Source organism: Bradyrhizobium sp. 2TAF36, from assembly GCF_052114925.1.
GTDB classification, from domain to species: domain Bacteria; phylum Pseudomonadota; class Alphaproteobacteria; order Rhizobiales; family Xanthobacteraceae; genus Bradyrhizobium; species Bradyrhizobium barranii.
This window is the reverse complement of the sequence record NZ_JBFRFR010000054.1, coordinates 1-56,415: the sequence shown is the minus strand read 5'-3', so window position 1 is coordinate 56,415 and position 56,415 is coordinate 1. Positions and strand designations below refer to the sequence as shown.

General features: G+C 65.1%; 53 protein-coding genes (1 of these 53 only partly in view). 28 read left to right on the top strand and 25 right to left on the bottom strand.

What is annotated here, in order from left to right:
• Positions 1-407 carry the end of a ComEC/Rec2 family competence protein gene (locus tag AB4Z51_RS28600; protein WP_441498449.1) on the top strand. The gene continues 1,900 nt to the left of window position 1, outside the view, so the window shows 407 of its 2,307 coding nt (coding positions 1,901-2,307); its start codon lies off the left edge, out of view; the stop codon is at positions 405-407.
• Between the two features lie 9 nt (positions 408-416).
• Here the strand turns inward: AB4Z51_RS28600 and AB4Z51_RS28595 are convergent, their stop codons facing one another.
• Together AB4Z51_RS28595 and AB4Z51_RS28590 are read right to left on the bottom strand one after the other, a co-directional pair.
• Entirely contained in the window at positions 417-1,358 is a 942-nt protein-coding gene (locus AB4Z51_RS28595) for a GAF domain-containing protein (protein WP_135213800.1), read from the bottom strand.
• A gap of 224 nt (positions 1,359-1,582) precedes the next feature.
• A complete protein-coding gene (locus AB4Z51_RS28590; RefSeq protein ID WP_247305127.1) occupies positions 1,583-2,017 on the bottom strand; it encodes a hypothetical protein in 435 nt (144 codons plus the stop codon).
• Between the two features lie 292 nt (positions 2,018-2,309).
• Here AB4Z51_RS28590 and AB4Z51_RS28585 point away from each other — a divergent pair, with 292 nt between their 5' ends.
• Positions 2,310-2,534, top strand: coding sequence for a Cys-every-fifth RiPP peptide CefA (locus AB4Z51_RS28585; protein ID WP_441498448.1), 225 nt, complete (start codon positions 2,310-2,312; stop codon positions 2,532-2,534).
• Between the two features lie 188 nt (positions 2,535-2,722).
• Here the strand turns inward: AB4Z51_RS28585 and lexA are convergent, their stop codons facing one another.
• From lexA to AB4Z51_RS28560, 5 genes are all read right to left on the bottom strand, one after another.
• Positions 2,723-3,424 carry a transcriptional repressor LexA gene (gene lexA / locus AB4Z51_RS28580; RefSeq protein ID WP_014494969.1) on the bottom strand — a complete coding sequence of 234 codons (702 nt, stop codon included), beginning with the start codon at positions 3,422-3,424 and terminating at the stop codon, positions 2,723-2,725.
• Positions 3,425-3,600: 176 nt separating this feature from the next.
• Complete coding sequence (locus AB4Z51_RS28575; protein WP_135213798.1) at positions 3,601-4,812, bottom strand: molybdopterin molybdotransferase MoeA; 1,212 nt, start codon at positions 4,810-4,812, stop codon at positions 3,601-3,603.
• Positions 4,813-5,043: 231 nt separating this feature from the next.
• Positions 5,044-5,196, bottom strand: a complete 153-nt coding sequence (locus tag AB4Z51_RS28570; RefSeq protein WP_244623050.1) for a hypothetical protein — start codon at positions 5,194-5,196, stop codon at positions 5,044-5,046.
• 197 nt (positions 5,197-5,393) lie between these two features.
• Positions 5,394-6,020, bottom strand: coding sequence for an HAD family hydrolase (locus tag AB4Z51_RS28565; RefSeq protein ID WP_135213796.1), 627 nt, complete (start codon positions 6,018-6,020; stop codon positions 5,394-5,396).
• A gap of 13 nt (positions 6,021-6,033) precedes the next feature.
• Positions 6,034-7,167: an alpha-hydroxy acid oxidase gene (locus tag AB4Z51_RS28560; RefSeq protein ID WP_135213795.1), complete on the bottom strand. Its 1,134-nt coding sequence runs from the start codon at positions 7,165-7,167 to the stop codon at positions 6,034-6,036.
• A 306-nt stretch (positions 7,168-7,473) separates the two neighbouring features.
• On the opposite strand from AB4Z51_RS28560, the gene AB4Z51_RS28555 reads away from it, so the two are divergent.
• Positions 7,474-8,811: a S41 family peptidase gene (locus AB4Z51_RS28555; RefSeq protein WP_028149630.1), complete on the top strand. Its 1,338-nt coding sequence runs from the start codon at positions 7,474-7,476 to the stop codon at positions 8,809-8,811.
• Between the two features lie 90 nt (positions 8,812-8,901).
• On the opposite strand, the gene AB4Z51_RS28550 is transcribed toward AB4Z51_RS28555, so the two are convergent.
• The gene (locus AB4Z51_RS28550) at positions 8,902-11,634 is read right to left on the bottom strand and encodes a bifunctional diguanylate cyclase/phosphodiesterase (protein ID WP_167767927.1); all 2,733 of its coding nucleotides are present in this window, start codon (positions 11,632-11,634) and stop codon (positions 8,902-8,904) included.
• 312 nt (positions 11,635-11,946) lie between these two features.
• On the opposite strand from AB4Z51_RS28550, the gene AB4Z51_RS28545 reads away from it, so the two are divergent.
• Entirely contained in the window at positions 11,947-12,111 is a 165-nt protein-coding gene (locus AB4Z51_RS28545) for a Flp family type IVb pilin (protein WP_028149628.1), read from the top strand.
• On the opposite strand, the gene AB4Z51_RS28540 is transcribed toward AB4Z51_RS28545, so the two are convergent.
• Together AB4Z51_RS28540 and AB4Z51_RS28535 are read right to left on the bottom strand one after the other, a co-directional pair.
• Positions 12,092-13,348, bottom strand: coding sequence for an MFS transporter (locus AB4Z51_RS28540; protein WP_135213793.1), 1,257 nt, complete (start codon positions 13,346-13,348; stop codon positions 12,092-12,094). The two genes, AB4Z51_RS28545 and AB4Z51_RS28540, sit on opposite strands and share 20 nt — an antisense overlap.
• Positions 13,345-14,760: an amidase gene (locus AB4Z51_RS28535; protein WP_441498447.1), complete on the bottom strand. Its 1,416-nt coding sequence runs from the start codon at positions 14,758-14,760 to the stop codon at positions 13,345-13,347. The genes AB4Z51_RS28540 and AB4Z51_RS28535 overlap by 4 nt, the downstream gene beginning before the upstream one ends.
• 139 nt (positions 14,761-14,899) lie before the next feature.
• Here AB4Z51_RS28535 and AB4Z51_RS28530 point away from each other — a divergent pair, with 139 nt between their 5' ends.
• A complete protein-coding gene (locus AB4Z51_RS28530; RefSeq protein ID WP_135213791.1) occupies positions 14,900-15,493 on the top strand; it encodes a CGNR zinc finger domain-containing protein in 594 nt (197 codons plus the stop codon).
• Positions 15,494-15,505: 12 nt separating this feature from the next.
• Here the strand turns inward: AB4Z51_RS28530 and moaC are convergent, their stop codons facing one another.
• Genes moaC through AB4Z51_RS28510 form a run of 4 tightly spaced genes read right to left on the bottom strand, consistent with a single transcriptional unit; the run spans position 15,506 to position 19,781 of the window.
• Positions 15,506-16,024 (bottom strand): cyclic pyranopterin monophosphate synthase MoaC, encoded by a 519-nt coding sequence (gene moaC / locus AB4Z51_RS28525; protein WP_135213790.1) that lies wholly within the window; start codon positions 16,022-16,024, stop codon positions 15,506-15,508.
• A 1-nt stretch (position 16,025) separates the two neighbouring features.
• Positions 16,026-16,847 carry an indole-3-glycerol phosphate synthase TrpC gene (gene trpC / locus AB4Z51_RS28520; protein ID WP_135213789.1) on the bottom strand — a complete coding sequence of 274 codons (822 nt, stop codon included), beginning with the start codon at positions 16,845-16,847 and terminating at the stop codon, positions 16,026-16,028.
• A 7-nt stretch (positions 16,848-16,854) separates the two neighbouring features.
• Positions 16,855-17,868 (bottom strand): anthranilate phosphoribosyltransferase, encoded by a 1,014-nt coding sequence (trpD, locus tag AB4Z51_RS28515; RefSeq protein ID WP_166341966.1) that lies wholly within the window; start codon positions 17,866-17,868, stop codon positions 16,855-16,857.
• 14 nt (positions 17,869-17,882) lie between these two features.
• Positions 17,883-19,781, bottom strand: coding sequence for a SurA N-terminal domain-containing protein (locus AB4Z51_RS28510; protein ID WP_135213787.1), 1,899 nt, complete (start codon positions 19,779-19,781; stop codon positions 17,883-17,885).
• A 222-nt stretch (positions 19,782-20,003) separates the two neighbouring features.
• On the opposite strand from AB4Z51_RS28510, the gene tpiA reads away from it, so the two are divergent.
• From tpiA to AB4Z51_RS28495, 3 genes are all read left to right on the top strand, one after another.
• A complete protein-coding gene (tpiA, locus tag AB4Z51_RS28505) occupies positions 20,004-20,759 on the top strand; it encodes a triose-phosphate isomerase (RefSeq protein WP_135213786.1) in 756 nt (251 codons plus the stop codon).
• Between the two features lie 140 nt (positions 20,760-20,899).
• Positions 20,900-21,286: a preprotein translocase subunit SecG gene (secG, locus tag AB4Z51_RS28500; RefSeq protein WP_063983061.1), complete on the top strand. Its 387-nt coding sequence runs from the start codon at positions 20,900-20,902 to the stop codon at positions 21,284-21,286.
• Between the two features lie 166 nt (positions 21,287-21,452).
• Complete coding sequence (locus AB4Z51_RS28495) at positions 21,453-23,084, top strand: CTP synthase (RefSeq protein ID WP_014494987.1); 1,632 nt, start codon at positions 21,453-21,455, stop codon at positions 23,082-23,084.
• Positions 23,085-23,088: 4 nt separating this feature from the next.
• Here the strand turns inward: AB4Z51_RS28495 and AB4Z51_RS28490 are convergent, their stop codons facing one another.
• The 3 genes from AB4Z51_RS28490 to AB4Z51_RS28480 form a co-directional block, all read right to left on the bottom strand.
• Positions 23,089-23,751 carry a class I SAM-dependent methyltransferase gene (locus AB4Z51_RS28490; protein WP_167767912.1) on the bottom strand — a complete coding sequence of 221 codons (663 nt, stop codon included), beginning with the start codon at positions 23,749-23,751 and terminating at the stop codon, positions 23,089-23,091.
• Positions 23,752-23,860: 109 nt separating this feature from the next.
• Positions 23,861-25,237 (bottom strand): sensor histidine kinase, encoded by a 1,377-nt coding sequence (locus tag AB4Z51_RS28485; protein ID WP_135213784.1) that lies wholly within the window; start codon positions 25,235-25,237, stop codon positions 23,861-23,863.
• Positions 25,234-25,908 carry a response regulator transcription factor gene (locus AB4Z51_RS28480; RefSeq protein ID WP_135213871.1) on the bottom strand — a complete coding sequence of 225 codons (675 nt, stop codon included), beginning with the start codon at positions 25,906-25,908 and terminating at the stop codon, positions 25,234-25,236. Before AB4Z51_RS28480 ends, AB4Z51_RS28485 begins: the two co-directional genes overlap by 4 nt.
• A 184-nt stretch (positions 25,909-26,092) precedes the next feature.
• On the opposite strand from AB4Z51_RS28480, the gene AB4Z51_RS28475 reads away from it, so the two are divergent.
• From AB4Z51_RS28475 to AB4Z51_RS28460, 4 genes are all read left to right on the top strand, one after another.
• Complete coding sequence (locus AB4Z51_RS28475) at positions 26,093-26,419, top strand: NIPSNAP family protein (protein ID WP_063983065.1); 327 nt, start codon at positions 26,093-26,095, stop codon at positions 26,417-26,419.
• Positions 26,420-26,547: 128 nt separating this feature from the next.
• Positions 26,548-27,399: a 3-deoxy-8-phosphooctulonate synthase gene (gene kdsA / locus AB4Z51_RS28470; RefSeq protein WP_135213783.1), complete on the top strand. Its 852-nt coding sequence runs from the start codon at positions 26,548-26,550 to the stop codon at positions 27,397-27,399.
• Positions 27,399-28,610, top strand: coding sequence for an MFS transporter (locus AB4Z51_RS28465; protein ID WP_441498446.1), 1,212 nt, complete (start codon positions 27,399-27,401; stop codon positions 28,608-28,610). The genes kdsA and AB4Z51_RS28465 overlap by 1 nt, the downstream gene beginning before the upstream one ends.
• Positions 28,611-28,748: 138 nt before the next feature.
• Entirely contained in the window at positions 28,749-30,842 is a 2,094-nt protein-coding gene (locus AB4Z51_RS28460; RefSeq protein ID WP_135213781.1) for a methyl-accepting chemotaxis protein, read from the top strand.
• A 73-nt stretch (positions 30,843-30,915) separates the two neighbouring features.
• Here the strand turns inward: AB4Z51_RS28460 and AB4Z51_RS28455 are convergent, their stop codons facing one another.
• The 5 genes from AB4Z51_RS28455 to AB4Z51_RS28435 are packed head-to-tail and all read right to left on the bottom strand — an operon-like array spanning position 30,916 to position 37,007.
• Positions 30,916-31,821, bottom strand: coding sequence for an HpcH/HpaI aldolase/citrate lyase family protein (locus AB4Z51_RS28455; protein ID WP_135213780.1), 906 nt, complete (start codon positions 31,819-31,821; stop codon positions 30,916-30,918).
• Positions 31,818-33,080: a CaiB/BaiF CoA transferase family protein gene (locus AB4Z51_RS28450; RefSeq protein ID WP_441498445.1), complete on the bottom strand. Its 1,263-nt coding sequence runs from the start codon at positions 33,078-33,080 to the stop codon at positions 31,818-31,820. Before AB4Z51_RS28450 ends, AB4Z51_RS28455 begins: the two co-directional genes overlap by 4 nt.
• A complete protein-coding gene (locus AB4Z51_RS28445; RefSeq protein ID WP_441498444.1) occupies positions 33,064-34,167 on the bottom strand; it encodes an ABC transporter ATP-binding protein in 1,104 nt (367 codons plus the stop codon). Before AB4Z51_RS28445 ends, AB4Z51_RS28450 begins: the two co-directional genes overlap by 17 nt.
• The gene (locus AB4Z51_RS28440; protein WP_135213778.1) at positions 34,160-35,899 is read right to left on the bottom strand and encodes an ABC transporter permease; all 1,740 of its coding nucleotides are present in this window, start codon (positions 35,897-35,899) and stop codon (positions 34,160-34,162) included. Before AB4Z51_RS28440 ends, AB4Z51_RS28445 begins: the two co-directional genes overlap by 8 nt.
• Positions 35,889-37,007, bottom strand: a complete 1,119-nt coding sequence (locus tag AB4Z51_RS28435) for an ABC transporter substrate-binding protein (protein ID WP_245344247.1) — start codon at positions 37,005-37,007, stop codon at positions 35,889-35,891. The genes AB4Z51_RS28440 and AB4Z51_RS28435 overlap by 11 nt, the downstream gene beginning before the upstream one ends.
• 102 nt (positions 37,008-37,109) lie before the next feature.
• Between AB4Z51_RS28435 and AB4Z51_RS28430 the strand changes: the two genes are divergently transcribed.
• On the top strand, positions 37,110-37,784 hold the full coding sequence (locus AB4Z51_RS28430; protein ID WP_167767911.1) for a GntR family transcriptional regulator: 675 nt from the start codon (positions 37,110-37,112) through the stop codon (positions 37,782-37,784).
• A gap of 63 nt (positions 37,785-37,847) precedes the next feature.
• Here the strand turns inward: AB4Z51_RS28430 and AB4Z51_RS28425 are convergent, their stop codons facing one another.
• The 3 genes from AB4Z51_RS28425 to AB4Z51_RS28415 all read right to left on the bottom strand — a co-directional run bounded on the left by AB4Z51_RS28425 (position 37,848) and on the right by AB4Z51_RS28415 (position 40,227).
• On the bottom strand, positions 37,848-38,645 hold the full coding sequence (locus AB4Z51_RS28425) for a substrate-binding domain-containing protein (protein ID WP_167767910.1): 798 nt from the start codon (positions 38,643-38,645) through the stop codon (positions 37,848-37,850).
• Positions 38,646-38,660: 15 nt separating this feature from the next.
• Positions 38,661-39,137 (bottom strand): preQ(1) synthase, encoded by a 477-nt coding sequence (gene queF, locus AB4Z51_RS28420; RefSeq protein WP_041960296.1) that lies wholly within the window; start codon positions 39,135-39,137, stop codon positions 38,661-38,663.
• Between the two features lie 112 nt (positions 39,138-39,249).
• Complete coding sequence (locus tag AB4Z51_RS28415; protein ID WP_135213775.1) at positions 39,250-40,227, bottom strand: Vgb family protein; 978 nt, start codon at positions 40,225-40,227, stop codon at positions 39,250-39,252.
• A gap of 174 nt (positions 40,228-40,401) precedes the next feature.
• On the opposite strand from AB4Z51_RS28415, the gene eno reads away from it, so the two are divergent.
• From eno to lpdA, 15 genes are all read left to right on the top strand, one after another.
• Positions 40,402-41,685 (top strand): phosphopyruvate hydratase, encoded by a 1,284-nt coding sequence (eno, locus tag AB4Z51_RS28410; RefSeq protein WP_085404746.1) that lies wholly within the window; start codon positions 40,402-40,404, stop codon positions 41,683-41,685.
• 34 nt (positions 41,686-41,719) lie between these two features.
• On the top strand, positions 41,720-42,859 hold the full coding sequence (locus AB4Z51_RS28405; RefSeq protein ID WP_085404612.1) for a zinc-binding dehydrogenase: 1,140 nt from the start codon (positions 41,720-41,722) through the stop codon (positions 42,857-42,859).
• 110 nt (positions 42,860-42,969) lie between these two features.
• Positions 42,970-43,965 carry an MBL fold metallo-hydrolase gene (locus tag AB4Z51_RS28400; RefSeq protein ID WP_135213773.1) on the top strand — a complete coding sequence of 332 codons (996 nt, stop codon included), beginning with the start codon at positions 42,970-42,972 and terminating at the stop codon, positions 43,963-43,965.
• A gap of 190 nt (positions 43,966-44,155) precedes the next feature.
• Complete coding sequence (locus AB4Z51_RS28395) at positions 44,156-44,707, top strand: NADPH-dependent FMN reductase (protein WP_135213772.1); 552 nt, start codon at positions 44,156-44,158, stop codon at positions 44,705-44,707.
• 172 nt (positions 44,708-44,879) lie between these two features.
• Positions 44,880-45,197, top strand: coding sequence for an FtsB family cell division protein (locus AB4Z51_RS28390; RefSeq protein ID WP_028149600.1), 318 nt, complete (start codon positions 44,880-44,882; stop codon positions 45,195-45,197).
• Between the two features lie 216 nt (positions 45,198-45,413).
• A complete protein-coding gene (locus tag AB4Z51_RS28385) occupies positions 45,414-46,373 on the top strand; it encodes a GAF domain-containing protein (RefSeq protein WP_441498443.1) in 960 nt (319 codons plus the stop codon).
• A 156-nt stretch (positions 46,374-46,529) separates the two neighbouring features.
• Positions 46,530-48,047 (top strand): aldehyde dehydrogenase, encoded by a 1,518-nt coding sequence (adh, locus tag AB4Z51_RS28380; protein WP_441498442.1) that lies wholly within the window; start codon positions 46,530-46,532, stop codon positions 48,045-48,047.
• Positions 48,048-48,268: 221 nt separating this feature from the next.
• Positions 48,269-49,621, top strand: a complete 1,353-nt coding sequence (locus AB4Z51_RS28375) for a glycerophosphodiester phosphodiesterase family protein (RefSeq protein WP_135213769.1) — start codon at positions 48,269-48,271, stop codon at positions 49,619-49,621.
• Between the two features lie 254 nt (positions 49,622-49,875).
• Positions 49,876-50,898, top strand: coding sequence for a pyruvate dehydrogenase (acetyl-transferring) E1 component subunit alpha (pdhA, locus tag AB4Z51_RS28370; RefSeq protein WP_063983080.1), 1,023 nt, complete (start codon positions 49,876-49,878; stop codon positions 50,896-50,898).
• 29 nt (positions 50,899-50,927) lie between these two features.
• Positions 50,928-52,328 (top strand): pyruvate dehydrogenase complex E1 component subunit beta, encoded by a 1,401-nt coding sequence (locus AB4Z51_RS28365; protein ID WP_135213768.1) that lies wholly within the window; start codon positions 50,928-50,930, stop codon positions 52,326-52,328.
• Positions 52,329-52,331: 3 nt separating this feature from the next.
• Entirely contained in the window at positions 52,332-52,634 is a 303-nt protein-coding gene (locus AB4Z51_RS28360; protein WP_028149595.1) for a DUF5076 domain-containing protein, read from the top strand.
• 2 nt (positions 52,635-52,636) lie between these two features.
• Positions 52,637-53,089, top strand: coding sequence for a nucleoside deaminase (locus tag AB4Z51_RS28355; protein ID WP_014495015.1), 453 nt, complete (start codon positions 52,637-52,639; stop codon positions 53,087-53,089).
• 57 nt (positions 53,090-53,146) lie between these two features.
• The gene (locus AB4Z51_RS28350) at positions 53,147-54,490 is read left to right on the top strand and encodes a pyruvate dehydrogenase complex dihydrolipoamide acetyltransferase (protein ID WP_441498441.1); all 1,344 of its coding nucleotides are present in this window, start codon (positions 53,147-53,149) and stop codon (positions 54,488-54,490) included.
• An 8-nt stretch (positions 54,491-54,498) separates the two neighbouring features.
• Positions 54,499-54,732 (top strand): hypothetical protein, encoded by a 234-nt coding sequence (locus tag AB4Z51_RS28345; protein ID WP_014495017.1) that lies wholly within the window; start codon positions 54,499-54,501, stop codon positions 54,730-54,732.
• Between the two features lie 17 nt (positions 54,733-54,749).
• A complete protein-coding gene (gene lpdA / locus AB4Z51_RS28340; protein WP_354077762.1) occupies positions 54,750-56,171 on the top strand; it encodes a dihydrolipoyl dehydrogenase in 1,422 nt (473 codons plus the stop codon).
• The last annotated feature ends 244 nt before the right edge of the window (positions 56,172-56,415 follow it).

The window sequence follows — 56,415 nt, the reverse complement described above, 5'->3', positions numbered from 1 at the left end:
ATGCCGGCAGTGCCTCACTGGCCGCCGGCGTGTCGTGCGACGAAGCCGCCTGCGTGACGCCGCTCGCCGACGGGCGCCTGGTCGCGCTGGCCTTGCGCATCGATTCACTGGCTGACGATTGCAGCCGTGCCGCGCTGGTGGTGACGGCGCGGCCGGCGCCGCCGGATTGCGCGGCGATGGTTGTCGACCGTCAGCGTCTCGCAAGGCAGGGCGCGCTGGCGCTGGCGCTGACGCGAAGCGGCGACGGTTTTGCGGTTCAGGCGGCGAAGACGAGGGGGACAGACCGTCCGTGGTCGCCGGCGGCGGCCGGCGAGGCGGATTTCAGCGCGAGCCTTGCGCCGCAGGCGGCGGCTCCCCGCAACCGCGACGCGACGCCATCGGAAGCCGACCTGCAGGCCGAGGATTGAGCGGACGGGTTACAGATACCAGGCCAGCACGGCGTCGAGCCTGGCGTTGCCGATCACCGGCAGGACGACCATCTGGCTCAGTCCAGAGGCGCAGGCCTGCGAGGCCGCGACCGAGACGTCACGCGCGAGATCGTCGTTGAGTGCGGGCATGCCGGTGGCCCAGGCCCCGCCGATACTGCCTTCGCCTTTGGCGATGGATTTCGTCGCATAGAGCGCGGCGAGGTCGGTCTGCGCGCTGCAATCGCCGGCGCGGAAGACCAGCGCCGAACGGGCCTCGTCTGGGACCCAGATCTCGAAGCGTCGCGCAATCGGGGTCGCCTGCGCGGAGAGGAATGTCAGCACCCAGGTCTGATCGGTGCCGGTCCGGTAGGGAACGCCGACGCCGAGATTGATTCCGACCTTGGCGGCGTCCTCCCAGCGCAGAAAACTCCTGGCATCGTGCAGGTCCTTGATGATCAGCGGCAGGCTGGCTTTCCAGATGCGGCCTGGAAGGCCGAAGCCGCGCGGAAATCTGGTGTGGCGGGAGTTGAATTCGAACATGTCGGCGGTGCCGTAATAGCCGTCGACGAGCCCCATCTCGTGGGAGGTTTCGGCATCGTTGTGCCAGAGCTCGATCGCGCCGACATGGGCCTCGTCATCGCCGCAGAACAGCACCATGACGGCTTGCAGGAATTCGCCTGAAAACACGGGCACCGCCACGCCGCAGGTCAGCCCGGCGGCGATGGCCTGATCGGTCCGCTTGAAATAGGAATCGGTGAATCTGGTGAGGATCACAGGGTGGCCGCTGGCCCAGGCCTTGCCGGGAAGCCCCTCGTCATATGCGAAGTGCAAATCTTCGCTCACGTCCCTAAACGCGGACAACCCTTCGCCGTAGAGGCCGCCGCCGAATTCCAGCCGCATGCGCGTGCGGTCAGGCACCCAGAGTTCAACGACGCGAATGAAGGTCTTCATCGAACGTGCCCGCCGTCCCAAACCGCACCAAGCATCGGCCATTTGGCTGCGGAACGGACGTTCAAAATTCAGGCAGGACAGCGCAAACTTCGTGCGGTGGGAGGCGCAACGGCGTGGTCCGCCCGATGGCGTTTCGCGGGGCACGAGCAACACCATCTCGCCGGCCTCGGCCGGCGATGGCGATTTTCAATCCTGGCCCGACCTGCCGGTCGGGAATGGCGATGTCAGCCGATCGGCAGGCGGGTGATGGTTGGCCGGCTGTCGGTGATGGTCTGCGGCTTGTGCTCGCGCTCGCCGAGCGGCTGGGTCACCGGTAGCTGCAGCACGGTCGCACGCTGGCCTTCGACCAGCTGCGTCACCAGCACGGATTTGCCGTCGGGGAATTCGATCGCATCATGATGGCGATCGGGAATGTGCGGATCGATCTTGCCGAACTTGCCGACGCGCGAATTGACGGTGCGCGTCCAGATCCAGCGATTGTCGTAGCGGACGTTGTCGGCGAAGGCGAGCTCCGTTCCCGGGAGCAGGCAGACCGCGACGGTCGGATCGGCCGCGGAGGCAAAGCCGCGCGTCGAGGTGCCGCGGAAAGTTGTCGTGACGATCGTCTCGCCGACTTCGGCGGGACGCGACGCGACGGCATGCAGGCTGTAGTCACACATCGGGTGCTCCTCATGCAGGGATGGCGACCCACGTCTCTTAATCGAGGCGCAGGCCTCTATCAGAGTGGAAATACCAAACGTTCTGCCGGGTTGTAGGCAAATCTACGGCTCGCCGCCGCAGGCCGCAATCACATTAACTTTCCCGAATCCGCCAGGAACAAAGCCCGCCCCTTTGCATTCTGCAGGCGCGTGTCAGCGCCCCGCAGGCGCCGACCAGCCGGAATAGTGCCAGCCCGGCCGCGACGGTTGGTCGACGGCGTCGAGGGCCTTGCGGACTTGCTCGCTTACGGCGGTGTCCTTGCGGACATGGGGCCGCGATTGCGCGGCCAAGGCTTGCACGGCCAAGGCTTGCACGGCCAAGGCTTGCACGGCCAAGGCTTGCACGGCCAAGGCTTGCACGGCCAAGGCTTGTACGTCCAAGGCTTGTACGTCCAAGGCTTGCGACGCTGATGCTGCGATCAGCGCCACAGCAATTGTGCTCAGAACGATCCGGCGCATGACTTCTCCTCGAACCTGAAGGCCGCGAAGCAGGGCTGCTTCGTGCGGCGTGCCGAGGATTTACCGCTGGAGGAGGGGCCGGATAATCTGCGCGAAACCAGAAAGACTATCCAGCGGAAGCGGACAATCGTCCGCTCCAATCTCGGATCGGCGCCGCCGATCGAAAGCGCGCGGGGCGCCAAATAACCGATACCGGCACGTCCGGTATCAATACTTCCGGTACAGCCCGATCAGCTTGCCCTGGATCTTCACCCGGTTGGGCGGCAGAATGCGGACCTCATAGGCCGCATTGGCGGGCTCGAGCGCGATCGAGGCGCCGCGGCGGCGGAAGCGCTTGAGCGTCGCCTCCTCGTCGTCGATCAGCGCCACCACGATATCGCCGGTATCGGCGCTCTCGTTGCGCTGGATCAGCGCCATGTCGCCGTCGAGAATGCCGGCCTCGACCATGGAATCGCCGCGCACTTCGAGCGCGTAATGTTCGCCCGAGCCGAGCATGTCAGGCGGTACGCTGATGGTGTGGCTGCGGGTCTGCAAGGCCTCGATCGGCGTACCGGCCGCGATGCGGCCCATCACGGGGACCGCGACGGGGCGCTCGCCCTCGTCCGCCGGCGGGCTCGAAGTCGTGCGGACCTTGCCGAGATTGCCTTCGATGACGCTCGGCGTGAAGCCGCGGCGGCTGCCGGCAGCGGCCTGAAGCTCGGGCAGCTTGATCACCTCGATGGCGCGGGCCCGGTTGGGCAGGCGCCGGATGAAGCCGCGCTCCTCGAGCGCAGTGATCAGGCGATGGATGCCCGATTTCGAGCGCAGGTCGAGCGCGTCCTTCATCTCATCGAAGGAGGGCGGCACGCCGCTTTCCTTCAGCCGTTCGCTGATGAACCGCAGGAGCTCGTATTGTTTGCGCGTTAACATCTCGACCAAAATCCCCCGGTTGATGTCGTTCGATTCCGAGACGCTGAATTCAGCAGTAAGCCGCTACATTCTCGAAACAAATCATGAACAGACACTATATGTTCGATACATGTTCCGCAACTGCTTAATTTACCGTGAACGCGACAAAGTTCGCGGAACGCACGCGAACGAAGCGCTCAGACGGGCAGCCGCAAGACCTCGCAAGGCGTGCCGGCTTCGGCCTTCGACGCGAATGGCGCGCGCACGAGAAGTGCCTGTGCCGCAGCGAGATTCGCAAGCAGCGAGGAATCCTGGTGATTGACCGGAAGGGCGACGAGCGTGCCGTCATCGCGGAGCTCGAGGCGTGCGCGCAGGTAATCCTCGCGCTGGTCGTTGGCGCCGACATCGCGGCCGAGCACCGCGCGTTCGCGGCGGTGATGAATCATCGAACGGCCCGAAAGCGCGCGAATCAACGGCACCATGAACAGGAAGCCGCAAACGTAGGATGACACGGGATTGCCGGGCAGGCCGATCACGCGCATCGCGCCGAGCCGCCCGTTCATCATCGGCTTGCCCGGCCGCATCGCTATCTTCCAGAACGCCATCGAGATACCTTCGTCCCTCAGCGCCTGCTGGACCAGATCGTGGTCCCCGACCGACGCGCCGCCGGTCGTGATCAGGATGTCGGCGCCGCTCTCCCGCGCGCGGCCGATGCCGGCCGTGGTGGCCTCCAGCGTATCGGCGGCAACGCCGAGGTCGATGGTATCGGCGCCCTCGCTGCGGGCGAGCGCGTGCAGGGCGTAGCCGTTGGAATAGACGATCTGGCCGTGGCCCGGCGTCGTACCCGGCATCACCAGCTCGTCGCCGGTCGCGAGGATCGCGACCTTCGGGCGTCGCCGGACTGGCAATTGCGGGTAATTCATGCCGGCGGCGAGCGCGAGGTCGCGCTCGGTGAGCCGGGCTCCCTTGCGCAGCAGCACGTCGCCTTCCGAGAAGTCGACGCCGGCGGGGCGGATGTGCCGCCCCGTTACGGCGGCTTCCTTGATCGTTATGCGCTTGCCGTCCGCGATCGTGTCCTCCTGGATCACGACCGCATCAGCGCCATCGGGAACGACACCGCCGGTGAAGATACGCACGGCCTCGCCGGCGCCGACCGATCCCGCAAACGGGCGGCCCGCCGCGACCTCGCCAATCAGGGTGAGCTGGGAGTCGATCTTCGCCGCATCGACCGCGCGCACCGCATAGCCGTCCATTGCCGACATCGCCTGCGGCGGCTGCGTGCGCCGCGCGGCGACGTCGCGCGCGAGCACGCGGTGGAAGGCTGCGTCGAGCGCGATCATCTCTTCAGGCAGCGGCTCTGCGCCCGCCAGCACCGCAGCGAGCGCGTCGGAAACCGGCATCAGGGCCACGGGTGAAAACTCCTGCTGGGCCCGTTCGGGCAAATCGGCGGCGAGAGTTCTAGCCGAGTGCAGGCGCAGAGGCAAAACAGTGGCCGCGCAGGATGATTTATCCTGCGTCATCCGCTCTGCGATGAAGGGTGAGCATCAAGTCCGCCGCGGCATGATCCAGAAGGCGAGACAGACCGGTACGAGGATGGCCATGGCGAGGACGAGAAGGACGAGAGCCACGGCCAGCATCGGTCAACTCCCCGGCGGCTTGTACGGACTGACGTCCGGCGCTGCGGGGCCCTGATCCTTGTCAGGCAGCGGGTCGGCCTGGGATTTCAGGTCGGCGGCCTTGCTGATCAGTTTTGCGGAGAGGTCAGAATCCGAGGTGGTTCTGGCGAATTTCATCAGCAGAGAGGCTTGCTTGGTAAGGTAGGTTTTGCCCAACACGACGATAAGCCCGATGTAGAATTCCCAACGGACTCATGAGTCCCGAGAGGGGCAATCGTTCCGGGAACTCCGTATAAAAATGCACAAAGGGTTTTGGTTCCTCGCCCCCAGGCAAAATAGTTCCACTCGCGGCCCGTCGGCTTGCCGGCCAGAGGTCAGATTCCGAGCGCCTTGAGGGCATTCCCGACGTCGCGGGGCGAGGTCACGTGGACCGCGGTCAGGCCGCGCGACCGCGCTCCTTCGATGTTCTCGGCAAGATCGTCGAAGAACACGATACGGTTCGCCGGCACGCCGATCGCGGCCACGACATGGTCGAAGGCCTCCACATCCGGTTTGCGCAGGCCGATGCTGGACGACAGATACAGCTCGCGGAAATGGCCGAGCAGGCCGGCATATTCCTTCGAGAAGTGGTCCACATGCGGCCGGTTGGTGTTGGAGAAGGCGTAGAGCGGCAACTGCTTCGCCGCACGCGGCAGCAGCTCGGCGATGTCGGGCATCTCGCCGGCGAAGATCGCGTTCCAGCCCTCCAGGAACTGCGCGTCCGAAATGCCGATCCCGAGCGAGGCGCGCAGCGAGTCAAAATAGGCCTCGTCGCTGATCTTGCCGACCTCGTGCAGCCGGTAGGCTTCGCTGTCCCGCACGTAGCGCGCGACGATGGCGTCCGGCTTGCAGCCGGCATGTCCCGCCCAGCAGGCGATCGCCTTGGAGAAATCGATGTCGAGCACGACGCGCCCGAGATCGAACAGCAGCGCGTCCGCGCTGCCGGGAGAGAGCGAGCTCATTGCATCCTTTCACTCAATATCGATAGGGGTCATGGTCGAACAGCGGGAACGCGCTGAACACGCTCGGCGCATTCGTTGCAGTCGCCTGGTGCAGGCAGGACTTGTCGACCTCGGCGAATGAGGTGGCGCCCAAGAGGCCGAGGCAGCGCAGCACCTCGTCCTCGAGCAGCTCCAGCATTCGCCTCACGCCGGCCTCGCCGGCCGCCGCCAATGCCCAGCATTGCAGCCGGCCGATGCCGACCATGTCCGCGCCCGCCGCGATCGCCTTGACGATGTCGGTGCCGCGGCAGAAGCCACCGTCGACCATGATCTTGGCGCGTCCCTTCACGGCGTCGACGATCTCGGGCAGCACATGCATGGCGCCGCGGCCGTGATCGAGCTGGCGGCCGCCATGGTTGGAGACGTAGATCCACTCGACGCCGTGGTCGACCGCGATCCGGGCGTCCTCGGCGGTGGCGATGCCCTTCAGGATGAGCGGGATCTTGAACTTGTCCTTGATCATCTTCACGGTCCGCCACTCCAGGCCCTTCTGGTAATCGCCGCCGGTGGCGCGCAGGCGGCTCTCGCGAACATAGCGCTTGGCAATGTCACGTTCGCGACGGCTGTAATGGGCGGTGTCAACGGTCAGGCAGAAGGCGGCGTAGGCGTTCTTCTCGCTCCGGCTGACGACATCGGCGACGAAATCGTCGTCGCCGCGCACATAGAGTTGATAGAGCCGCAGCGCGTCAGGGGCGGCCTCGGCGGTCTTCTCCAGGCCGGGCTCGGACACCGAGCTCAGCATGTGCGCCGCGCCGAAGGTGCCGCAGGCGCGGGCGACGCTCGCCGCGCCATCCGGATCGAAGATCTCCAGTGCGCCGACAGGGGCCAGCACCACCGGCAGCCGCATCCTGCGCCCGAACAGCTCGACCGAGCCGTCGACCTCGCGGACGTCGCGCAGCACGCGCGGCCGGAAGGCGATCTCGTCCAGCGCCATGCGGTTGCGGCGCATCGTGGTCTCGGTCTCGGCGGCGCCGACGATATAGTCCCAGGCGTTCTGGTTGAGGTTGGCGCGCGCCTTGCGGATGAATTCGTGCAGGTTCTGGAATGGCTCGGCGCTGGCGCCGAGTTCGACGTTCCTTTCCGGCCGGATGCGGGGCGCGTCGTTCATTGTTGTCCTCCCGAGAATTTGAAGCCTTGTTGTCATCGCCTATCGTGTCCGGCCCTCCAAAACCATCCTAAAATCGCATAGCTGAGAGGCGTGGGCCGGCCGGCCGATTCCCGCCTTGCGCGAAACGGTCTCGGAACGTTGCCAAAAGTTTAGGCCCGGGCGAAGGGATTTTTACGATGTACCCGCCGGCGTGGCGTCCCGGCCTTGAAGAAACCAGAATGGTATTGTGAACAGCGGGCTGGATCGCCATTTGCATGGCGCCTCACAAGCCCAAAGCAAAGCTCCAGCAAGAAGGCCAGCCTATCCATGCGGAAAAACCTGCTGTTCCCCCTGGGCGCACTCACGGGAGCGTGTCTAACCCTTCTGGTCGCCAGCCCGCACGGTGGAGTATGGGCGGCACGGGCGGCAGCGAGCGCGGATGATGCCTATTCCCGTCTCAATCTGTTCGGCGAAGTGTTCGAGCGGGTGAAGGCGAGCTATGTCGAGAAGCCCGACAATTCCAAGCTGATCGAAGGCGCGATCACCGGCATGGTGACCTCGCTCGATCCGCATTCACGCTACATGAACGACAAGGCCTGGACCGAGATGCAGGAGACCACCTCCGGCGAGTTCGGCGGGCTCGGCATCGAGGTCACGATGGAGGACGGCCTGGTCAAGGTCGTCTCGCCGATCGACGACACGCCGGCGTCCAAGGCCGGGATCATGTCCGGCGACCTCATCAGCAAGATCGACGGCGATGCCGTGCAGGGCATGACGCTCGAGCAGGCCGTCAACAAGATGAAGGGGCCGGTCGATACCCAGACCAAGCTCACCATCGTGCGCAAGGGCGCCGACGCTCCGCTCGACGTCGCGATCAAGCGCGAGATCATCCATGTGCGTCCGGTGCGCTTCCACGTCGAGAACGGCGACATCGGCTATATCCGCGTCACCTCGTTCAACGAGCAGACCACCGACGGCCTGAAGAAGGCGATCGCGTCGATCTCCAAGGAGGTCCCGCCGGAGAAGCTGGTCGGCTACGTGATGGACCTGCGCAACAATCCGGGCGGCTTGCTCGACCAGGCCGTGTCGGTGTCGAGCGCGTTCCTCCAGCGTGGCGAGGTCGTCTCGACCCGCGGCCGCAATCCCGAAGAGACCCAGCGCTTCACCGCGCATGGCGGCGACCTCACCAAAGGCAAGCCGCTGGTGATTCTGGTCAATGGCGGCTCGGCTTCGGCCTCGGAGATCGTCGCAGGCGCGCTGCATGACCACAAGCGTGCCACGATCATCGGCACGCGCTCGTTCGGCAAGGGCTCGGTGCAGACCATCATTCCGCTCGGCGCCGGCAATGGCGCGCTGGCGCTGACCACGGCGCGCTACTACACGCCGTCGGGCCGCTCGATCCAGGCCCAGGGCATCGCGCCCGACATCGAGATCCTCCAGGATGTGCCGCCCGAGCTGAAGGGCCGGATGGACACCATGGCGGAGTCCCAGATGCGCGGCCATCTGCAGGCCGCCGACGGCACCGAGCAGACCGGATCGCAGTCCTATGTCCCGCCGGAAGAGAAGGACGACAAGGCCCTGCATGCGGCCTACGACTTCCTGCACGGCGTGACCGCGAATGCGGTCGCCGCCAAGCCTGCGCCGAAGGCGGCGGTACCGAACTAAGCCTTACGACGTTCAGATATCGCCCGGGAGCGGATGACCGCTCCCGGGCGAATTCGTGCGGTGACGCTTCCAATTGTTGGGAAGACCGCCCTAGCTGGCCTCGCGGCGCCGGCTTCCTTCGCCACCGCGCTGGGCGAGGCGGCTGCGATGCAGCGCGAACAGCTCCAGCACCTTGCCGGCCGGTTTTGCGGCACTGAACAGGTAGCCCTGCATCTCGGAGCAGCCGAGCGCGCGGAGCAAGCGCTGCTGCTCCTCGGTCTCGACGCCCTCGGCCGTTGTGGTCATGCGGCGGGCGGCAGCCAGGTTAACGACGGCCTGCACGATGCTGGCGGAGCCGTCGGGACCGGCGATGTCGCTGACGAAGCAGCGGTCGATCTTGATCTTGTCGAACGGGAAGCGGTGCAGATAGCTCAGCGAGGAGTAGCCGGTGCCGAAATCGTCGAGTGCGATCCGCACGCCGATGGCGCGGAGCTGATGCAGGATCGCAAGCGCGGTGTCGTCGTCGCGGATCAGCACGGCCTCGGTGATCTCGAGCTCGAGCCGGCTCGCCGGCAAATTGGAGGCGGCAAGGGCCGCCATGATCTTCAGCGCCAGCGTGCCGCTCTTGAACTGCACCGGCGAGACGTTGACGGCGAGGCGGATGTCGTCGGGCCAGTTGGCGGCATCGCGGCAGGCGGTGGCCAGCACCCATTCGCCGATCTCGTTGATCAGGCCGGTGTCTTCGGCGATCGGGATGAACTCGGCGGGCGAGACCATGCCGCGCTCGGGATGGCGCCAGCGCACCAGCGCCTCGCAGCCGGTGATGCGGTCGTCCTTCAGGGCGAGACAGGGCTGGTAGTAGACCTCGAGCCCGCCTTCGAGCCCACCTTGGGCGATGGCATGGCGCAGATCGATCTCGAGCTGCCGGCGCTCCTGGACCTTGGCGTCCATCTCCGGCTCGAAGAAGCGATAGGTGCGGCGTCCGGCGGCCTTGGCGGCATACATCGCCATGTCCGCGTTCTTCAGGATCTGGTCCAGCGCGGTGCCGTGTCGTGGCGCCAGCGCGATGCCGATACTGGCGTCCGTGGTGAGATGATGGCCCATGCAGTCGAACGGCGCGCGGATGGCCTGGAAGACCCGCGCGACGAGCTCGTTGACCTGCTCCAGCGACGTCACCGCGCTCTGTACGATGGCGAATTCGTCGCCGCCGAGCCGCGCCACGAAGTCCTGCGGACCCTCGCAGCGGCTGAGGCTCGTCGCGATCGATTTCAACAGCTCGTCGCCGACGAGATGGCCGAGCGCGTCGTTGACGCCCTTGAACTCGTCGATGTCGATGTAATGCACCGCGATCTCTTCGCCACCGGCGATGGCGGCGAGCTCCGCGCGCAGGTGCTCGTGGAACATGGTGCGGTTGGGCAGGTCGGTCAGCGCGTCGTAATGGGCGAGGTGGGTGATGCGCTCTTCGATGCGCCGGCGCTCGGTGACGTCTTCGTGGGTCGCCACCCAGCCTCCGTCCGCGAGCGGCTCGTTGAGGATGTGGATCGAGCGCCCGTCGGAGGTGTCGACCACCATGGAGTTACGCACATGGATGTCGCGCAGCACACGGACGACATAGTCGCCGATGTCGCCAGTGAACGAGCCGGTCGCCTTGCGGTGGGCGATGATGTCGTGGAAGCTTGAGCCGGGCTTCACCACCTCGGCCGACAGGCCGTACATCTCGATGTAGCGCTGGTTGCAGATCACCAGCCGCCGCTCGGCATCGAACAGCAGCAGGCCCTGCGTCATGTTGTTGACGGCGCGGTCGAGGCGCTGCTTCTCCAGCGTCAGCCGCTCGCGGGAGGCGCGGTGCTGCTCCAGCAGCTTGCGCACGATCGCGATCAGCACGCCCGCGATGGCGAGCGCGGAGGCGCCCGCAACCGAGATCAGGATGCCGATCTGCTCGCGCCAGTCCGTTAGCGCCGCCGCGCGCGTCGTGGTGGCCATCATCAGGATTGGGAAGTGGGGCAGGGCACGCGAGGAGATCAGACGGTCTTCTCCGTCGACGGGGCTCATGATGCGGCCGGCGAAGTGATCGAGCCCGAATATCCTCTGCTGCTCGAACGGGCCGGTCTTGAAATTCCTGCCCATCTGCTCGCTGGAATGGGGATAGCGAGCGAGCAGCGTGCCGTCGCGATGCAGCATCGAGATCGTGGCGCCTTCGCCGAGCACGACGGAGGCGAAGAACTTCTCGAAATTGGCCGGTTCGATGCCGCGTCCGACCACGCCCATGAACTCGCCGTTCGGTCCCACGATCTTGCGCACGATCAGGATGGTCCAGGCGCCGGAGACGCGGCTGTGCACCGGCTCGATCAGCACGTTCGGCGAGTAAGGATCGTATTTGAAAGTACGAAAATAGGCGCGATCGGCGACGTTCACTTTGGGGGCCGGCCACGCCGTCGAGGAGTTGATGAGATTGCCTTCGGCATCGATGATGTTGACGCCGCCCATGTAGGGCAGCGCCTCGATCTTCGAGCGCAGCATCCGGTGGACGTCCTGGCCGGAGAGGCGCTTGCGATAGTCCTCGGCGCTTGCGATGCCGGTCGCGCGGACGTGGTCGACGAAATCCTTCTGGATGACCGCGAAATCCTGCAACTGCTGATCGAAATGATGAGCGAGCAGAAGGACGGTGTTTTCCAGCTCGCGCCCGCTGTTGCGCAGCGCGCGCTCTCGGAAATTCTGCGCCATCAGGACCGAGCCAATGGCGATGGCCGCGATCAGCAACGTGCCGCCCACGACCAGCCAGCGGATCGGTCCGCTGCGCACGAAGACCTGGTCAAAGAGGCGACTGCCGTATTTCGTCATCATGTCGATCGTTGCCGCGCACACGTCAGGATCGCTTCTTGATCCCGAGAACATCCATTGGTTTACGGAAACGATATGGAGGCGAAGTTAGGAAGCGCGGTTAATGCGACATGAACGGCCGCGCACAAAAGCAATCGATGCGCGCGACGCAGGACGTGCAGGAATTGCCGCAAGCTCTCGCGATGCCGGTCAATTCCTGCCGGTCGTGCCACGGTCAACCAAGGCTTAACCATCTAAGATGTTGGCGATCCTCGAGTCGGCATTGGCACGTGATTTGCGAACATGCCTGCCGACGACACAGAGAGGACACGAACGATGACAAACACCTTGAAGAACTTCCTGGCCGACGAGCGTGGTGCGACCGCGATCGAATACGGCCTGATTGCCGCCGGCATCGCGCTGGCCATCATTTCCGTCGTGAACGGCATGGGCTCCAAGCTTAACGCCAAATTCGGGTCGATCAGCTCTTCGCTGCGCTGATCGCGTGGGCTCCGCTGCGCGCCAGTATCGCCGCCACGATCAGCGCCGCGACGACGTTCGCGGCGGCGCTGATCAGGATCGGCAACGTATAGCTGTGGTTGACGTCATAGGCGAAGCCGGCCGCACTCGGACCAACCAGCGTGCCGAACGCCACGCTGGTGTAGAGAATACCGATGATTCCGCTGACGTTGCGTCCGCCAAAATAGTCCATGACCACCGCGGGCAGCACCGCGACCCAGCCGCCGTAGAACACGCCGTAGACGAAGGCAAAAGCGGCGAGGGTCCAGACATCGGCGGCGATGGCCCAGATCGCCATCGCGAACGCCATTCCGACCAGGACCATGATGAGCGAGCGATCGCGGCCCATCCGGTCGGCGAGCGCGCCGAGAAAGAAGCGGCCAGCGGTGCTGCCGGCCCCGATCACGCCGAGCAGCAGCACCGCAGAAGACGCCGCGACCCCGTGGTCGCGCGCGTAAGGCACGAGATGGACGAACGGGACGAAGGCGCCGAACGAGCAGACCAGACACGATGCGTAGAGGGCGATGAACCGCGTCGACCGGACGGCCTCGCGCACCGAAGCGCCGCCGGCATTGCTTGCGCCCGCGGCCTCGCGAGGCGGATCACCGTCGGGTCCGAGGCCGCGGTGCTTCGGATCGTTCTCGATCAGCAGCGACGCTCCGCCGCCCAGCACCAGCGCGATCGCGCCCAGCACCAGATAGGCGCCGCGCCAGCCCACCGATGCGATCAACAATGAGGCGAGCGGCGGCATCGCCAGCGTACCGAGCCCGATGCCGCTCACCGCGAGCCCGGAGGCGAAGCCGCGGCGCTTGACGAACCAGCGCTGCACCGCGCCGATCGCGGGAACATAGGCGCAGCCGAGGCCGAGGCCGACGCCCAGCCCGTAGGCGAGATAGACCTCGACAAGGGAACGTGCCGCGCTCGCGGCCGCAAGTCCGACCGCGATCAGTATCATGCCGGCTATGGCCAGCGGACGCGAGCCGAACCGGTCGGCGAGGGGACCGCTGACGAGTCCGAGCGCGAAGTACAGAAAGCCCGCAATCGAAAACACGAGCGAGATTGAACCGCGCGAGGCGCCGAAATCGCGCTGGAGCGGCTCCAGAAATGCGCTGAACGTGTAGGCGGAGCCGAAGCCGACAAACATGACGGCAAATGCCGCCGCGACGACGAACCAGCCATGGAAAATGCCTCGCTGAGCGAGCGTGGATTGAATGGTCAATGCTGCCTCCGCGAGGTGAGGGAAGGATGGCGACGGTGCCAGGACGTGGCACGCTGGAACGCCGCGCCGGCGCGCACGAGCATGGCCTCGCCGAGATGAGCGGCGACGAGCTGGAACGCGATCGGCAGTCCGTCTGCCGATGCACCACCCGGTAGCGTGATCGTGGGATGACCGGTCATGTCGAACGGACAGGTGTAGCGCTGCAGCTTCGCGATCAGATCCGGCTGCTCGCCGAGCGTCTGGATCATGGCGAGCGTCACCGGCGGGAACGGGTGTACCGGGATCAGCAGCAGGTCAATGGTCTCGAACAGCGCGGTGACGCGGCCGCGCAGCGCCAGCCGCCGCAGCAGGATCTTCTGATAATCGAGAGCGGACAGCGCGCGGCCGGCCTCGATCAGCGAGGCGAGCATCGGGCCGTACTCGTTCTTGCGGGCAGGATAGGTCGTCTCGTGCGCGACCGCAGCCTCCACCGCACAATTCGGTGTCCAGTCGGCAATCGCCTGCACTACGTCAGGAAATCTGACATCGACGATGTCGGCGCCTAGCGCGCGGAACGCGTCGATGGCGTCTGCCAGCACGTGCTGTGTCGTAACGTCCACGTCGTCGCTGTTCCAGGCGGCATCGACGCCGATCCGCAAGCCCCGCACGTCCTGTGCGGCCGCGGCCAGATAGTCGGGCACCGGATTGAACACCGAGGTGGGGTCGTTGGGGTCGTGTCCGGCAATGACGCCGAGCAGCGCGCCCGCATCGGCCGCGCTGCGGCCGATCGGTCCGACATGGTCGAGCGTCGCGGCCAGCTCGAAGGCGCCGTGTCGGCTGACGCGACCCCAGCTCGGCTTCAATCCGGTCAGCCCGTTGGCGGCGCAGGGCCAGCGGATCGAACCGCCGGTGTCGGAGCCGAGCGAGCCGAAGCAAAGCCCGGCAGCGGTTGYGACCGCCGAGCCACTGGACGAAATGCCCGGCCAGTAACTCGCATTCCACGGATTCTTCGGCGGCGTCACCAATGGATGGTGATCGGAATAGGCGCCCTCGGTGAGTTGCAGCTTGCCGAGTATCACGGCGCCTGCGTCCTTGAGCCGGCGCACGACGGTTGCGTCTTCGTGGGGACGAAAGTCGCGATGAAGCATGGTGCCGGCCGCCGTCGGAATGCCCTTGGTCCAGAACAGGTCCTTGAGCGCAATCGGCACGCCATGCAGCGGTCCGCGATACCGGCCCTGTGCGATTTCGGCGTCCGCGGCTTTTGCCTCTGCGATGGCGGTTTCCGCCATCACATGAACGTAGCTGCCGAGATCCCGGTCCATGGCGTCGATACGGTCGAGTTGCGCGCGCGTCACGTCCAGCGCGGAGATGTCGCGCGCCCTGAGGCGCGCTGCGAGCGCGGTGAGTTCGAGATAGTGCAGGGCATCGGCCATCGGCTCGGGGTCTCCGTTCTGGTGATCGCAATGGGCGCTCGATCCCGAAGGATTCGACACCAGTATAATTAGGATACAGGTGTCGCTTGCTGTCAACCAGTAAATCTGTTTTACTGGTGTTCCAATCTTTGGTGTTCCGATGTCGAAAGAGTCGCGCAAATTCCAGGTTCCCGACACGCTGGCGAACGTCTACGATTTCGCCAACACGCTCGATGTTCGCCACTTCATGCATTTCGGCGTGGAGCACCCGGAGAGCGATGAGCTCGGCGGGCCGAAGGAACTTGCGGACTGGATGCGGGAACGCGGCCTTGGCGCCGAGGGCGGGCGTGTCACGCCCGCGATGTTTGAGACCGCGCTACGACTGCGCGGCGCCTTGCGCGCCTATCTGCAATGCGAGCCCGCCGAGCGGTCCCGGAACAGGAGCGTTCTCGGCACGCTCAACGAGGCGCTCGCGCCGCTTCCGTTGCGGGTGGAGGCGCGCGCAGGCCGTGGCGCGATGCTGTCGGCAGCGCGCGAGGATGCGCTCGCAGGCCTGTCGGCCATCGCGATCGAGCTCCATGACGCGACGCTTGTGGGAACGCTGGACCGGCTGAAGATGTGTGCGTCGGAAGAATGCCGCCGGGTGTTCTTCGACCGCTCGAAACCATCGACGCGGCGGTGGTGCATGTCGACGCTGTGCGGCAACCGGATGAAGACGCGCGCCTATCGCGAGCGGCAGCGCGAGGCGAAATAGATCACGCGGCGCTCAGGCGCGGTAGTGGCCCGACTTGCCGCCGAGCTTCTCGACCAGATGGATGCCCTCGATGCGCACGCCGCGTTCGACCGCCTTGATCATGTCGTAGATGGTGAGGCAGGCGACCGACACCGCCGTGAGCGCCTCCATCTCGACGCCGGTCGGGCCCGTCACCTTCACGCTGGCGCGGACGAGGCAGCCTGGCAGTTTCGGGTCGGGCTCGATGTCGACCGTGACCTTCGACAGCGCGAGGGGATGACACAGCGGGATCAGCTCCGAGGTGCGTTTGGCGGCCATGATGCCGGCGATGCGCGCGGTGCCGAGCACGTCGCCTTTCTTGGCGTTGCCCGAGACGATGAGATCAAGGGTCGCCTTGGTCATGATGACGTGGCCTTCGGCGACCGCGAGCCGCTCGGTCGCGGGCTTGTCCGACACGTCCACCATCCGCGCCTCGCCGGAGGCGCCAATATGGGTGAGGGCAGGGCCGGCTTTCGCTTTGGATTGCCTGGCCTTGGCGGGCTTGCGCGCCATGTCAGCGCGTACCCGTCGCGCGCGGCGCGTTCTCGCGCGCGAGCAGCGTGCGCGTGGCGGCGGTCACGTCGGCCTGGCGCATCAGGCTCTCGCCGACCAGGAAGGTCGACATGCCGACGCGCTCAAGCCGGGCGAGATCGGCGGGCGTGAAGATGCCACTCTCGCCCACCATCAGCCGTTCCGCAGGGATCAGCGGCGCCAGCGTCTCGCTGGTCGCGAGCGTGGTCTCAAAGGTGCGCAAATTGCGGTTGTTGACGCCGATCATCGGCGAACGCAGCTTCAGCGCGCGGTCGAGCTCGGCGCGGTCGTGGATTTCGATCAGTACGTCCATGCCGTAGGTGAGGGCGGCGTCCTCGAGATCTTTGGCTGTGGCATCGTCGAGCGCGGCCATGATGATCAGGATGCAGTCGGCGCCGTGCGCGCGCGCCTCAATCACCTGATAGGTGTCGAACATGAAATCCTTGCGCAGCACCGGGAGCGACGTCGCCGCGCGCGCCGCCACCATGAAGTCGAGATGGCCCTGGAACGAGGGTGTGTCGGTCAGGACCGACAGACAGGCCGCACCGCCGGCCTCATAGGCCTTGGCGAGCAGCGGCGGATCGAAATCGGCACGGATCAGCCCCTTCGACGGCGAGGCCTTCTTGACCTCGGCAATCAGCGCGTAGTCGCCATTGGCGTGCTTGGCCTTGATCGCGCGGACGAAGCCGCGTGGGGCTCCCTGCGCCTTGGCCTTGGCCTCGACTTCCGAGAGCGGCTGCGCGCGCTTGGCGGCTGCGATCTCTTCGCGCTTGTAGGCTTCGATCTTGGTCAGGATGTCCGACATGTCAGGCTCAGCCGTTCGAGACCGCGATCAGATGCTTCAGCCGCGCGCTCGCCGCGCCGCTGTCGAGCGACTTCGCGCCGATCGCAACGCCCTCCTTGAGGTCCTTGGCGCGGCCGGCCACGACCAGCGCGGCGGCGGCGTTGATCAGCGCGACGTCACGATAGGGGCTCGGCTTGCCGTCGAGCACGCTTTGCAAGGCGATCGCATTGGCGTCGGCGTCGCCGCCCCTGAGCGCACCGGGATCGCAGCGCGGCAGGCCGGCGTCCTCCGGCGTCACCTCGAAATTCCGGATCTCGCCATTGTGGAGCGCGGAGACGAAGGTCGGGCCGGTGAGGGTGATCTCGTCGAGACCGTCGGAGCCATGCACCACCCAGGCGGATTCCGAGCCGAGGTTTTTCAGCACCTGCGCAAGCGGCTGCACCCATTGCCGCGAGAACACGCCGACCATCTGGCGCTTGACGCCGGCCGGGTTCGACAAGGGGCCGAGCAGATTGAAGATCGTGCGTGTCGCAAGCTCGACCCGGGTCGGGCCGACGTTCTTCATCGCCGGATGGTGGGCAGGGGCGAACATGAAGCCGATGCCGCATTCGCGCACACAGCGGCCGACCTGCTCGGGCCTGAGGTCGATCTTCACGCCGAGCGACGCCAGCACGTCGGCGGCGCCCGAGCGCGACGACAGCGCACGGTTGCCGTGCTTGGCCACCGGCAGGCCGGTGCCCGAGACGATGAAGGATGCGCAGGTCGAGACGTTGACCGAGCCGGAGCCGTCACCACCGGTGCCGACAATGTCGACGGCGTCCGCGGGCGCGTCGACCGTGAGCATCTTGGAGCGCATCGCCGAGACCGCGCCGGTGATTTCGTCCACGGTCTCGCCGCGCACCCGCAGCGCCATCAGCAGGCCACCCATCTGCGAGGGCGTGGCCTCGCCGGACATCATGGCGTCGAAGGCGGAAGCCGCTTCGTCACGCGACAGGCTGGCGCCGGTCGCCACTTTTCCAATGATCGATTTCAGGTCGTCCATCGCGTGCTTTCAACTCACTGGTTCGCGCCGGTCACCTGCGCGAAGGCGGCCTGATTAATGGTGGTCCCGATGTCGGTTTCAAGCTTGTTGACGTAGGAGGCGACCTGCTCGTCGGTCAGCGCGCGGTCGAGGCTGTCCTTCAGCTTCTTCACCGCGTCGGACGCGGCGTCGACCGCGGGTTCGACGATGTCGGTGACGCGGAAGACGATTACCTCGCTGCCGCCGCTCACGGCGGTCTGTCCGACCCCGTCCTTGGCGGTGCGGAAGGCGGCCGCAACGACGTTGGCGGGCACGCCGGCGGGCGAGTCGTCGCGCTTGAAGCCGGAGGCGGTCTCGACCTTGGCGTTGATCGCGGCGGCCTCGTCAGCGAGCTTGCCGCCCTGTTCGAGCTTCTGCACCATCTCGGTCGCCTTGGTCTTCAGCTTGGCGGCGATCTGGTCCTGGCGCCAGCGCGCCTCGACCTGGTCGCGGACCTCGTCGAGATTGCGGTCGCGCGAGGGCGTGATGGCGAGCACGTCGTACCAGACATAGCCGCCCTTGAACGAGATCGCGTCGTTGTCGACGCCGACATCGGTGTTGAAGGCCTGCGACACCACGTCGAGGCCCTGCGGGATGCTGGTGACGGGCTGGCCGTTCGGGGTACGGCCGGAGCGGTCGACGGCGTCGATGGTCACGGCCGTGAGGCCGAGCTTCTGCGCCGCATCGATCACGCTGGCGCCGCCGCCGCGCTCGTCTTCCATCTTGTCGCGGAGATCGTTGACCTTGACGCGGGCGCGCTCGGTGGCGATCTCGCGCTTGATGTCGCCGACAAGGCTGGCGTAGTTCGCTTCACTGCCCGGCTCGATCTTGTCGACCTTGACGATGGACGTGCCGAGACGGCCCTGGATCGGCTGGCTGATCTCGCCCGCGGGAAGCGCGAAGGCGGCATCGCCGACCGCGGGGTCGAGCGACGATTTGGTCACGAGCCCGAGGTCGACATCGGAGCTGCTCAGCCCGCGCTCCTTGCCGAGGTCCTCGAACGACATTCCGCCGGCGAGGCGCTCGCGTGCGGCCTGCGCCTCGGCGACGTTGGGGAATACGATCTGATGGATCTGGCGCTTCTCCGGCGTGCCGAGCCGGTCCTTGCGCTGGTCGAACACCTTCTTGGCGTCCTCGTCGGAGACCTCGCTCCATTTGCCGATCTCTTCCGGCGAGACCACGACGAAGGAAATCTTGCGATATTCGGGCGCGCGGAACTGGACCTTGTGATCCTCGAAATAGGCGGCGAGGGCTTCGGGCGAGGGAGCGTCGATGGTGCCAGCCTGCGCGGCGTCGAGCCTGACGAATTCGATCGCTCGCTGCTCGTTCTGGAAGCGCGTCAGTACGTCGATCATGGCCTTCGGCGGTTCGAGGCCGGCACCGATCGTGCCGGTGATCTGCCGGCGCAGTGACACCTTGCGCTGCTCGGAGACGTAGCGCTGCTCGGTATAGCCGAAATTGCGGATCACGGCCTGGAAGCGGTTCGGATCGAAGCTGCCGCCGACGCCCTTGAAGTTGGGGTCGTTCATGATGACCTGGCGGATCTGTTCGTCGGACTGGCCGAGCCCGAGCCGGCGGGCTTCTTCGTCGAGGGCGGCTTCCGCGATCGTCTGCTGAAGCACCTGGCGGTCGAGGCCGAAGGCACGCGCCTGGTCAGGCGTCAGCGGGCGGCCGAACTGGCGGCTGATCTGTTGCAGCCGGTCGGTATAGGTCTGCCGGAACTCGTTCAACGAAATCTCGGTGCTGCCGACCTTGGCCACCGTCGACTGCCCGAAGCCTTTGAAGATATCGGCGATGCCCCAAACGCCGAAACTGATGATCAACACGCCCATCACCACGGCCATAATGGACTTGCCGAGCCAGTTTGATGAGGCCTTGCGCATTCCTCGAAGCATTTGGTCCAACTTGTTTGGCAGGAGGGGAACGGGAGCGCGTCTTAATGCAGATTCCGCAAAAGCGCGTCACCAAATTGATCAATCATCATAAAGTGGCGGCTTTCCCCCCGCAACCTCGGGCCACGCGGTCCCTCGACGCTGCGGTTAAAAGCCTTAGCTCTCTGGAACTGCCGCGACAGCTCTGCTAGCGCATGCACAAACCTCATTTTGCTGGAAATTGACATGACCGACGCCATCCGACCGCTGATCGCCGGCAATTGGAAAATGAACGGCCTCAAGGGCTCGGCTGCCGAATTCGACGCCATGCTCAAAGGCGCGGCAGAGGTGGCCGCCAAGGCCGACCTGCTGGTCTGCCCGCCCGCGACCCTGATCGCGGCCTTCGCCGACAAGGCGCGCGGCAGCAAGGTCGCGGTGGGGGCGCAGGATTGCCACCCCAAGGCCTCCGGCGCCAATACCGGCGATATCGCTGCCGAAATGCTGGCCGATGCCGGTGCGACCGCCATCATCGTCGGCCATTCCGAGCGTCGCGCCGACCACGGCGAGGGCGATGCCCTGATCCGGCAGAAGGCCGAGGCCGCCTGGCGCGCCGGCGTCACCGCGATCGTCTGCATCGGTGAGACGCAAGGCCAGCGCGATGCCGGCCAGACACTGGACATCCTGCGCGGCCAGCTCGGCGGCTCGCTGCCGGACGGCTCGACCGCCGCCAACTTGGTCGTGGCCTATGAGCCGGTCTGGGCGATCGGCACCGGCCTGACCCCGACGGCCCAGGATGTCGAGCAGATTCATGGCTTTATCCGGGAACTCCTGACCTCCCGGTTCAGGGCGGACGGGGCCAGGATGCGGATCCTCTATGGCGGCTCGGTCAAGCCGTCGAACGCGGCCGAGCTGATGTCCATGAAAAACGTCAACGGCGCGCTGGTCGGCGGCGCCAGCCTGAAGGCGGCCGATTTCCTTGCGATTGCGAAGGGCTGCCCCTAGCTAATCTCAAAGCGCGGCCGTGGCCGATCGGGGGGTGGCAATGCCTCTTCTGATCGTGTAACACCGCGCAACTTCAGGAAAACCCGCGAAGCGCGATCGGCCGCCGTCTCGGCGCTGTCGGCTTGTGACGGAAGGACACTATGCAGACTGTTGTCATCGTCATTCACCTCATGATCGTCGCCGTCATGATCGGCGCCGTCCTGCTCCAGAAGTCGGAAGGCGGCGGCCTCGGCATGGGCGGGGGCGCGGGCTTCATGTCCAGCCGCGGCACCGCGAACCTTTTGACGCGGACCACCGCGATCCTGGCTGGGGGCTTCTTCCTCACCAGCCTGTTCCTGTCCTGGCATGCCGGCTACAACCGGGCGCCTTCGTCGATCATCGGCGCGCCGGCGTCCCAGACCCAGCCGGCCGGAGGCGCCCCGATCGCGCCGCCGACCTCGGGCGGCATCCTGGATTCGCTGAAGAAGGCCGACGAACAGCAGCAGAACCAGGCGCCAGCCGGCCCGCAGGTGCCGCGCTCGCAATAAAGCAGGGGGGCCATGCAGGGCGGCTTCTACCGTCCTGCATCAAAAATCCCCATCAAGGCTCTGTCACCACTCTTAGTTTTGGCTCACCCACAGGCCCGCAAATTATTTGGGGCGGAATACGAATCGCTTTGGCGAATCGAATTCGAGGGATTAGAGGTTAAGTCCCATGGCGCGGTACATATTCATCACCGGCGGCGTGGTCTCTTCGCTCGGCAAGGGTCTGGCTTCAGCGGCACTGGGTGCCCTGTTGCAAGCCCGGGGCTACAAGGTCCGCCTCCGCAAGCTCGACCCCTATCTCAACCTCGATCCCGGAACGATGTCGCCGTATCAGCACGGCGAAGTGTTCGTGACCGATGACGGCGCGGAGACCGATCTCGATCTCGGTCACTACGAGCGCTTCACCGGCCGGCCTGCGACCAAGCAGGACAACATCACCACTGGGCGCATCTACCAGGACATCATCTCCAAGGAGCGGCGCGGCGATTATCTCGGTGCGACGATCCAGGTGGTTCCGCACGTCACCAACGCCATCAAGGAATTCGTCCTCTCCGGCAATGACGATTACGACTTCGTGCTGGTCGAGATCGGCGGCACCGTCGGCGACATCGAGGGTCTGCCTTTCTTCGAGGCGATTCGTCAGCTCAAGAACGAGCTGCCGCGCGATCATGCCGTCTACATCCATCTGACGCTGCTGCCTTACATCCCGAGTGCGGGCGAGCTGAAGACCAAGCCGACGCAGCACTCGGTGAAGGAGCTGCGCTCGATCGGCATCCAGCCGGACATCCTGCTCTGCCGCACCGACCGCGAGATCCCGAAGGAAGAGCGGCGCAAGCTCGGGCTGTTCTGCAACGTGCGCGAAAGCGCCGTGATCGAGGCGCGCGACGTCGACAACATCTACGCCGTGCCCGAGGCCTATCACAATGCGGGCCTGGACGACGAAGTGCTCGCCGCCTTCGGCATCGGCTCGCGGATTCCGCCGGAGCTGCGAAGCTGGCAGCAGATCAACGAGCGCGTCCGCAATCCCGAAGGCAACGTCACCATCGCCATCGTCGGCAAATATACCGGCATGAAGGATGCGTATAAGTCGCTGATCGAGGCGCTCTCGCATGGCGGCATCGCCAACAAGGTGAAGGTCAATCTCGACTGGATCGAGAGCGAGATCTTCGAGAAGGAAGATCCCGCGCCGTTCCTCGAACACGTCAACGGCATCCTGGTGCCGGGCGGCTTCGGCCAGCGCGGCGCCGAAGGCAAGATCCGCGCGGCGCAGTTCGCGCGTGAGCGCGACGTGCCGTATTTCGGCATCTGCTTCGGCATGCAGATGGCGGTGATCGAAGCCGCACGAAACCTCGTCGGCATCGAGGACGCCAACTCCACCGAGTTCGGCCCGACCAAGGAGCCGCTGGTCGGCCTGATGACAGAATGGCTGCGCGGCAACGAGCTCGAGAAGCGCTCCAAGGCCGGCGATCTCGGCGGCACGATGCGTCTCGGCGCCTATCCCGCGGCGCTCAATCGCGGCAGCCGCGTCTCGCAGGTCTATGGCGGCGCGACCGAGATTTCCGAGCGCCACCGCCACCGCTACGAGGTCAACACCGCCTACAAGGACCGCCTCGAGCAGCATGGGCTGAAATTCTCCGGCCTATCGCCCGACGGCGTGCTGCCGGAGATCGTCGAGTACGAGGATCATCCCTGGTTCATCGGCGTCCAGTTCCACCCCGAGCTGAAGTCGCGGCCTTTTGAGCCTCATCCTCTCTTCGCCTCGTTCATTCAGGCGGCGATGGTGCAGTCGCGGCTGGTGTGATGCCTCAGGGCGCGGCGGTGTAGTCGCGCACGAGGTGCATCGGCGCCGGCGCGACCGGCATTGAGGCATCAGGCGCAAGCGTTTCCGTGACGATCTTCATCTGCGGCCGTCGCGTCAGCTTGTAGACGGCGGCCGGCGGCATGTTCAGCAAGGCGCGATCCACCAGCTTTGCCCGCAAGCCCAGCCGGTCGAGCACCGGCCGCGGCACGGGGCAGCTCATCCCGTAGGTGAACTGATAGAACGCGCCTCCCGGGCGGACGTAACGGAACGCGCCGCCGATGATGGAGACGACCTTGCGCGTCGACATATTGAGCAGCGGCAGGCCGCTGACCACGGCGCCGACCGGCGCGCCGTCATAGAGCCGCTCCGTCGTGAGCCGTCCTGCATCCATCCACAACACGCGCGCGCCGGGAAAACGGATTTGCAGGAGCTTGGTGAAGTCCGAACCGTATTCGATCAGCGTGAGGTCCTGCTGGCGCACGCCGCGCTTCAGAAGCTTGTAGGTGAAAGCGCCGGTGCCGGGGCCGAGCTCGAGGATCGGGCCGGTCGTTGCGGTGATCTCGCGGGTGATGAGATCGGCTAGGGCAGCGCCCGAAGGCGCGATCGCGCCGACCCGCCGCGGGGCCGACATCCAGGACAGGAAGAATGAGAGGAAATCGTTGGGCATGCGCACTCCGGCATTTCGATTGCGCCTCGCAAATAAGAGGTGAGGCGGTCGAAGAGTCGCCTGAGCGCATTGCGACAGCATTGCGCTTGAGACGCAGAGACGAATTGAATCAGCCCTGTTGCAGGGGCGGCAGCGTCATCCTGAAGCACGCACCGCCGTTCGGTCCGTCCAGGACCGAAACGTGACCGCCATGGAGGAGCATGATCTCGTGCACCATGTTGAGGCCGAGGCCGGCGCCGCGATCGAGCGGCGTGAGCCGGTAGAACGGCTCGAAGATCAGCTCGCGCTGATCGGCCGGAATGCCCGCGCCCTCGTCGGTGACCTCGATGCTGGCGGGACGGCTGACGCGAATGACGATCGTGCCGCGGCGAGGGCCGTGCTGGATGGCATTCTGCACGAGGTTGGTCAGCGCGCGTTCGAGCGCGGCCGCGTCGCCGAGTACGTCGATCCGCGCCGCCGGTGCGTCGAAGGACAGCTCATAGCCAGCCGCGATCGCCAGTGGTGCGAGGTCGGCGGCAACGCCTTGCGCGACGGAGACCAGGTCGACCGACACGAATGGATGCCCGCAACGGTCGAGCCGCTGGATATCCAGCAATTGCTCGGCAAGTGTCGCGAGCCGCGCCGCATCCTCGATCAGGCGGGTCTTGTCCGGTCCCGACGGCAGCGATTCCAGCCGCGTGTTCAGGATCGCGATCGGCGTGCGCAGCTCGTGCGCGGCGTCGGCAACGAAGCGTTTGTGGCGGGCGTAACCCTGATCGAGCCGCGCGAGAGCGTCATTGACCGCGGCCACGAGCGGCACCACCTCGAGCGGAATCTGCTCCACCGACAGCCGCGCGCCGCGCTGATGGATATCGATCCGCCGGGCCTGGTCTGCGGTCGCGTCCAATCCTCTGAAAGCGCGCTGCACGACCATCGGCGTCGCGATGAACGTCGCGGTCCCCATCAACAGCAGGCCGGGGAGCGCGATGCCCAGCAACACGAGCGACGTCGTGAACACCGCCTTGGCGCCGCTGAGCTTCCCCTGCGTCGCCGTGATGACCTGCACGTTGCCGGCGGCCGTGTCGATGCGTTTCAACCGCGCCGCCGGCTTGCGTGGATCGTCCTCGAAGAGCTGCCAGCCGAGCCGCGCCTGGCTGATCTGGTCGAGGGCGCCGCCGATCCCGGCGAATTCGGCCGGCACGGAGCCTTCACTGAGCGAATTCCCCTGTCTGTCGCGAACCAGCAACCAGAGGTCGGGGGTCTCCTCGCGCAAGGCTTTCAGCTCCGCCGTCGGCCGCAGCGTCAGGCCGCCGGCTGCGTCGCGCGCGAGCGCGCTCTGCACGACGTCGATCACGCGGTCTTCGTCCCGTTGGACCAGCACGAAGCCTGTAGCGCACAGCGCGCCGATGATGACGACGACCAAAGCGACGAACAGCGCGGCCTGGAGCGAAAGCAGGCGCCAGCTCAGCCGAGAGCGCAGGCAATATGGGTCGGCGTGCCTGCTCACGGCAGTTTCTTCAGAAGATAGCCGACGCCGCGGATGCCGTGGATCTCCACGTACGCGTCGGCTTCGGCAAGCTTGCGGCGCAGTCGCGAGACATGCGTATCGAGTGCGTTCGACTGGATCTCGTCGTCGAAACTGTAGACCGCTTCCTCCAGCGCCGATCGCAGCACGGTCCGGCCCATACGGCGGACCAGGGCTTCCAGCACGAGGAGCTCCCGCCGAGGCAGTTCGAGCGGAGCCCCGTCGACGCTCGCCTCGCGATGGCCGAAGTCGAAGGCGAGGCGGCCGGCGCGAATGATGTCGGGCTGAACCCCGGCGGGCCGGCGCAACACCGCGCGCAGGCGCGCCAGCAATTCCTCCACCGCGAATGGTTTTGCCAGATAATCATCCGCCCCGCTGTCGAGCCCGGCGACGCGATCGGCGAGCTCGCCGCGTGCCGTCAACACGATGATCGGCACACCGTCGGCGCGCGCTCTCAGTTTCGGAATCAGGGCAAGACCGTCGCCGTCGGGCAGCTGGCGATCGAGCAGCACGGCGGCGTGCACGTCGGCGGAAATGGCCTCTTCGGCCTCGGCAAGCGTTGGCACGTGATCGACGATCATGTCGTACCGCTTGAGCGCCGAGGCCAGCGCCCCGGCCATCTCCGCTTCATCCTCGACGAGCAAAATCCGCATGATCCGCACCTGAGCCTCAACCGAAGCGTTGTAGCGGCAGTATCATTGCGGCAGCATTACGGGAACCGGGTGCGATCGGGGCCGGCAAGCCATGCGCCAGACGCCGCGGGCGGTATCGGGCGGGGCCGAAGACACCGTCACGGCCAGCCGTTATAACCCCCGACGTCATCAGGGAGGAACCAGAATGATCTATGAAATGCGCATCTACCGTTGCGTGCCCGGCCGCCTGCCGGCGCTCCTGAAGCGGTTCGAGACGGTCACGCTGAAGCTCTGGGAGAAGCACGGCATCAAGCAGGCCGGGTTCTTCACCACGCTGATCGGCGAATCCAACCAGGAGCTGACCTATTTCCTGGCGTGGGATTCGCTCGCCGACCGCGAAGCGAAGTGGGGCAAGTTCATGACCGACCCGGACTGGATGAAGGCGCGTGCCGAGAGCGAAGCGGACGGCCAGATCGTCGGCAACATCGTCAGCCAGCTCCTGACGCCGACCGCCTTCTCGGCGGTGAAGTAAGGGGCCGCCGGCGCAAGGGCCTCGCACGGAACCCCGGCGCAACCCTGATATTCGGGTGGCCCGGGGCGAATGGGGTTGATCCGACCCTGATGGCGGCTATGGTCGCGCCGAAACGAGGGACATTGGCCTTGAGCTCTTCGAATTCAGCGGCGCCGGTCGTCACCATTGGCACAGTCAGGTTCGGCAACGATCTGCCGATCTCGATCATTGCCGGGCCGTGCCAGCTCGAAAGCCGCCAGCATGCGCTGGAGGTGGCCTCTGCGCTGAGGGAGATCGCCGCGCGGCTGAAGATCGGGCTCGTCTACAAGACCTCGTTCGACAAGGCCAACCGCACCAGCGCGTCGGCGGCACGCGGTCTCGGGCTCGCACAGTCGCTGCCGATCTTCGCCGAGATACGCGCCTCTCTCGGCTTGCCGGTCCTGACCGACGTGCATGACGCCGCGCAGTGCGCCGAGGTGGCGCAAGCCGTGGACATCCTCCAGATCCCGGCCTTCCTGTGCCGGCAGACCGATCTGCTGCTGGCGGCTGCCGCGACGGGCAAGGTCGTCAACGTCAAGAAGGGGCAATTCCTCGCGCCCTGGGACATGGCCAATGTCGTGACCAAGATCACGACCGCAAGCAATCCCAACGTGCTCGTCACCGAGCGCGGCGCCTCGTTCGGCTACAACACACTGGTCTCCGACATGCGCGCGCTGCCGATCCTGGCGCGCACCACCGGCGCGCCCGTGATCTTCGACGCCACCCATTCAGTGCAGCAGCCGGGCGGGAAGGGGACGTCCTCGGGCGGCGAGCGTGAATTCGTGCCGGTGCTGGCCCGTGCAGCCGTCGCGGTCGGCGTTGCCGGCGTCTTCATCGAGACCCATCCCGACCCTGATCGCGCGCCATCGGACGGGCCCAACATGGTGCCGCTGCGCGAGTTCGAAGGGCTGATCCGCACGCTGATGGCATTCGACGCGGTGACGAAAAGCACAACGCGCTGATGTCCCCGCCTGYGACCGGGCCGTCGTCCGACCAGAAGTTTCCGCCCGCGATCAATATCATCGCGCTCGCTAGCTTCTCGGCGGCGTTATCCACGCGCGCGCTCGATCCCGTCCTGCCGCATGTCGCGGAAGATTTTTCGATCAGTATCACGACGGCCGCCAGCATCGCGGCCGGCTACGCCTTGATCTACGCGCTGGTTCAGCCGGTGATCGGAGCGGCTGCCGATCTGTTCGGCAAGGCGCGGTTGATGACGCTGTGCCTGGCGCTGCTTGGCGTCTCCTGCATTCTTGGCGCGGTCGCGACCACCTTCTCGGGCCTGTTCGCGAGCCGCATCCTCGCCGGGATCGCCTCCGGTGGCGTGTTTCCGGTCRCCCTCGGCCTGACCGCCGACCTCGTTGCACCCGCCAAGCGGCAGGTCGCGATCGGCCGCACGCTTGCAGGTTCGATGACCGGCAATCTGCTCGGTGCGACCGCCTCCGGCATCATCGGTGAACTCATCGGCTGGCGCGGTGTGCTCATGATGCTCGGCGCGCTCGGCCTGATCGCGGCCGTTGCGGTGGCCGCGGGCTTTCGCGGTGCCGCGCTGACGGCGCCGCCGAAGACGGATATGAAGGCCTTGCGGCAGGGCTACCGGACCATCTTCGCCAACCCCAACACGCGCTACTGCTACTCGGCGGTCTTCGTCGAGGGCTGCTGCGTATTCGGCCTGTTTCCGTTCATCGCCGCGCTGCTGTTCGATCTCGGCGAGAAGTCGCCGTCGATCGCGGGCATCGTGATCGCGGGCTTTGCGATCGGCGGACTGTTCTACACTTTCACGGTCTCACGCTTCCTGCCGTGGCTCGGCGTCAGGGGCATGATGATTGCGGGCGCGGGCCTCGTCGGACTGCAGCTCGGCGTGCTCGCCTTCGGTCCCGCATGGAAGCTGCAATTCGCCAGCATGCTGGCGATGGGCTGGGGGTTCTACATGATCCACGGCTGCCTGCAGGTGTTTGCCAGCGAGCTGTCGATCGGGGCGCGGGCGACGGCGATGTCGCTGCATTCGTTCTTCTTCTTCATGGGGCAGACCGTTGGCCCGATCGCCTATGGGCTTGGCCTCCAGCACGGTGGCAAGGTCTCGACCCTGCTCACGAGCGCCGCGATCATGGTGGCGCTTGGTCTCGTCTGCGCCCGGCTGCTCAAGCAGCGGGCACCCTCGGACGCACGGGTCTGAGGGGAGTATCGAACTACCGGTTTCCGTATTTTCCCGGAAGAGATTGGTAGCCAAAGCCGTTCAATCTTAAACCAAATCTCATCGTTCGCTCCGTAGATTGCCCGCGAACCGCGTCTTGGCGGCAATATGGATCAGTCGATGCAAAAGCAGCGTTCGGTCGCCCGCATCCTCGGGGCGGTGGTTGGATCTCTCGGTCTCGTCCTCGTCGTCATCTGCGCCTATGCGCTGAAGCTCGCGGTCACCCGCTACTCGGACAGCAACCGCATCGTCTCGCTCGCGGTCGCCAGCCGCGACCTGACCAATACGCTCGTGATTTTCCGCCTGGAGCGCGGTGACACGCTGAGCTATCTGGCGTCGGCTGCCCCCGCGCCCGACAGCGTCATGAGCAGTCTCGCCGACCAGCGAGCCACGGTGCAGAAGAATTACGCGCAGGCCTTGCAGAGCCTCGCCTCTGCTGAAGCGCCCGGTCTTGCCGAAAAGCTCGACAAGCTCCGCGGCATCTGGGCGCAGCTCGAGGAGCTGCGGCCGCGCGCGGTCACTGCGCTGAAGCAGGAGAAGGCGGCGCGCGACGCGAACCTGCAACCGAGCTGGGCCAAGATCAGCGACGCCTATATGGATGCGATCGGCGACGTCACCGCCCATGTCGACAACGCGATGACGCTGATCGATCCCGTGGTCGATCGCCTCTTGATCGCCAAGCAGGCCTCCTGGCAGGCCCGCGCCAACGCAGGTCAGACCATTCTCGTCCAGTTCTCCTCGATCCTCGCCAACAAGACCTGGACCGCCGCCGATGGCGTAACCTTCGCCGATCTGCGCGGCCGCATCCAGCAGTCCTGGGTGGTCGTGCGCGATCTCAGCCCGAATGTGGCCTCGCCCGAGCTGTTGCAGGCGATCCGTAACGCCGAGCCGGAAATCTCCGGCGCGCTCAGCGACGAACGCAATGCCATTGCGACCAAGCTGCTCGCCGGCGAGCCCGCCGGCGTCGCAGGCATCGACTACCGCGATCGTCAGCTTGTCGGCGCCAACAATGTTGTCATCGTCACGCAAACCGCGCTCGCCAACATGATCTCGCGGGCCGAAGACGGCGCCTCGCGCGCCCGCGTCAGCCTGATCCTGTTCGGCCTGCTGGTGCCGGCCTCGCTGGCGCTGACCATCGGCGGGCTGACGCTGATGCGCAACCGCGTCACCCGGCCGCTGACCGCGATCACCGGTGTCATGACCCGTTTCGCGGCGCATGATTTCGCCGGCGAGGTGCCGGGCCTCGGCCGCAATGACGAGATCGGCCGCATGGCCGCGGCGCTCCAGGTGTTCAAGGAAGCCATGATCAACGCCGAGCGCCTGTCCGGCGACCAGGCCGCCGAGCGCGTCGACAAGGAGAAGCGTGCATCCGAATTGTCCAGCCTCGTGCGGCAATTCGAGAGCCGCATCGGCCAGATGGTACAGACGTTGTCGAGCGCCTCGGGCGAGCTGGAGACGACCGCGCGCTCGATGTCGGGCACGGCAGCCGAGGCCCAGACCCAGGCCGGCTCGGCCTCGACGCTCGCCGACCAGGTCGGCGGCGGCGTGCAGACCGTGGCGGCTGCGGCGGAGGAGCTCAACGCCTCGATCCGCGAGATCAACCGTCAGGTCGAGCAGGCGACGCGCGCCACCGAGCAGGCGGTTGTCACCGTCAAGGAAACCGACAGCACCATGCGCGCGCTTGCCGACGGCGCCGATCGCATCGGCGAGGTCATCGGCCTCATCACCTCGATCGCCGGCCAGACCAACCTGCTGGCGCTGAACGCGACGATCGAGGCAGCCCGAGCCGGCGAGTCCGGTAGAGGTTTTGCGGTGGTGGCGAGCGAGGTGAAGAACCTGGCCTCCCAGACGGCGAAGGCGACCGAAGAGATCAGCGCCCAGATCACGGAGATCCAGGGGGCGACGCAGAAGGCGGTCTCGGCGATCGACGGCATCGTCAAGACCATCGAGGAGGTCTCGAGCATCAACCGCGTCATCGCCGCCGCCATCGAGGAGCAGAACAAGGCCACCGCCGAGATCGCAAACACCGTGCAGCACACGGCGGAAGCGACCTCGACCGTCACCCGCAACATCGCAACCGTGTCGTCAGCGGCGAACGAGACCGGCCGCGCCGCTTCCGGCGTGTTGAAGGCCGCCGCCAACCTGTCGAGCCAGTCGACCTCGCTGACGTCGGAGGTCGACGGCTTCATCAGCAAGGTGAGGGCGGTGGCGTAAGGGCTGCCGCGCGCTCTATCGAATGTCCTTGGCCCCCAGAGACGGCGCTTCGCGCCGCGCTGGGGTGGCACAATCAACGAGGGCGATGCGCGCGGGCGGCGATTGCTTGCGCGCGTTCGAGCAGCGCTTCGGCGCGCTGCACGATCGGAATATCAATCATCTTGCCGTCGATGGCGAAGGATGCGCGGCCCTCGGCAGCCGCCTGCTTGTTGAGCGCAACGACGCGCTCGGCGTCCGCTACCTCCTTGGCGGAGGGGCTGAAACCCTCGTTCAGGATCGGCACCAGCGACGGATGGATACAGGCAGAGCCCACGAAGCCAAAGTCCGCAGAGCGCCTGACGATCCTTGTGTATCCTTCCAGATCGGAGAAATCGGCGACTGAGCCGATGGTGCCGAGCGGCATGATGCCGGCGGCGCGGGCTGCCTGCACGACCTGTTGCTTCGGCATCAACAGGGTTTCTTCCGTCGGCTTGGCGCCGATGGCGGTGGCATAATCTTCCGCACCCAGTGAAATGCCGGCCAGCCGCGGGATCGATCGCGCGATCTCGTGAGCCCTAGAGAGAGGACCGGGCGCCTCGATCAGGCCGACAAACCAGATATTGCCGATGGGCAATCCGCGCTCGATCTCCAGTCTGGTCACCATCTCGTCGAGCAGGCGCAGATGCTCGGCGCCTTCGACCTTGGTGATCTTGATCGCGTCCACGCCGGCGATGACAGCCGCTTCCAGATCGGGCACCGCCAATTCGAGCGGCTGGTTGATCCGCACCATGACATCCGAACTTCCGGTGTCGCGAAAGCGCTTCACGATGCCCGGGATCAGCTTTCGAGCGTTGGCCTTTTCAGCCAGCGGCACGCTGTCCTCGAGATCGATGATCAGCGCGTCCGCGCCGCGCTCGACGGCCTTGACCACGAACCGCTCGACGTTCGCGGGTACGAACAGCGCAGAGCGCCAGACCGGGAATTTTCGTTCAACTGTCATGTGCTGGTTTCCTTCACAACGCCCGAGGCGAGGGCGGCATCGATGTCGTCAGGGCTGAGGCCGGCTTCGGCCAGGATGGTGCGGCTGTGCTGCCCGAGGCGTGGCGCAGGCGTCCGGATGCTTCCGGGCGTCTCGGACAGGCGAACCGGGACGGCGTGCATCGGGAACGTTCCCATGTCCTCGTCGGGATAGTCGGCCAGCAGTCCCCGGGCCTGCACGTGGCGATCGTTCATCAAGCGGACGGTGTCGTTGACCGGACCGATCGTGACCTCGGCCGCCTCGAAGAAGGCGACGTTGTCGTCGACCGTTCGTGTCGCGATGAAATCGCCGATGATCTTGTCGAGTTCGGCGACATGGACGAGCCTCTGCTCGTTGGTCTTGAACTTTGGATCCTCGCAGAGCTCCGGGCGGCCGATCGAACGCAGCACCCGCATCGCCATGCCTTGCGTGGATGCCGACAGGCAAACCCAGCCGCCATCGAGCGTGCGGTAGACATTGCGCGGTACCGAGCCGCTCGAGCGGCTCCCGCTGCGCGGTTTGACCACGCCGGTCAAACGGTAATTTGCCGCCTGAGGCCCGAGCGAGTTGACGATCGGGTCGAGCAGCGGCAGGTCGATCACCTGTCCCTTTCCGCCGTTGATCTCGACCTCCCGAAGGGCCGCCATCGCGGCGAACGCTCCGGTGAGACCGGACAGGGCATCGGCCAGATACATAGGCGGCAATACCGGCTCTCGATCGGGGAAGCCGTTCATCTCGGCGAAGCCCGAAAAGCCTTCCACCAATGTCCCGAAGCCGGGCCGGCGATGATAGGGGCCGGTCTGCCCCCATCCCGATATGCGAACGATCACAAGCTTGGGCTCCAGCCGCAGCAGTTCCTCCGGCGAGAGCCCCATCTGCTCGAGCGTGCCGGGACGGAAACTCTCGACCAGCATCGCGGCGCCGGGAATCATCTTGCGGATCAGCGGCACCGCTTCGTCGTGACGGAATTCCAGGCAGATGCTGCGCTTGTTGCGCGAATGGATCTTCCAGTTGGTTTCGACACCCTTGGTGYGCCAGCCGCGCAGCGTATCGCCTTCGCGCGGCTCGACCTTGATAACGTCGGCGCCGAAGTCGGCGAGATGCTGGGTGAGCAGATTGCCTGCGACCAGCCTCGAGAGGTCGATGACGCGGAGCCCTGTCAGCGGGCCGCGGACACCGGGGGTGTAGTCGGCCTGATGCAGTCCGCTTTCGGGAGAGGTGGCGTCAGTGGGATTTGCCATGGTTCCGTTCTGTAAACAGGATGCCGCCGGTGACAGGCAGCCACAGGCGCAACTGGCGGTCAGTCATTGCCTCCTGGGTTTCGATGCGGATCTGATTTCCGCCGACGCTCAATCCGATTTGCCATCGGCCGCCAACATAGGAATGGCTGACCACGTCGGCTTCAACGATCGAACCTCCGATCGCCTGATCGTTGGCCGCCGCCAGGCGCATCTGCTCGGGGCGATAGGCAAACGTGACCTTGTCGCCCAGGGATGGACGTTTGTCGGACTTGATCAGAACGCGCTGACCATCGGCGAGACTGACCAGTGTCTGTCCATCGCCGTCGGGCGCCCCGACCACGTCGCCGTTGAGGAAATTGGTCGTTCCGATGAAGTCGGCGACGRAACTGTCTGCCGGCCGCGTGTAGATCTCTTGGGGCGAGCCGATCTGGCTGATGCGGCCGCCATTCATGACCACGATGCGGTCGGACAGAGCCAGCGCTTCGACCTGGTCGTGTGTCACGTAGATCGTCGTCAGGCCGAGGCGCGTGCGCAGTTCGGCAAGCCAGGTCCGGGCGCGATCGCGCAGCTTTGCGTCGAGATTCGACAGGGGCTCGTCGAGCAGGAGGATTTCGGGCTGGTAGACCAACGTTCGCGCGAGCGCGACACGCTGCTGCTGGCCGCCCGAGAGCTGATGCGGATAGCGGTCCTGAAAGCGCTCCATCTCGACGAGAGCGAGACTCTCCTCGACGCGGCGCTTGCAGTCGGCGGTCGATACCTTGCGCAGCTTGAGCGGAAACACGACGTTGTCATAGACCGTCATGTGTGGCCACAAAGCGTAGCTCTGGAACACGAGCCCGCAATGGCGCGCTTCCGGCGGCAGGAAGATTCCCTTTTCTCTGTCGAAATAGGTCTTGTTGCCGACGCGGATGCGTCCGCTCGTCGGCTGATCCWGTCCGGCAATGGCGCCGAGCGTTGTTGACTTGCCGCACCCTGRCGGCCCCAGCAGCGTGACGAACTCGCCATCGGCAACGTGGATGTTGACGTCGTCGATCGCTTTGACCGGTCCGTACCGCTTGTGCAGGTTCTCGATCAGCAACTCAGCCATAAAGCTTCACTCCGAGAAAAGCGCGCGCCGCCGTGACACAGACGCCGATCACCAGGATCTGGATGGTCGCCAGCGCGGACACCAGACCGACCTCGCCCTGCGTCCATGCCTGGAGCAGCGTGGTCCCGATCACTTCGCTGCCGGGAGCGAACAGGAAGATCGCGGTCGTGTATTCCTTGAAGAACGTGATGAAGAGGATGATGAAGCAGGCTACCAGCGCCGGGCGCAGCAAGGGCAAAACGATGCGCCGGCTCGTCGTCCACCAGTCCGCGCCCTGCGTACGGGCGGCGCGATCGAAATCCGGGCTCATCTGCAACAACATCGGAGCAACCGCACCGAGCCCCACAGGAATGAAGTGCATCGTGAAGGCGGCAACCAGAATCCAGATCGTGTTTCGGAGGCCGCCCAGGCCAGGCACGAGCGCAAACGCGTAGAAGAAACCGATGCCGGCGACGACGCCGGGCACGGCACGGGGAAACAGCGCGACGTAGTGTAGCGCGCCACGCCAGCGGAAGTCGGACCGCAGCACGATGATGGCGATCAGGGCGACCATCGCAGTGGCGACGACGCCACCGACCGAACTGACGATCAGCGAGTTCCAGATCGAACGCGGGTAGACCGGGTATTCGAGCATGTTGGCGAAGTTGCCGAGCGTCAGCACCTCGCTGATCGGCACCATCGGCGACAGCAGGCTCGTGAAGGCGCGCAGCAGCAGCGCGCCGATCGGCATCACGACAGTTGCGGTGATGTAGATCGCCGAGACGATGCAAAGCGGCCAGCGCAGGTTGTTCAGGCGGAAAGGGCGCGGTCGCGTGGCCTTGCCGCCGAGCGTGACGAAGCGCCTTGTATTGCCGAGCAGGCGTCCTTGTAGCCACACCAACACGCAGACGACGGCAAGCATCAGCACGGCAGCCGTTGCCACCAGCCCGTGATCGGGGCGGGCCGACGCCACGCCGTTGTTGTAGAGGAACGTGGTCAGCACAGTGATGCCGGCGGGATCTCCGAACACCAGCGGAATCGCGAGGAGCTCCAGTCCCACAGTGAAGTTCAGCACGGCACTATAGGCGATCGCCGGCATGAGGAGCGGCAGCGTGATCCGCCACAAGGTCCTCAAGGTGCCGGCGCCGGTCACGCGCGCGGCTTCCTCCAAAGTCGGATCGGTGATCGAGGCCGACGACATGCAGTAGATGTAGGCGACCGGTGCTTGCGAGACGCCCGCGATCATCGCCATGCCCGGCAGCGAGTAGAGATTCCAGGGCGCGCCGTCGAAGATCGACTGAACCAGAAGCGTGAGGTAGCCGGCCGGTCCGTAGATTGTGTACCAGCCGAACGACAGTACCAGCGCCGAGAGATAGATCGGCCACAGGAAGAGCTCGCCAAACAACCGCGCAAACGGCATGTCGGTGCGGCCGAACAGCACCGCCGCCAGCGTGCCCAGCGTCTGCGAAATCACGGTGGTGAGGGTGGCGAACACGAACGTGTTCCAGATGACGAGCGCGAAGCCGTCGGTGCGAAGCAGGCGCCCGAAATTGCCCAGCGTCAGTTGCTGGCCGGAATCGTAGAGCGCACGATCCAGGAAGGATTGATAGAGAACGGGCAGGAGAGGCGCTGCGATCAGGACAATTGTCAGCAGCGCCATTCCGTACTGGATGACGGTATCGCGGCCGGGCAGCGGCTTCGGCAAGGCGTCCGCGGCCGATGACCCCAGTGCGCTGCTTGCGTCAAGCGACATTGAAGGTCTTTTTCCAGCGCGCGAGGAAGCTGTCGTAGTCCCGCACCGCGTCCCGATCGTAGCCGATGTAGCAGATGTTCTGCTCGCCGACGGCTTCCACGATCGACGAGTAGGTGTGGCGGATTCCGTCGCCCGGCTTCACACCGGGGCGTGCCGGCGTCAGGCCGCCCCGTCCGAATGCGCGCTGACCGTCCTCCGAGACGACGTAGTCGAGCATCAGTTTTGCTGCGTTGACGTTCTTCGATCCCTTCGGAATCGCGATGCCACGCAGCACGACCGGCTGACCGTCTCCGATGAAGCTCCAGCCGAGGATCTTTGCCCGCGCCGGATCGTTCAGGCGCGGCCAGAAGGTGATGGCCGAAACGAAGAAGCCCATGGTGTATTCGCCGGAGGTGACCTTCTCGGTCATTGGGCCGCCGGAGCGCTCGAATCGGGGCGAGAGCTTTGCAAGTTGGGCGAACCAGTCCCAGGCCTTTTCGCCGTGCTGCTTCACGAACGCGTAGCTGATGCCGTAGCCGAAAGTTGTTTGATGCACGCCGTAGCTGGTGATGCGGTTGCGCCAGGTCTTCTCGTTTGCGACCGCAAGCTCGACGAACTCGGCAAGTGTCTTGGGACGCTTGCCGTCGGCCACCAGCGTGTTGTTCCAGATCAGCGCCATGGGGTCGGACGAGACGGTGTAGACGCCGGGAAACGGCTTTGACCAATCCGGCCAGGCCTTCGCTTCAGGCGATAGGTAGTCGAGGACTTCACCGCGCTCCTGGAAATCGATCCATCCGCCCGGATCGGCCGTCGCGATGAGGTCGCAGGTGCGGCTGTTGGTGCTCCGCTCGGCCAGATATCGCTCGAAGCTCTCGCGGGAGGCGGGGAGATCCAGGGTCTCGACCTTGATCTTCGGGTAGAGCTTGTTGAAGCCCTCGATCACGGGACGCCAGTTTTCCGGCGACATAATCGAGTAAATGAGGAGGCTGCCCTCGTTATGGGCGTCGTCGATGATCTTCTGATAGTTCTCGGGATACCCGTTCGGCGCCGCCTGGGCCGTGCCCCGGAGTCCCATCGTGGCGCCGAGAACCGACATCACCATTAAGCTTCTACGATCGATGCCCGACATCTACTGTTCCTCCGGCCGCCGCGATTTGTTATGCACATTTATTGGCGCCAATTTGTGCGCAATAGTTGCCGTGAGTCAAGCGCTCCAAAAAGGGAAGCAGCCATGAAAGTACGGAAGGAGCAGAAGAGGCTGTTGGCGGCGGAAATCGGTGCCGCCATCCTGCAAGGCGACTACCGGCCAGGCGAATGGTTGCGCCAGATCGACCTGGAAGAAGCCTTCGCTGCCAAACGGTTTGACGTCCGGAGTGCGCTGACCCAGCTTGCCGCAAGCGGGATGGTGACGCATGTCGAAAATCGTGGATACCGGGTCGCGCAACCCGACTTGAACGTCGTTCGCGAGATATTGGCGATCCGCACGCTGCTCGAAGTTGAAGCGGCAAGGCAGGCGCTACCGAATATCGGCCCCGACGAACTCAAGAAGATCAAGCAGGCTCAGCAAATCTTCGAAGATGCTGTGGCGCGCGGCAGCAAGGCGGATCAGGCAAATACCAACGCAGCCTTTCACGACGAGATCTATCGTCATGCAGCGAACCAATCGCTCGCCAGCCTCATCGTGGAAATCAGAAATCGCGCCAGACCAGGGCCGATTGCTTTGTGGCCCTCGAACGCCGAGCTGCAGAGAAGTGCTGCACACCATGTCGAGATCGTCGATGCGATCGAGTCTCGCGATCTCGCCGCGCTCGTTGCAGCAGTGCGACGACACATCGTCGAATCCGGCGCCAACTATCCGGCGCGCGATCTCGGTCCGGTCAAGAAGACCTCAGCAGCCTCCGATTGACTAAGAGTGGCGAAGCCAATCTGTTGAGGGCGTATCAGGAGCAGCGCCTGGAGAAGGCCTGCCTCAATTCGCGCTCCCCGCCGGGATCGGCTCCATCCCGCTTGCGATGATCGCTTCGCGCGCGGCGGGCGAGGCGAGGAATTTTATGAGGGCACGGCCGGCTTCGGGCTCCTTCGAACCGGCCGCGACCCCGGCCGAGAAGATCGTGATCTTCTGCAATTCGTTCGGCAGCGGTCCGACGATGTCGATGCCCTTCACGGGCTTCAGCTCGCTGATCTGCTGGAAGCCGAGCTCGGCCTCGCCGTGCGCGACGATCTCGCCGACCGGCGTTGCCGGAATCTTTCGTGCCTTGTCCCTCATGACGTCGGCGATGCCGAGCTTGTCAAACATCTCGGTCGAAACGTAGACGCCGCTGGCGCTGTCGGAATAGGCGATCGTCTTCGCCGCCAGCAGCGCGCGCTTGACCGCCTCCACCGAGCCGATGTCCGGCTTCGGCGCACCCGATTTCACGGCAACGCCGATCGGCGATCTGGTGAGGTCGACCTGGCTGCCGGCCACGACCTTGCCCTTGCCGGCGAGGTCAGTGAGGGCATAGCCCACCATGATCAGGACATCGGCGGGTTCGCCGCGCTCCAGCCGGACCGGGATCGCATTGGTGGTCGTCCCCATCGACGGCCCATATTCCGTCAGCACTTTGTTGCCGGTGGCCTTCTCGAATTCCGGCACGAGCGCCTTGTAGGCAGCCGTCAATCCGCCCGAGATCATCACATGGACCTCGGCAGCTTCGGCCGCGCCGGTCAGCCACAGGACGGTTAGAACGCCGAAGGCAATGTTGCGGAATGTTGCTGATATCGATGTCATCGTCATTCTCTCCAACTAACCCCGTCCGCGATACGGCGCGACGCCTTGCTCCGGCACCCACAATCCCTTCGGCACGCGGCCGGTCTGCCAGAACACGTCGATCGGGATGCCGCCGCGCGGATACCAGTAGCCGCCGATGCGCAAGAACTTCGGCTTGATCTCGCTCGCGATGCGCTTGCCGATCATGACGGTGCAATCCTCGTGGAATGCGCCGTGATTGCGGAAGCTCGCGATGTAGAGCTTGAGCGACTTCGACTCCAGCAGCCAAGGGCCGGGCGCGTAGTCGATCATCAGATGCGCGAAATCCGGTTGTCCCGTGACGGGGCAAAGCGAGGTGAATTCCGGCACGGTGAAGCGCACCAGATAGTCCGTGCCCTTTTGCGGATTGGGCACGCGGTCGAGCTGGGCTTCTTCCGGTGTGTGCGGCCACTCGACCGCGCGGCCGAGCTGGAGGGATTTCTTCGCCATCGTCGTCACATCCTGTTCGAGCATGATCCGGAAAAGTGGGCACCGGTTTTCCGAAAGATCATGCTCAACTAAAAAACCGGAGCGCGATAAGATCGCGCTCCAGAGGGTGCCGGGATGGACGCAAATGTCGCCGTCGTCAACCAGCCGCGATCGTCTGGATCATGACGATCCGGTCGTTGCCGGACTCGCAGCCCCAGAGCTCGCCCGGGCGGCCGTCGAGCTGGCGCACATTGGCATTGGCCTTGTCGCTGGCGAAAACGTTGAACCGCTCGGTCGTGGGATCGAAGCGGACGATGGCATTGGCGGAGAAATCGGTCAGCCAGACCTTGTCCTTGTCGTCGACATAGACGGCATAGGTGCGAGGGCGATCGCCCGGCAGCTTCCAGGTTTTCCAGGAGCCGTTGGCGGGATCGTGCACCGAGACGTGACCGCTGTTCCACTCGCTGACCCAGATCCGGCTTTGCGAATCTGACCAGACCCGCCGCGACCCCTGGCTCGGCGTCGGCGGCTCGACAATGGCGGCATTGCCGGTCGCACGATCAATCCTCGCGATATGGCTCCCAGCCAGCGAGGCGTACCAGACCTCACCCTTGGGCGTCACCGCGATGCCGTAGGGTCCAACACCCTTGGGCGCCCTGAACACGTCCATCTCGCCCGATCCCGGCTTGAGCCGGCCGTAATAGCCGGACTGGCCGGTGAACCAGTAGGTACCGTCCTTGTCGAACACGCCGGTGTTGAGATTGGCGGAGGCGAATTTTTCGGGCAGGCGGAACAGCGTGACCTTGAGATCGCCGGGATCGACCCGGGCGATCGCGTTCTGGCCGCCCTCGGTGATCCAGGGGGCACCGTCGGGGCCGATCGTCACGCCGTGCGGTGCGGCGCCCTGGCCGAGGCTGACTGTCTTGAAACTGCCATCCCGGGGGTCGAGCCTGCCCAGCATGCCCTTGCCCTGCGCCGTGAACCAGACTGTGCCGTCGCGAGCGGGGGCGAGGTCGTGCAGGCCGATGCCGGCGCTGATGGGGAAATATTTTGTCCGGAACAGGCCCTCCTGCGCAAAACTTGGGCGGACGGCGAGGAGGGCAGCGCTCGAGGCAAGAAACTGGCGGCGGTTCATGGCGTTACCCCGACTGTTTCAGATTGAGGTTGGACGCGCAGAGCAGGCGACTTCAAGGATAGTCCGAGCCTGCTCACGCGTCAGTCGAAGCACGCCGTCCAAGCGTTCACATTTGCTTGCGGCCCGTGTAAGACCCCCGGCACCGATCAGCCCTAACGAACGGAAGTGCACATCATGACCGCCATCATCGACATCATCGGCCGCGAAATTCTCGACAGCCGTGGCAATCCCACCGTCGAGGTCGACGTCGTGCTGGAAGATGGTGCGCTCGGCCGTGCCGCGGTGCCGTCCGGCGCCTCCACCGGCGCCCATGAGGCGGTGGAACTGCGCGATGGCGACAAGGCCCGCTATCTCGGCAAGGGCGTCACCAAGGCGGTCGGCGCCGTCAATGGCGAGATCTTCGAGGCCCTGAGCGGCCTCGATGCCGAGCAGCAGGCCCAGATCGACCAGATCATGATCGACCTCGACGGCACGCCGAACAAGAGCCGGCTGGGCGCCAATGCCATCCTCGGCGTCTCGCTTGCCTGCGCCAAGGCTGCCGCAAACTCGCTCGACATGCCGCTCTATCGTTACGTCGGCGGCACCTCGGCGCGTCTGTTGCCGGTGCCGATGATGAACATCATCAATGGCGGCGTGCATGCCGACAATCCGATCGACTTCCAGGAGTTCATGATCCTTCCCGTCGGCGCGTCGTCCTTTGCCGAGGGCCTGCGCTACGGCGCGGAGGTGTTCCACACCCTGAAGTCGGAATTGAAGAAGGCCGGCCACAACACCAATGTCGGCGACGAGGGCGGTTTCGCCCCGAACCTGCCGTCGGCGGACGCCGCGCTCGAATTCGTCATGAACGCGATCGGCAAGGCCGGCTACAAGGCCGGCACCGACATCGTGATCGGCCTCGACTGCGCCTCGACCGAGTTCTTCAAGGACGGCAAATACGTCTATGAAGGCGAGGGCAAGACCCGCTCGATCTCCGAGCAGGCCAAGTACCTCGCAGACCTGGTGTCGCGCTATCCGATCGTGACCATCGAGGACGGCATGTCGGAAGACGACATGGACGGCTGGAAGGAGCTCACCGACCTCATCGGCAAGAAGTGCCAGCTCGTCGGCGACGATCTCTTCGTCACCAACGTCAAGCGCCTGGCCGAAGGCATCAAGGCCGGCCGCGCCAATTCGATCCTGATCAAGGTCAACCAGATCGGTACGCTGACCGAGACGCTCGCTGCCGTCGAGATGGCGCACAAGGCCGGCTATACCTCGGTGATGTCGCACCGCTCCGGCGAGACCGAGGATTCCACCATCGCCGACCTCGCGGTCGCCACCAATTGCGGGCAGATCAAGACCGGCTCCCTTGCGCGTTCGGACCGCACCGCCAAATACAATCAGCTCCTGCGCATCGAGCAACAGCTCGGCAAGCAGGCGCTCTACGGCGGCAAGGCGGCATTGAAGGCGCTGGCATAAGCCGGCGCTCCAGCTAGGACAGGGGAGGATCGACATGAGCGACGGCAAGACCGGACTGCAACTGCGTTCGCTGATCAAGAAGAGCGGTGAACTGGAAATCTCGCTCGTCGACGTGCCGACTCCCGAGCCCGCCGCGGACGAGGTCGTCGTCCGCGTCGAGGCGGCGCCGATCAACCCGTCCGACCTCGGCCTTCTCGTCGGCGCGGCCGATATGAGCACGGCGAAGGCGTCCGGCAGCAAGGACGCTCCCGTCATCACCGCGAAGGTGCCGGAGGGCGCGATGCGGGCGATGGCCGGCCGGCTCGACGAAGCCATGCCGGTCGGTAACGAAGGCGCGGGCGTCGTCATCAAGACCGGCTCGTCGGATGCCGCGAAGGCATTGATGGGCAAGACCGTCGCCATGATCGGCGGCGCGATGTACGCGCAGTACCGCACGCTGAAAGTGCGCGAGTGCCTGCCGCTGCCGGCGGGCACCACGCCGGCTGAAGGCGCCTCCTGCTTCGTCAATCCGCTCACGGCGCTCGGCATGACCGAGACCATGCGGCGCGAGGGGCACAAGGCGCTGGTGCACACCGCGGCCGCCTCCAATCTCGGCCAGATGCTGAACAAGATCTGCATCAAGGACGGCATTCCGCTGGTCAACATCGTGCGCAGCAAGGAGCAGGCCGACATCCTGCACAAGATCGGCGCCAAATACGTCGTCGATTCCACCGCACCGAGCTTCCTCGGCGATCTCACCAATGCGCTGGTCGAGACCGGCGCCACCATCGCCTTCGATGCCATCGGCGGCGGCAAGCTGGCCGGCGACATCCTCAACTGCATGGAAGCTGCGATCAACAAGACCGCCAAGGAATACAGCCGCTACGGCTCCAACGTGCACAAGCAGGTCTACGTCTACGGCGCGCTCGATATCCGCCCGATCGAGCTGCCGCGCGGCTTCGGCATGGCCTGGGGCGTCGGCGGCTGGCTGCTGTTTCCGTTCCTGATGAAGATCGGGCAGGCGGACGGAGCCAGGCTGCGCCAGCGCGTCGTCGACGAATTGAAGACGACCTTCGCCAGCCACTACACCAAGGTGGTGTCGCTTCAGGAGGCGCTCGATCCCGCCAACATCGCGGTCTACGCCAAACGGGCCACCGGCGAAAAATTCCTCATCAACCCAAATAAATCTTCGTGATGTGCCACGGCACACCATCCAAAGAAGGACTTGCCTTCTGAGCGAAGCGGGGGAACATTTGCGCCGCAATTGAAAGCGGGGCAACCGCAAGCAAAGAAGGGGACACTTCCATGACTGATCTGAATCGCCGCGACCTGCTCGCGGGCGCTGCCGCTATGGGCGCGGCGGCCGTAACCGGACTTGGACCGACCACCGCCAGTGCCTCGGTGCCGCAAAGCGGGGCACAGGCGCCCGGCTTCTATCGCTACAAGGTCGGCAGCTACGAGTGCACCTCGATCAACGACGGCGCGCGCACCTTCCCGATGCCGGACAAGTTCGTCGTCAACCTGCCGAAGGAGGAAGCGCTGGCCGCGGGCGAGGCGGCGTACATGCCGAAGGGCATGGTCACGGTGCCGTTCAATCCGCAGCTCATCAACACCGGCTCGAAGCTGGTCCTGATCGACACCGGCAACGGTGTTGCCAATCTCGAGCCGAGCAAGGGCGCGGTCGGCCGTACGCTGCAGAACCTCGCCGCTGCCGGCGTCGACCCGAAGCACATCGACGTCGTGCTGCTGTCGCATCTCCATCCTGATCACACCAACGGTATTCGTCTGGCCGACGGCGCGCTCGCGTTCCCGAATGCGGAGATCATGGTGCCGGCGAAGGATTGGGAGTTCTGGGCGAGCGACGAGAACGCGGCCAAGGCGCCGAACGACATGACGAAGAACTACTTCGCCAACGTGAAGAAGACCTTTGCCGGCCTCGAATCCAAGGTCACGAAATACGAGTGGGGCAAGGAGGTCGCGCCGGGCATCACCTCGATCGCGACGCCCGGCCATACGCCGGGTCATACCTCGTTCGCGGTGGCCTCCGGCGACAAGAAGGTGCTGATCCAGTCTGACGTCACCAACATTCCGGAGTTCTTCCTGCGCAATCCGGATTGGCACGTGGCGTTCGACAACGACGGCGCGATGGCGCAGGCGACGCGCCACAAATTCTACGACATGGCGGCAGCCGAGAAGGCGACCGTGATCGGCTTCCACTTCACCTTCCCCTCGGTGGGGCATGTCGAGAAGGACGGCGCGAAATACCGCCTGATCCCGTCGGCCTGGAATCCGACGATCTGAACCGAGCCAGGGGTTTGCGAGAAACGTCAGGCCGCCTTCGGGCGGCCTGATTGTTTTTGGATCGTAGCGACCATCTGCTTTCGAGAAACTCAGCGTTTCCAAACAAAACCGGTTCATGCACTTGCATCCATCGACCCGGATCGCTTAAGTGCCGCCCCGGAACTTCCGCTCAAGCCCCCAAGGACAATCCATGGCCTACAACATCGTCGTGATCGCCGGCAGCCTGCGCAAGGACAGCTTCTCGCTGAAGGTCGCCAACGCGCTCGCAAAGCTCGCGCCGGCCTCGCTCAAGCTCGAGGTCATCACGCTGGCAGGCATCTCGTTCTTCAACCAGGACCTCGAGGGCGCGCCGCCCGCGGACTGGCTGGCCTTCCGCGAGAAGCTGCAGAAGTCGGACGGCGTCATTTTCGTCACCCCCGAATACAACCGCGCCATCCCGGGTGTGCTGAAGAACGCCATCGACGTCGCCTCGCGCCCCTACGGCAAGAGCTCGTTCAACGGCAAGCCGGTCGGCATCATCTCGAACTCGCCGGGCCCGCTCGGCGGCGTCAGCGCCGCCAAGACGCTGCAGAACATCCTGCCGGGCATTGCCGGACCGATCCTGCAGCAGCCGGAGATCTATCTGAACGCGGTCGGCGATGCCTTCGATGCGGAGGGGAACCTGACCAAGGAATCTCTGAAGCCCGTCCTCCAGGCCTATATCGACGCGTTTGCTGCGCACGTGGCCAAACACCACGGCTGACGTCTTTCTTCGTCATGGCCGGGCTTGTCCCGGCCATCCACGTCTTGGCTCGTGGTGACGAAAAACGTGGATGCCCGGCACAAGGCCGAGCATGACGGCTGGGGGTAGGGACTGGAACGCGAAGGGGGAAGCGATTAGCACTCCCTTAACCAACCTGCCGCATCTTCCCAAGATGGTCTCCCGCGCGCGCCTGAAATCGATCCTGACCGGCCTTGCCCTCTATGCGATGGCGGCCGCTATCGTCGGCTATTTCGGCGTCAACGCCTACACCGGCAAATACGGCCTCAACGCCCGTCAGGAACTCGACCAGGAGATCATCGCGCTGACGAGCGAGCTGGCCCAGCTCAAGCGCGAGCGCGCGAAGAGCGAGCAGCGGGTGTCGCTGCTGCGGACGTCGCGGATCGATCCTGACATGCTGGACGAGCGGGCGCGCTATCAGCTCGACTATGTCAATCCACACGATCTCGTTCGGATGATCCCGGCGAAGTAGCGTTTGCCGCTGCATTCGAAACCGGCATCGAAAGCCGCTGCCGAAATCCGACAATCGTGTAGCAATTCTACCGAAAGTCTTAGGCTTGGAACCGGGCTGCCGCCTTGACGGCAACGCAGCAACGGCCCCATGGCTTCTGCCGCCGTCTGCCTGAGTTGACGCAGATCAACCGGGCCATGCCGGCGCAGCCTAGACTGCCACCCGGAGGAAACAGTGATGAATGGGCCAATGTCCCGGCATCACGCGGCCCGCGTCGAGGCCGCCATTGCGTCAGGCCAGGCCGCGCGCTCCGCGCTGGTGGCCTCATGGCGCCGTTCGTCCCGATTGCATCATCTCGATCCCGCCGGTCGTAGCGCGCCGATGCGGCTGAGCGATGTCGAGTTGCGGCAGGCGCGCGAGCGCGTCGCGCCGCTGCTCGCCGCCGCGCAAGGCGCGATGGACCGGCTCTATCAGGCGGTCGGCGCGAGCGGCTGCTGCGTGCTGCTCGCCGACGGCGCGGGCGTGCCGGTCGACCGCCGCGGCACAGCGGTGGACGATGCGACGTTCCAATCCTGGGGCCTGTGGACCGGCGCGCTCTGGAGCGAGGATCATGAAGGCACCAACGGCATCGGCACCTGCGTCGTCGAGCAGCGCCCGCTGACGATCGACCGCGACCAGCATTTCTTCACCCGCAACACGCTTCTGAGCTGCACCGCCGTTCCGATCTACGACCACGAGGCGGCGTTTGCGGGCGTGCTCGACGTCTCCTCCTGCCGCGCCGACCGGACCGATACGTTTTCCAATCTGATCGCGCTCGCGGCAGGTGAGGCGGCGAGGCGCATCGAGGCCGATCTGTTTCGCCGCGCCTTCGCCCATGCCCGCATTGTGCTGACGCAAGGCGCGGACGGCCAGGCCGGCGGCCTCGTCGCGGTCGATGCAGATGATCTCGTGATCGGCGCGACCCGGTCCGCGCGGGTGGGACTCGGGATTGCGCCCGGCCGTCCCTTGCAGCCGGTGCCCGCGGCTAACCTCCTCGGCGGCGAACCCGCGCATGACCATCTTGCCGGCGGCCAGCGCGCGGTGTTGCAGCGGGCGCTGCTGCGCGCGGACGGCAATGTTTCGGCCGCCGCCAAGGCCCTCGGCATCAGCCGTGCCACGCTGCACAGGAAGCTCAAGCGGTTCGAGCTGAAGCACTGAGGGCCCTTGCCTTGCCCACGACTGTCGCAGAACTGCGACAGGTTACCCCGGCCATCGCTGACGCCCGGGCTGACAGGAAAACGCTCCCGCGACATCGTTGGCGCAAGTCGTGAACACGCGACGAATTGCGCAAACAGCAAACATCGGGAGTGATCAATGAACAAGGTGGAATTCCTCGGCGTCACCCAGGTTCCGTTCGCCGAACGCTATGACAATTTCATCGGCGGCAAATTCGTCGCGCCAATCTCCGGCAAGTACTTTGACAACGCCTCGCCGGTGAACGGCCAGATCGTCTGCAAGATCGCGCGTTCCGATGCGCAGGATGTCGAGGCCGCCCTCGATGCGGCGCACGCCGCCAAGGCCGCCTGGGGACGCACCAGCGTCGCCGAGCGCGCCGCGATCCTGAACCGGATCGCCGACCGGATGGAAGAGAATCTGGAGCGCCTTGCGGTTGCGGAGACCTGGGACAACGGTAAGCCGATCCGCGAGACCCGCGCTGCCGACCTGCCACTCGCGATCGATCATTTTCGCTATTTCGCCGGCGTGGTGCGCGCACAGGAAGGCTCGATCGGCGAGATCGACCACGACACCATCGCCTATCATTTCCACGAACCGCTCGGCGTGGTCGGCCAGATCATCCCCTGGAACTTCCCGCTGCTGATGGCATGCTGGAAGCTCGCGCCGGCGCTTGCCGCCGGCAATTGCGTCGTGCTCAAGCCGGCCGAGCAGACGCCGGCCTCGATCATGGTCTGGGCCGAGATCATCGGCGATCTCCTGCCGCCCGGTGTCCTCAACATCGTCAACGGCTTTGGCCTCGAGGCCGGCAAGCCGCTCGCCTCCAGCCCGCGGATCGCGAAAATCGCCTTCACCGGCGAGACCTCCACGGGCCGGCTGATCATGCAATATGCCAGCCAGAACCTGATCCCGGTCACGCTGGAGCTCGGCGGCAAGTCGCCGAACATCTTCTTCAACGACGTCACCGCCGAGGACGACGACTTCTTCGACAAGGCGATCGAAGGCTTTGTGATGTTCGCGCTGAACCAGGGCGAGGTCTGCACCTGTCCGAGCCGGGCGCTGGTCCACGCCGATATCTATGACCGCTTCATGGAGCGGGCGCTGAAGCGCGTCGCCGCGATCAAGCAGGGCGACCCGCGTGCGGCCGACACCATGATCGGCGCGCAGGCATCTAGCGAAAAGCTCGCCAAGATCCTCTCCTATATCGACATCGGCAAGCAGGAGGGCGCCAAGGTGCTGGCCGGCGGCGGTCGTGCCGAGCTCGGCGGCGATCTTTCCGGCGGCTTCTACGTCCAGCCGACGGTGTTCGAGGGCCACAACAAGATGCGAATCTTCCAGGAGGAGATCTTTGGTCCCGTCGTCTCGGTCACGACCTTCAAGACCGATGACGAAGCGCTCGCGATCGCCAACGACACGCTCTATGGCCTGGGAGCCGGCGTCTGGAGTCGCGATGCCAACCGCTGCTACCGCTTCGGCCGGGCCATCCAGGCCGGACGGGTCTGGACCAACTGCTACCATGCGTATCCTGCGCATGCCGCGTTCGGCGGCTACAAGCAGTCGGGCGTCGGTCGCGAGACCCACAAGATGATGCTCGATCACTACCAGCAGACCAAGAATCTGCTGGTCAGCTACAGCCCGAAGAAGCTTGGCTTCTTCTGATCGGGCAAGATCTGATTGGGCAAGATCTGATGGGGCAAGATCTGATCGGGCAGGAGAGGGCGGCGCAATCTTGCGCTGCCCTCTCCGTCGTCATCCGTCTGTCAGAGTCTTGAGACAAGACGACAGAGCCGACCGTATCCGGTTCGGCGCCCGCGGCATTCGAAGCGATGCCGGGCAAAGACGGAGGCTTGGTGATGCGGAACAGTCGTTCAGGACGGACAATGGGTGTCGCAGCGATGCTGTTCGGCGCGGCGGTGCTGCCGCTGTCGATGGCCTTTGCACAGTCCGGCGCGGCGCCAGCTGGCGCCAAGCCCTTCCTGACCGTCGATGGAAAGGCGCCACTGGTCCTTGGACATCGCGGCCTGCCGGGCCTGGTACCTGAAGAGACCGAGGCGTCGTACGACCTCGCCGCGGCGCTCGGGACCGATGCGCTCGAAGAGGATTTGCACCTGACCAAGGATTGCGTTCTGGTCGTGCGTCATAACCCCTGGCTGAGCGACAACACCAACATTGCCGAGGTGGCGAAGACCAATGCGGCCGTCGCCGCCCGCAAGCGAACCGTGCCCGGTGTGCGCGTCAAGGCCCCGTCGGCCACCGGCGTGCCTGCCGACTACCTGACGGATCTGAGCGATCCGGCCGATCCCAAATCGGTGCTGAAGTCGCTGATCGTCGACGGCGAGGATCATACCAACGACTGGTCGATCAGCGATTTCACCATGGCCGAGCTGAAGCAATGGATCGGCGGCACCACCTATGACGCGGCCAACGAGCGGCCGAAAGTCTTCAACGGCAAGCTCCCGATCATCAGCTTCCAGGACGTCATCGACATCGCCAAGGTCAAGAGCAAGGAGACCGGGCGGTCCATCCTCGTCTATCCCGAAACCAAGAACCCGACCTGGAACAATGCCCAGGCGATCGCCAATGGCTGCGGCGCGGCCGGCAGCCGTCCGCTCGAGGATGCCCTGATCAAGATCATCAGGGATAACGGCCTCAACACCAAGGACGCTCCCATCCTGGTCCAGAGCTTCGAACCCGGCAGCCTGAAATATATGCGCAGCCACGGCCTCCAGACGCGGCAGGTCCAACTCGTCGACGGCAACGGAATCGACTTCAAAACCGGCAAGGTTCTCCTCAACAACATCACGAATTCGCGCCCGTTCGACTGGACGGTTGCAGGCGATGCGCGCCTGTACGATGCGATGCTGACGGCCGAGGGGCTTGCCGAGATCAAGACCTACGCCGACGGCATCGGCCCGTGGAAGGCCTATATCGTTCCGCTCAAGATCGCGCCGTGGAAGGACGCAAATGCCGACGGCACGCCCTACAAGGGATCGACGCCGGAGGCTTCGACCCAGGACGCGACCAGCCTTGTCGCGGACGCGCACAAGCTCGGTCTTTTCGTGCATGTCTTCACGTTTCGGAACGAGAAGAAATATCTTGCCGCCGACTATCGCGGCGACCCGAGCCTTGAATATCTCAAATTCTACCGGCTCGGCGTCGATGGGGTCTTCAGCGACTTCACGCACACCGGCGTTGCCGCCCGTGCGGCGTATTTGCGCGAGTTGGGCTGGTAAGGCTGGCACGGCGAATCGGACGCGCGTGGGATTTCGGATACAAAACGGCGCGTCCGATTTCTCTGCGTTGGCTGCCCACGTTCCCTTCGCTGACCGGTGAGCTAAAGTTGCCCGATCGGCGGCAAAGGTTTTGCAAAGTTTCGGCCACGTTGCAGTGCGGCATAATGAAAGTCGCGCCATGCCGCCGCGGTCCTTTCCAAGGGCGTTTGACTTGGGTTAGAGAGGGCTGAAGTTTTCTCTGACCCGGAATTCCCATGGCCGCACCCAAGAAAGCCGCCGCAAGCACTCCACAGGACAAGACCGACGGCGGTTCGCCCCCGGAATTCACCAGAGAGCAGGAGCTCAAAGCGCTCCGCGACATGCTCCTGATCCGGCGGTTCGAGGAAAAGGCCGGCCAGCTCTACGGCATGGGCGCGATCGGCGGCTTCTGCCACCTCTATATCGGCCAGGAAGCCGTGGTGGTCGGCATGCAGATGGCCCTGAAGCAGGGCGATCAGGTCATCACCGGCTATCGCGATCACGGTCATATGCTTGCCACCGGCATGGAGGCCAACGGCGTCATGGCCGAGCTCACCGGCCGGCGCGGTGGCTATTCCAAGGGCAAGGGCGGCTCCATGCACATGTTCAGCAAGGAGAAGCACTTCTACGGCGGCCACGGCATCGTCGGCGCCCAGGTCTCGCTCGGCACGGGTCTGGCCTTCGCCAACCACTATCGTGGTAACGACAATGTCAGCGTCACCTATTTCGGCGACGGCGCGGCCAACCAGGGCCAGGTCTATGAGAGCTTCAACATGGCGGAGCTCTGGAAGCTGCCGGTGATCTACGTCATCGAGAACAACCGCTACGCCATGGGCACCTCGGTGTCGCGCGCTTCGGCGCAGCAGGATTTCTCCAAGCGCGGTGCGTCCTTCAACATCCCCGGGATGCAGGTCGACGGCATGGACGTCCGCGCCGTGAAGGCCGCGGGCGAGGAGGCGGCGGCCTGGTGCCGTGCCGGCAAGGGCCCCTTCATCCTGGAGATGCAGACCTACCGCTATCGCGGCCACTCGATGTCCGACCCCGCAAAGTACAGAACGCGCGAAGAGGTCGAAAAAGTCCGCCACGACCAGGACCCGATCGAGCAGGTGCGCAACCGCCTGCTCGCGGCCAAGGTGAGCGAGGCCGATCTCAAGGCGATCGACGCCGAGGTCCGCGACATCGTCAATGCGTCCGCCGACTTCGCCCAGCATGATCCCGAGCCGGATGCCGCCGAGCTCTGGACCGACATTTATCGCTGAACGCGCGCAAGCTTTCTTTTGGAGTCGATATGCCAATTCAAGTGCTGATGCCCGCGTTGTCGCCCACGATGGAGAAGGGCAACCTTGCCAAGTGGCTGAAGAAAGAGGGCGAGACGATCAAGTCCGGCGACGTCATCGCCGAGATCGAGACCGACAAGGCGACCATGGAGGTCGAGGCGACCGATGAAGGTACGCTCGGCAAGATCCTGATCCCCGAGGGCACCGCCGACGTTGCCGTCAACACGCCGATCGCGACCATCCTCGCCGATGGCGAGACGGCCGCCGATCTCGCCAAGGCGCCGGCCGCGCCCGCGCCGAGCGTCGCGCAGGAAGTCGCCGAATCCCGCTCGCCGGTCGGCGAAGGCAAGCCGATGATCTCGGCGCCGAAGGCTGCGGCTGCCCCTCAGGTCGTTGCCGAGCCCGATCCGGAAGTGCCCGCCGGCACCGCGATGGTGACGCAGACTATCCGCGAGGCGTTGCGCGATGCCATGGCCGAAGAAATGCGCCGCGACGCCGACGTCTTCGTGATGGGCGAGGAAGTCGCTGAATATCAGGGCGCCTACAAGGTGACCCAGGGCCTGTTGCAGGAATTTGGCGCCAAGCGCGTCATCGACACGCCGATCACCGAGCACGGCTTTGCCGGCATCGGCGTCGGCGCTGCCATGACCGGGCTGAAGCCGATCGTCGAGTTCATGACCTTCAACTTCGCCATGCAGGCGATCGACCAGATCATCAACTCAGCGGCCAAGACGCTCTACATGTCCGGCGGTCAGATGGGCTGCTCGATCGTGTTCCGCGGCCCGAACGGCGCCGCCGCGCGCGTCGCCGCCCAGCACAGCCAGGACTACTCGTCCTGGTATTCCAACGTCCCGGGTCTCAAGGTGGTCGCGCCGTTCTCCGCAGCGGACTACAAGGGCCTGCTCAAGGCCGCGATCCGCGATCCCAATCCGGTGATCTTCCTCGAGAACGAGGTGCTCTACGGCCATACCGGCGAAGTGCCGAAGCTCGATGACTTCGTGATCCCGATCGGCAAGGCCCGCATCGTGCGTTCGGGCAGCCATGTCACCATCATCTCCTGGTCGAACGGCATGACCTATGCGCTGAAAGCCGCCGACGAGCTCTCCAAGGACGGTATCGAGGCCGAGGTGATCGACCTGCGCACGCTGCGGCCGATGGATACCGAGACCATCGTCAACTCGGTCAAGAAGACCGGTCGTGCGGTCACGGTGGAAGAGGGCTGGGCGCAGAGCGGCGTCGGCGCCGAGATCGCCGCGCGCATCATGGAGAACGCCTTCGACTATCTCGATGCGCCGGTTGCGCGCGTCTCCGGCAAGGACGTCCCGATGCCCTATGCCGCGAACCTGGAGAAGCTCGCGCTGCCGTCGGCAGCCGAAGTGGTCGAGGCCGCCAAAGCCGTCTGCTACAGGTAAACCATGGCGGGCCCGAAGGAGCAGCCATTGCCACCCGACGTCCTCGCCCGCGACGATGCGGTCGAGATCCTGCGCGTATTCGTGCTGGACGGCGGGCTGTCGATGGCGTTCCAGCGCGCCTTCGAGGAGCCCGATATGTGGGGCCTCCTGCTCGTCGATCTCGCCCGTCACGCGGCGCGCGCCTATGCGCGCGAGAGCGAATACACCGAGGAGGATGCGCTGAGCCGGATCCTCGAGATGTTCCAGGCGGAGATTGAACGGCCAACCGATACGGGCACGACGACACCGCGCGGGAAGGGGCACTGATCGTGGCGATCGAAGCCCATCATTTCGATTTCATGCTGGAGGCGATCCGCGAGGCGGAGGCCTCGATCGCGCAGGGCGGCCTGCCGATCGGCGCCGTGCTGACGCGCGGCAACGAGATCATCGCCCGCGGCCACAACAACCGTGTGCAGGAAAAGAACGTCATCCTCCACGGCGAGATGAGCTGCCTGCGCGAGGCCGGCGTGATCTCGTTCCACGACACCGTCATGTACACCACACTGTCGCCATGCTCGATGTGCGCCGGCGCACTCGCTCTGTTCAAGGTGAAGCTGGTGGTGATCGGAGAATCCGTCACCTTCCCGGGCTCCAAGGACATCCTCGACAAGTTCGGCATCCCCTGGATCGACCTTGCCGACGACCGCTCCATCACCATGATGAAGAATTGGCGTTCCATCCCTGCCAACGAGCGCCTGTGGCAGGGCGACATCGGCAACTAAACCTGGTCGTCTTCGCTGTCGGAGACGACGTATTGCAAAGTTCTTCTTGAGGTCAGCATGCCCATCAACATCCTGATGCCCGCTCTCTCGCCGACAATGGAGAAGGGCAACCTCGCCAAGTGGCTGAAGAAGGAAGGCGACAAGGTCAAATCCGGCGACGTCATCGCCGAGATCGAGACCGACAAGGCGACCATGGAGGTCGAGGCGATCGACGAAGGCACGATCGCCAAGATCCTCGTGCCCGAGGGCACGCAGGACGTCCCGGTCAACGACGTGATCGCCGTGCTCGCCGGCGAGGGCGAGGACGTGAAGGCGGCTGGTGCCGCCAAGCCCAGTGCCTCGGCCGCACCTCCGAAAGCTGCTGAAGCGCCCACCGCCGCGCCGGCTCCCGCAGCCGCGCCCAAGGCTGCGCCGCCTGCCGCCGCACCGGCGCCGCAGGCCGCAGTTCCGGCCGCGCAGAGCAACGGCCATGGCGGCCGCGTGTTCTCATCGCCGCTGGCGCGCCGTCTCGCCAAGGATGCAGGCATCGACGTGTCGATGGTGACGGGCACCGGCCCGCGCGGCCGCGTGGTGGCGCGTGACGTCGAGCAGGCCAAGTCCGGCAAGGGTCTGAAGGCGCCTGCCGCTGCGCCGTCCGGCGCGCCCTCGAGCGCACCGACCATGTCGGACAAGCAGATCCTGTCGCTGTTCGRGCCCGGCTCCTACGAGATCGTGCCGCATGACGGCATGCGCCGCACGATCGCGCAGCGCCTGACCGCGTCGATCCAGAACGTCCCGCACTTCTACCTCACCATCGACTGCGACATCGGCAAGCTGCTCGCCGCGCGCGAGGAGATCAATGCGGCTGCTCCCAAGGACAAGGAGAAGAAGCCGCTCTACAAGATCTCGGTCAACGACTTCGTGATCAAGGCGATGGCCGTTGCGCTCCAGAGGATCCCGAACTGCAACGTCAGCTGGACTGAAAGCGGCATGGTCAAGCACCACCATTCCGACGTCGGTGTTGCCGTGGCGATGCCCGGTGGCCTGATCACGCCGATCATCCGCAAGGCAGAGACCAAGACGCTCTCCACCATCTCCAACGAGATGAAGGATTTTGCCGCGCGCGCCCGCTCGCGCAAGCTGAAGCCGGAGGAATACCAGGGCGGCACCACCGCGGTCTCCAACCTCGGCATGTTCGGCATCAGCCACTTCACCGCCGTGATCAACCCGCCGCATGCAACCATTCTCGCGGTCGGCACCAGCGAGGAGCGGCCGGTCGTCCGCGGCGGCAAGATCGAGATCGCGCACATGATGAGCGTGACCTTGTCCTGTGATCACCGCGCCATCGACGGCGCGCTTGGCGCCGAGCTGATCGGCGCGTTCAAGCAGCTGATCGAAAATCCCGTCATGATGATGGTCTGAGATGGCGCATGACGACGCGCTGGCCCTGGATCTCGATGCTGGTCTCGCTGATCCTCACGCTCAGCCCGCTCGGCCGCGACATCGTTGACTCCGCCTTCTTCGCCGGCGAGGCGCTGTCGCGCAACATCTGGGCGCCGATCGCGCTCACCATCTTCGCCGTCATGGCGGCCGCCATTCTCTCGGAATGGCTGATCAGAACCTACATCCGCAATCGCCGCGCCCGCGGCGCAACGACCGCTTGAGTTGAACGGGAGCCACCATGGCCGACACATCCTTCGACGTCATCATCATCGGCTCTGGTCCCGGCGGCTATGTCACCGCGATCCGCGCTGCCCAGCTCGGCTTCAAGGTCGCGATCGTCGAGAAGTCCTATCTTGGCGGCATCTGCCTGAACTGGGGCTGCATCCCGACCAAGGCGCTGCTGCGCTCCGCCGAGATCTACCACTACATGCAGCACGCCAAGGATTACGGCCTGTCGGCRGAAAAGGTCTCGTTCGACCCGAAGGCGGTGGTGCAGCGTTCGCGCGGCGTCTCGAAGCGGCTGAACGACGGCGTCGGCTTCCTGATGAAGAAGAACAAGGTCAGCGTGATCTGGGGCGCGGCCTCCATCGACGCGCCCGGCAAGGTCACGGTGAAGAAGTCCGACGTCGAGGGCCCCAAGGGAGCGCTGGGCGAGGGGGCTTACCTGGCCAAGCACATCATTATTGCAACCGGTGCGCGGCCGCGCGTGCTGCCGGGGCTCGAGCCCGACAAGAAGCTGATCTGGACCTATTTCGAAGCGATGGTCCCGGAGAAGATGCCGAAGTCGCTGCTGGTCGTCGGCTCCGGCGCGATCGGCATCGAGTTCGCCTCGTTCTTCCACACCATGGGCTCCGACGTCACCGTGGTCGAGGTGCTGCCGCAGATCCTGCCCGTCGAGGACGCCGAGATCGCCGGCCTGGCCCGCAAGCGTCTGGAAAAGCAGGGCATCAAGATCATGTCCTCGACCAAGGTCACGAAGCTGGAGAAGAAGACCGACAGCGTCGTCGCCACCATCGACGATGGCAAGGGCAAGCCCGTCACCACCGAGTTCGAGCGCGTGATCTCGGCGGTCGGCGTCGTCGGTAATATCGAGAATCTCGGCCTGGAAAAGCTCGGTGTGAAGACTGACCGGGGCTGTATCGTCATCGATGGCTACGGCAAGACCAACGTCCCCGGCATCTACGCCATCGGCGACGTCGCCGGTCCCCCGATGCTGGCGCACAAGGCCGAGCATGAAGGCGTGATCTGCGTCGAGGCCATCAAGGGCCTGCATCCGCATCCCATGGACAAGAACCTGATCCCGGGCTGCACCTATTGCCAGCCGCAGGTCGCCTCCGTCGGCCTCACCGAAGCCAAGGCGAAGGAAAGCGGCCGAGAGATCCGCGTCGGCCGTTTCCCGTTCGTCGGCAACGGCAAGGCGATTGCGCTGGGCGAGGATCAGGGCCTGGTCAAGGTGATCTTCGACAAGAAGACTGGTCAGCTCCTCGGCGCCCATATGGTCGGTGCTGAAGTCACCGAGCTGATCCAGGGCTACGTCGTCGCGATGAACCTGGAGACGACCGAAGAAGAGCTGATGCACACGGTGTTCCCGCATCCGACCCTGTCGGAGATGATGAAGGAAGCTGTGCTCGATGCGTATGGAAGGGTTTTGAATATTTGATGGGCGCCATCGCCGCCCGCCGCTGTCATTGCGAGCGCAGCGAAGCAATCCAGACGGCCTCTGCGGAAAGATTCTGGATTGCTTCGCTGCGCTCGCAATGACGAGCAGAGAGCCGTTTGCAAAATAAGAAGGAAACCAACCCATGCACGATAACGACAACCTGACCATCGAACGCCCGACCTTCGTCACGCACCTGGAATGCGCGATGGAGGGCGATCATTACGCCGCCGACCAGGTCCACAAT

What these genes read in the sequence shown, in the direction of transcription:
- AB4Z51_RS28440 (WP_135213778.1), bottom strand. Translation starts at nt 35,899, where the DNA reads ATGTCGCTTGACGCAAGCAGCGCACTGGGGTCATCGGCCGCGGACGCC.
- AB4Z51_RS28385 (WP_441498443.1), top strand. Translation starts at nt 45,414, where the DNA reads ATGAATGGGCCAATGTCCCGGCATCACGCGGCCCGCGTCGAGGCCGCC.
- AB4Z51_RS28345 (WP_014495017.1), top strand. Translation starts at nt 54,499, where the DNA reads ATGACGACGCGCTGGCCCTGGATCTCGATGCTGGTCTCGCTGATCCTC.
- AB4Z51_RS28430 (WP_167767911.1), top strand. Translation starts at nt 37,110, where the DNA reads ATGAAAGTACGGAAGGAGCAGAAGAGGCTGTTGGCGGCGGAAATCGGT.
- queF (WP_041960296.1), bottom strand. Translation starts at nt 39,137, where the DNA reads ATGCTCGAACAGGATGTGACGACGATGGCGAAGAAATCCCTCCAGCTC.
- AB4Z51_RS28595 (WP_135213800.1), bottom strand. Translation starts at nt 1,358, where the DNA reads ATGAAGACCTTCATTCGCGTCGTTGAACTCTGGGTGCCTGACCGCACG.
- AB4Z51_RS28590 (WP_247305127.1), bottom strand. Translation starts at nt 2,017, where the DNA reads ATGTGTGACTACAGCCTGCATGCCGTCGCGTCGCGTCCCGCCGAAGTC.
- eno (WP_085404746.1), top strand. Translation starts at nt 40,402, where the DNA reads ATGACCGCCATCATCGACATCATCGGCCGCGAAATTCTCGACAGCCGT.
- AB4Z51_RS28395 (WP_135213772.1), top strand. Translation starts at nt 44,156, where the DNA reads ATGGCCTACAACATCGTCGTGATCGCCGGCAGCCTGCGCAAGGACAGC.
- pdhA (WP_063983080.1), top strand. Translation starts at nt 49,876, where the DNA reads ATGGCCGCACCCAAGAAAGCCGCCGCAAGCACTCCACAGGACAAGACC.
- AB4Z51_RS28405 (WP_085404612.1), top strand. Translation starts at nt 41,720, where the DNA reads ATGAGCGACGGCAAGACCGGACTGCAACTGCGTTCGCTGATCAAGAAG.
- AB4Z51_RS28555 (WP_028149630.1), top strand. Translation starts at nt 7,474, where the DNA reads ATGCGGAAAAACCTGCTGTTCCCCCTGGGCGCACTCACGGGAGCGTGT.
- secG (WP_063983061.1), top strand. Translation starts at nt 20,900, where the DNA reads ATGCAGACTGTTGTCATCGTCATTCACCTCATGATCGTCGCCGTCATG.
- AB4Z51_RS28530 (WP_135213791.1), top strand. Translation starts at nt 14,900, where the DNA reads ATGTCGAAAGAGTCGCGCAAATTCCAGGTTCCCGACACGCTGGCGAAC.
- adh (WP_441498442.1), top strand. Translation starts at nt 46,530, where the DNA reads ATGAACAAGGTGGAATTCCTCGGCGTCACCCAGGTTCCGTTCGCCGAA.
- AB4Z51_RS28390 (WP_028149600.1), top strand. Translation starts at nt 44,880, where the DNA reads ATGGTCTCCCGCGCGCGCCTGAAATCGATCCTGACCGGCCTTGCCCTC.
- AB4Z51_RS28565 (WP_135213796.1), bottom strand. Translation starts at nt 6,020, where the DNA reads ATGAGCTCGCTCTCTCCCGGCAGCGCGGACGCGCTGCTGTTCGATCTC.
- AB4Z51_RS28460 (WP_135213781.1), top strand. Translation starts at nt 28,749, where the DNA reads ATGCAAAAGCAGCGTTCGGTCGCCCGCATCCTCGGGGCGGTGGTTGGA.
- AB4Z51_RS28475 (WP_063983065.1), top strand. Translation starts at nt 26,093, where the DNA reads ATGATCTATGAAATGCGCATCTACCGTTGCGTGCCCGGCCGCCTGCCG.
- trpC (WP_135213789.1), bottom strand. Translation starts at nt 16,847, where the DNA reads ATGTCGGACATCCTGACCAAGATCGAAGCCTACAAGCGCGAAGAGATC.
- AB4Z51_RS28545 (WP_028149628.1), top strand. Translation starts at nt 11,947, where the DNA reads ATGACAAACACCTTGAAGAACTTCCTGGCCGACGAGCGTGGTGCGACC.
- AB4Z51_RS28415 (WP_135213775.1), bottom strand. Translation starts at nt 40,227, where the DNA reads ATGAACCGCCGCCAGTTTCTTGCCTCGAGCGCTGCCCTCCTCGCCGTC.
- AB4Z51_RS28495 (WP_014494987.1), top strand. Translation starts at nt 21,453, where the DNA reads ATGGCGCGGTACATATTCATCACCGGCGGCGTGGTCTCTTCGCTCGGC.
- AB4Z51_RS28400 (WP_135213773.1), top strand. Translation starts at nt 42,970, where the DNA reads ATGACTGATCTGAATCGCCGCGACCTGCTCGCGGGCGCTGCCGCTATG.
- AB4Z51_RS28375 (WP_135213769.1), top strand. Translation starts at nt 48,269, where the DNA reads ATGGGTGTCGCAGCGATGCTGTTCGGCGCGGCGGTGCTGCCGCTGTCG.
- AB4Z51_RS28435 (WP_245344247.1), bottom strand. Translation starts at nt 37,007, where the DNA reads ATGTCGGGCATCGATCGTAGAAGCTTAATGGTGATGTCGGTTCTCGGC.
- tpiA (WP_135213786.1), top strand. Translation starts at nt 20,004, where the DNA reads ATGACCGACGCCATCCGACCGCTGATCGCCGGCAATTGGAAAATGAAC.
- AB4Z51_RS28510 (WP_135213787.1), bottom strand. Translation starts at nt 19,781, where the DNA reads ATGCTTCGAGGAATGCGCAAGGCCTCATCAAACTGGCTCGGCAAGTCC.
- AB4Z51_RS28455 (WP_135213780.1), bottom strand. Translation starts at nt 31,821, where the DNA reads ATGACAGTTGAACGAAAATTCCCGGTCTGGCGCTCTGCGCTGTTCGTA.
- moaC (WP_135213790.1), bottom strand. Translation starts at nt 16,024, where the DNA reads ATGGCGCGCAAGCCCGCCAAGGCCAGGCAATCCAAAGCGAAAGCCGGC.
- trpD (WP_166341966.1), bottom strand. Translation starts at nt 17,868, where the DNA reads ATGGACGACCTGAAATCGATCATTGGAAAAGTGGCGACCGGCGCCAGC.
- AB4Z51_RS28480 (WP_135213871.1), bottom strand. Translation starts at nt 25,908, where the DNA reads ATGCGGATTTTGCTCGTCGAGGATGAAGCGGAGATGGCCGGGGCGCTG.
- AB4Z51_RS28560 (WP_135213795.1), bottom strand. Translation starts at nt 7,167, where the DNA reads ATGAACGACGCGCCCCGCATCCGGCCGGAAAGGAACGTCGAACTCGGC.
- AB4Z51_RS28490 (WP_167767912.1), bottom strand. Translation starts at nt 23,751, where the DNA reads ATGCCCAACGATTTCCTCTCATTCTTCCTGTCCTGGATGTCGGCCCCG.
- AB4Z51_RS28550 (WP_167767927.1), bottom strand. Translation starts at nt 11,634, where the DNA reads ATGATGACGAAATACGGCAGTCGCCTCTTTGACCAGGTCTTCGTGCGC.
- AB4Z51_RS28425 (WP_167767910.1), bottom strand. Translation starts at nt 38,645, where the DNA reads ATGACATCGATATCAGCAACATTCCGCAACATTGCCTTCGGCGTTCTA.
- AB4Z51_RS28360 (WP_028149595.1), top strand. Translation starts at nt 52,332, where the DNA reads ATGGCGGGCCCGAAGGAGCAGCCATTGCCACCCGACGTCCTCGCCCGC.
- AB4Z51_RS28365 (WP_135213768.1), top strand. Translation starts at nt 50,928, where the DNA reads ATGCCAATTCAAGTGCTGATGCCCGCGTTGTCGCCCACGATGGAGAAG.
- AB4Z51_RS28570 (WP_244623050.1), bottom strand. Translation starts at nt 5,196, where the DNA reads ATGAAATTCGCCAGAACCACCTCGGATTCTGACCTCTCCGCAAAACTG.
- lexA (WP_014494969.1), bottom strand. Translation starts at nt 3,424, where the DNA reads ATGTTAACGCGCAAACAATACGAGCTCCTGCGGTTCATCAGCGAACGG.